The organism is Staphylococcus sp. MSU001 (genome assembly GCF_052976705.1).
This window is the reverse complement of sequence record NZ_JBRIKK010000002.1, coordinates 115,344-173,014: the sequence shown is the minus strand read 5'-3', so window position 1 is coordinate 173,014 and position 57,671 is coordinate 115,344. Positions and strand designations below refer to the sequence as shown.

Sequence of the window (57,671 nt, the reverse complement as noted above, 5' to 3'; positions counted from 1 at the left end):
TAACTTAATAAAGCAACTTTCACACCTTTAATTGTTTTAATAGGAATTTGACGGTGTGCTTGTTCTGATTCATATACACCCGTGAACAAAACTTGATCTTTAAATTTGTTCCAAGTATGAATATGATTACTTACACCTTGCTCCCCTTGATCTAAGGCATGATTGTTTGCACCGTTTATAAAATTAAAGCCTGTATCTACTAAATCCTGAGCAATACTACTCGGTGTATTAAAGTTTTTAAATCCTGAATAAGGCCTATCATCCCCACCTAATGGTGATTCTTGATTAACAAAAGAAATATCTGCGTTTTGAATGTCTTTTCTTACTGGTTGATACATGGGTTTAAAATCAAAACTATTCCCCGTAATTTGTGCATCTTTATATACAACTGGGTGAATTAAATTATCACCTACAGCAACAACACGTATCGTTTTATTTGCATTTTGTTTATTACCAAAAGATTGATTAATCGTACATCCACTAACAACTATGAAAAACGTAAATAATATCATGGTATACACTAAATATTTAGATACTGTTTTCATTTTTTAATACTTTATCCCCTTTTATAAACTTTTGTATTTATCTTCATCATATCTCTATTAACTTTAATAAACAATATATGATATGTGAACATGTTAATTTTAATAAATAACTATAGTTGCCTTACCTGTCATCTTGATTAACTGTAACACCGAACAAAATCAATAAGAGAAGAATACTAAGACGAGTAACAATTTTTTATATTCGTTTAATAAGATGTCCGCCTAAATATCCAAATTCAACCCTTTGTATCATTACTGGACAAACCACTCAATCGCACGTTTAATAGCTCTATCCCAATAAGCATAATCATGATCTCCTGGACCATCTTCAAACTTATAAGAAACCCCTTTTTCATTTAACGTCTCAATAAATTGAAGGTTATCATGATATAAAAAGTCTTCTTTACCACACATGATAAACAATTCAGGAATATCTACATTAGCATCGATGGCTTGATCAAGTAAGTAGTACGTATCGAGTTCTGTACCTTTAATTTGAGTATCTCTTCCGGTGATAGCTTGTGGAGAGAAATCAATCCAATCCAAATCAATGAGCCGTTGTGTTTCAAAAACTGCTGAAAGTGGTGCAGCTTTAGCAAATTTATCACTTTGAGTTAGCGCAAATTTAATCGTTCCATAACCACCCATTGAATGTCCTGCAATAAAATTATCTTCTCTTTTTCTAGAAAGTGGTAAAATTTGATGTACGTATTCGTAAATTTCTAATATGTAATCATAGTAACTATGTCCATATACCATATTTGCATAGCCACTATGATCGACGTTAGGCATTATAATCGCAAGTTGATGTTCATTTGCATAACGCTCGATACTTGTATATCTTATGTAAGTTGTTTCATCGCTAGACAATCCATGTAATAACAACATTGATTTCAATTGTTTCGCTGTTCTTGAACTATCAAAGAATGTTACATCCTCGGGTAAAATAATCGTTAAATTTTGATGCATTCCTATCGTTGGTGAATTGTAATTCATTGTTATTAAAGCCATATGTGTCACTCCTCTACTGTATTATCTATTATTTTACTTATTCTTTTTATCAATTTATAGAAAAAACGCAACTTTGACTATAGATTATATAAATTTCTATACTTTCCAATGCGGAACTAAAATTTTATTCTCTATATTAAACAAGTTGATTTACTATAGATTGTCTAACCTTTAAATATGATATATTTCTAAAGCAATAAATCATGAAATAAAAAAACGATAGTGAATGATTTCATAGAAACCTATTCGACCATCGTTTGTCTTCAATTATGTATGAGTGATACGCACTCATTATAAGTCTTTACTAACCAACCAATTTTTACTGTTTTTAAAGAGTATTTTTTCTTCTCTAAGTTCATTTATGATATGACTCGTCGTTTCTCTAGATATTCCTGCCATATCACTCAATAACTGTATTGTCATAAAATGCTTAATTTCATAAAACTCATCATGATCATAACCTACTGTTTGACATAGGTAACGTAAAATCTTAGTCACGCGTTCTTTAGCTAATTTACTCGTTAAAGCCATATTGTATTCAATATGTTGACATTGTGTTTCGCTTAATAAGGAGAATAATTTCACAAAAATCTCTTCGTGATTTTTACATAAATATTCTATTAAATCTCTTGGAATTCCAATCATTTCGCAATCTGTTAGGGCTGTACACATTTCATTAGGAACTTTATCTTGAAATAAGTTATTTAAAGGAAAGAGCACTTTTTCTCTATTCAAATATCGATATACATCACCATTCAAATTAAAATTTTCTCTCATAATATTACCTTTTAAGAGTAAGTAGATATGCGTGGTTTCATCAGACGAATAGTAGACAATTTGTCCTTTGTTGTAATGTCTCACAAAACATTGACTTTTAAATGGCAGTAATACGCCTACAGGAATATTGATATAAGATGCTAATTGTTTAAAACTTTCATCAAGTTCATTTTCTCTACAAAACATTTGATTTCCAGTCATAAAAATAACTCCTTATTGCCTTAGACTATGGTCAAAGGGGACGCTATAATTTCTCCGATTTAAAATTTATTAGAATTCTGTATATACTACAGACAATATTTACTATGGACCACTGTTCTTATTATACCAATAGTTTAAATATCAAATATTTTATATACTTTTCTTTGTTTGATTTTTATCGATTAAACTCCCTTTATAACTCATGATTGATCAATATCTATAACATTTAAAAATATAAATTACATCATCGTAATAACCCTATCAATGCTAAAATAACGATAAGACTGAAGAAAATATAGTCAAATTGTGTAAGTCGCTTTTGATTATTTTTTTGAACAACTACATAGACGATAATCCCCGGAATATAGAGCAACATGGTAAGTAACAAATAATCTATACCTGACGCGTAAACCAGCCAAATTGCATAAATAGATGCTAGAATTCCTATAATCCATTGTTTAGGCGTTGCAGTTAACTTGTGTTCTATTGTATATTTCACCTGATAAAACGCACTGAACATGTATGGATAAAGTATAGCACTTGCCGCGAGAGAAAATGCAAAATGATAGGCACTTTTGGTAAACAGCATGCTAATAAGGAATATTTGAACTAATACATTAGTAATGAATAAGGCGTTCATAGGTGCCCCATTTTTATTTTCTTTTGCAAACCACTTAGGAAACAAACCATCTTTAGCTACAATAAAAGGCAACTCTCCGGCAAGTAATGTCCAACCTAGCCATGCACCTAATACTGAAATAATAAGACCAATATTGACAAATGTTGCTCCCCAATCACCAACAATATAAGCTAAAATTTGTGCCATTGATGGTGCCTCAAGTTTAGAAATATGATTTTGAATTACAATACCTTGTGCTAATACAGTCAGCAAGAAGTAAATGAGCAATACTGAAATAAGTCCGATAACAGTGGCGGTTCCAACATCTTTTTTATTTTTAGCTCTTCCGGAGAATACAACAGCACCTTCAATACCAATAAATACCCAAACTGTCACTAACATCGTACTTTTAACTTGTGACATCGTATTAGCGAAATGAAATGATAATGATCCATATCCATCCATTCCAAAGAAACCTATCCTGAATGTATTAAAATTAAAGGCTACAATCATACATATAATCACTAATAAGATAGGAATTAATTTTGTAATAGTAACAATACTATTGATTAAAGCAGCCGTCTCAACTCCTTTTAATATTAAAAAGTGCACACTCCACAATAATATTGATGCCACTATGATACTAGGAAATGTGTTGCCCCCTTTAAATATTGGAAAGAAGTTCCCTATAGAAGACATTAATAACGTTGCATATGCGACATTACCTAAAAAAGCTGAGAACCAATATCCCCAAGCACTTGCAAACCCTATAAAATCACCAAAACCCGCTTGAGCATAACTATAAATACCACCATCTAAATCAGATCGTTCATTAGTTAAGTTTTGAAAGACAAGTGCTAAAGAAATCATTCCAATAGCAGTAATCAACCATCCAATTATAATTGCTAATCCTCCAGCGTGGCCTCCCATATCAGATTGAATATTGAAAGCACCGCCACCAATCATCGAACCTATAACAAGACCGATTAATGATGTTCGACTTAATCTTTTATCTCCTGTGTCATTCATATTCATTTCTCCTTTAGAAGGAGGGAGTGAAAACGTATATGCCTTTTAAAATACACATATATAGATGTATTATGGAAAGATATAGATGAGTAACGACACATCTTTGATAGTCATTGACCGAAGTTCTATATCATCCTCTCAACATGATTTTGAAAAAAGTTATTTTTATTATGTGACACAATTTGCAAAAATAAATATTCGTTTATTTAATAAAGCATACACGTGATCTTATCCCTATTTATTTTTCTTGTAGTAAATCTAGCCTAAAGTTGCTGCCATCACGGCTTTAATCGTATGCATTCGATTTTCAGCTTGGTCAAACACTCTAGAATACTCACTTCTAAAGATTTCGTCTGTTACTTCCATTTCAGTTAAGCCATATTTTTCAAAAATATCCTGACCATACTCTGTTTGTGTATCGTGAAAAGCTGGTAAACAATGTAAAAATATCGTATTTACTTTACCGGTTAAATTAAACATTTTTCTATTAACTTGATAGTCTTTCAATAAATGAATACGTGTTTCGAATTCACTTTCTTCACCCATTGATACCCAAACATCAGTATAAATAACATCTGCATCTTTGACGGCAGTATGAATGTTGTCAGTCATCTTAACTGAACCTCCATAATTAGACGCTTGATCTTTAGCAATATTAAAATATACATCTCTCGGTGTTAATGATGAGGGTGTACAAATACGTACATTTACGCCAAGCATCGCACCCGCCACCATAAGCGAATGTGCAACATTATTACGTCCGTTTCCTACATAAGTTAGGTTGATGCCTTTTAAATATCCAAAATTTTCTTTAATTGTCATATAATCAGCTAACATTTGTGTAGGATGCCAATCATCAGTTAACCCATTCCATACCGGTACTCCAGAGAATTCGGCCAATTGTTCAACAGTTTTTTGGGAAAAACCTCTAAATTCAATTCCATCAAACATTCTTCCTAAAACTTTGGCAGTATCCTCAACAGATTCTTTTTTACCTAATTGAATATCATTTTTCCCTAAGAATTCAGGGTGTGCACCTAGATCAATAGATGCGACTGTAAATGCGGCACGCGTGCGAGTAGACGTCTTTTCAAAGAGTAAAGCAATGTTCTTACCCTCTAAATATCGATGTGGTGTGCCTTGTTGTTTATATTTTTTTAACGTCATAGCAAAATCGATTAGACCTTCAAATTCTTCACCTGTGAGATCATACTCTTTTAGCAGTGACTTACCTTTTAAATCGAAGGGTTTCTTGATGTTTTTCATGGGATGTGCCCCTTTCATTTTATAAGTCGCTATCAAATTTAATAGCATAAGTGAATGTATTTCGTGATGCTCAAGCTATATCTATTCAACACCCTATCTTATATCTATAGATCTTCTCTTATTAAAGGTTGACTCATACAACGAGGGCCTCCTCGACCACGTACAAGTTCACTTCCAGGAATTTCAATAACTTTGATACCATGCTCACGTAACAATTGATTAGAAACATAATTACGATCATAAGTTACAACCACACCGGGACGGATGCATAAAGTATTCGAACCATCATTCCATTGTTCACGAGCTCCGTCGATGATATCACCATTTCCAGTTGGTATTAATGTAATTTCATCAACATTGAGCACTTCTTCTAATGTTTGTTTAAGATGACTAGAATGTTGGATTTTGATATCTTCAGCTTTATCATCGTATTCGATGATAAAGATATTCATGTTTCCTTCTGATTTAAGAATTGCTGAATGTGTAGTGAATTTGTCGTAATCAATCATTGTACAAACAGTATCTAGATGCATAAATGTTCGACTAGTTGGAATCTCAATCGCCACCACCTTTTTAAAAGTAGATAACGGATCTTTAAAAATACGTCGTGCTAAACGTTCAATTGCTTGTGCAGAAGTACGTTCAGATATCCCTATTGCAAGTACATCTTTAGATAACACCAGTTCGTCTCCGCCTTCGATATTGAATGGGCAGTCACGATCCAACCATAAAGGAACATTCTCATCTTTAAATCTAGGATGATGTTTTAAAATATATGAAATGAAAATCGATTCTCTGCGTCTTGCTCTCCAAAACATGCGATTTACTGTCATACCTTTACCAATTGAAGCTTGAGGATCACGTGTGAAATATAGATTAGGCATTGGGTCAAGATAAAACGGATATTTATCATCCATGTACTCTACAAGGTGTGTCGATTCAAGTTGTATTTCTTCTTTGCGTACGCCAGCCATAATCTTATTAATTAATGCTTGATTTGACAAAGTTGAAAAGAGTTTTTTTATTTCTGTTTCATGCCCTAGGATAGTTTTTCTAGATTCTGCTAAAACGTCATCTATAAATTGCTCTCTGACATTTGAATCTTCTATACTTTGTGCTGCTAATTTTTCTAAATAAAGCACTTCTATTCCTTCATCTTGAAGAACTTGAGCAAAACGATCGTGCTCTTGTTGAGCTACCTTTAAAAATGGAATATCATCAAACAATAATCCATCTAAGTAATCAGGCACTAAGTTTTCTAATTCCTTCCCTGGTCTTTTAAGTAATACCGTCTTTAGTTTCCCGATTTCACTGTTAACTTGAATAGGTCCATTTGTCATACTCATTTCCTCCTTTTCTTCGCTACATTATCAGTATAAAACTGATTAATAACTAAGTTCGTGATGATTATCACATACTAAATGTAAAAAGTTTCGCAACATTTGGTTATTCAATACATAATTATGTTTGAATATACATTACTATTGCATACTTTCGTTGAAAAAATGAATATTTGAGTAATATGAACCTTTACATCTTTATGGATAAAAGTTTTTTATTCATAAATTTGAATACTTAATCAAATAACAACACTCATATTTATTGAAATAAAAAACACCTGATAAACGATGTATGCGCTTACCAGGTTATATTTATAATAAACAACTTTATAAATTTTTATGAATAATTATGATTAAATATTTTGTAATAGACATATTCAGCTATAGACTGGGAATGTGTAAGAATCATAATCGTATCATTACCACTTATAGTTCCTATAATCTCTTTCAATTGTAACTGATCAATATAATAATTTATGCTTTGTGCAAATCCTGGTGTCGTCTTTATTAGTATATACGATTCTTTAATCATAGTGTTAATAATTTCTGTTTTTATGTAATCATTAAGTTTTACTCTTGAGTCTAATTGAGACTGCTGCGTAAGTAATTTATATTCATATTGATTTGCCTTCACAGGCAGGCGATAAATATGGAGTTCTCTTAAATCTCTTGCAATAGTAGTCATGCTATAACGTACACCAAAGTGATCATCAATGTAATCAATAATATCTGCTTTTTTATAAATGTGATTTTGCTTAACAATCATAGTTACTAAATCTTGTCGTTTACTCTTTTTCATTGAATGATCAACTCCTATAGATAACTAATTTATTTTAATTTATAAATTAAAATTTCTTTTTATTTAATTATACTTTATCATTTTATTGTTGATAATTATAAGAATTTTTATGTCCTTTGTGACAAAGTACGTAAACATACATTCAAATTTAAAATTAATTTGTTTATTTAACTATCATTTTATCTATATTTCCCCTTTTATTCTTATTAGGTTTTTTATACTCATTACTAAGCAGTCACACTTACGCTAGACAAACCGTAGTCTTACCTCAAGGTAAAGTAAGCGGCTTTGTATTAGTTTAAAAATTCCTGAAGATCTTAGTTCACTCTTATGATGAAATAAAAAACCTGAGACAGTTAAGTTTGTCTCAGGCTGAGTCGAAATTAAGTCAACACTCATTTCGATTAAGGCTTTAAAGATTGTAAATATTTAACATTACTTCTTCTTTGTTAAGGTTCTTTAAAATTCATTTTTAGATACTTGTTAACATATTTTTATTTTAAAACGGTTCGCCTACACGCCAACACTGTCCCATGCTTGACCTACTTGTTGAGCAATACCGTCGCCATATAAATCAAATGCTGCTTGTTGTAATGATGCTTTGGCATCTTGGAAATCAGAATTTGAAGTTAAATAAACAGTTAACGCTCTATAGTAAATTTGTTCAGAACGTTGTTTACCAATACTACGAATTGTGTTGTAAGCTGCTTTGTTCGGAATACCTGAATTCGTATGTACGCCTCCATTGTCAGAATTTGTATAAACAAAATCATTCATATGAGATGGTTGTCCAAAACGCTCTGGATTAGATAAACTTCTTAAGGCATCTCCGCCTACGCCAGGTGTATAAACATCTTCACCCATTAAGAAATCTTCATCATCAACGAAGTAACCAAATACATCTGAAAAACTTTCATTTAATGCACCTGATTGAGAACGGTAAACAAGATTAGCAGTTTGCTGTGTTACACCATGTGTAATTTCATGTGCAACAACATCATTTGCACCAGACAGCGCTGTAAATGTACGTCCATCTCCGTCACCGTAAATCATTTTATCACCAATCCAAGCCGCATTGTTTCTGTTATCTTGACCTTGGAAGTTATTTACATGTGCGAGTGAAATAATTGGGCTACCTTGATTATCATATGATTCTCGGCCGAAAGTATTTTTATAATAGTCATACGTTTCTTTAGCATAATAATTTGCATCTACACCTGCACGTTGTTCATCATCAACAAAATTTCTATCTTTATCTTGCATTAAGTAAGCTTGACCAGTATTCGCATCGTAATTGTAAGCTGAAAGTGTACCTTGTTGAGTTAAATCTTGTAGTGCATAGCCACCGCTGACACTATTAATATTAATTTGTTTCGTGTCACCTAGTACACCTTTACCTGTACCTGTAGTAGCTGCTTCTTTGATCATATTTAATTTATCAACTACTTGACCCGTTTCAGCATCAATTTTCACATTCCAATGAGAAATTTTTGGTGAAGTTGTAATAATTTCTATGTTATAAACATATTTATTTTTTTCTCCATCAATCTCAACTTTATTGGTTTTGATGACATCACTTTTTAAGTTTTTAGCTTTTTGACGATCAATTTTTATTGCTTCGAAAGCTTTATCTGTGGCATTTTCTTTACTTATCGATACTTTATTCGTAGGTTGAACTTTCTTAGCATCAGTATCACCATTGACAAGAACTACCTTACCCTCTTTATTCGTATGAACTTTTACTTCTTTGTCGGGTGCATACGTGTTGCCCACTTTCGGTTGCAATGTGTAATGCGTAAATCCTTTGTTATCTTTTTCAGTATCAGTGACCTTATAATCTTTGTAATGATTTTTTATATTTTCAGATTTTGGTAACTCTTTCAATGCGTTAGTTGCTTGAGATTCTTGGGTTACTTTCGCATCGATGTTTTGAGTTGCTGATACTTTATCCTTAGCGTCAACCTCCGTATTGACTAAAGGACTTGCCACAGTTAATGCGGCAATACTTGTAAGTGCGAATTTAGAAAAATTCTTCATTTTATTACCTCCTATAAATTAATGAAAAACAACTTACTATATAATAGTAATTAAAATTTTCTGAAAAGTAAATGAAAATTTCATTTAATTCACATAATCATCACTTATAATTTTTTTGTATAAATAATTTGTACAATACTTTAAAAACTTATGTTAAAATTTTAATTTAGAATTAATGGTATAATACACTTCAGTTAATTAAAATGAAATAAAATTAATTATTATATCAAATAGTTAAAACGTTTCACTTCAAATGCTATATTTTGAGAAATAGATTTAAAAAGTCGTCACTTTCTGAAGAATCAACAATTCCAGAACAATATGGTACGGCGTATTTTTTAAATACAGTTTAGTTTTACGATGTTATATTAAAAACACCCTCCAAGTTGAATATTTTAAATTCTACTTGGAGGGTGTAACGTCACATCTTTATTACTCATTCTCTTCATTTAAATATGAAGTGATAAACTCTATATAGTATTCCACAAATTCTAAATAATTGGCTTTTTCTACGCACTCATTTATTTGATGAGGTCCATTTCCCGGGCCAAACATTAAAAATGGAAAATTTTCATCTTTTCCTTTTAATAAGTTGGAAGCATCAGTAACTGCTACAGTAGGAGTAACGATTAAATCTCTTTCGTTAGAAAAATGGCTTTTTGCAATATCAAACCCTAGCTCTACCAAGCGATTTTGACCTGTTGTTACTACAGGTTCTAAATCAAGATAAAGTTCTTGTGTCAAACTAGCACCATTTTGATTTGCTTGCTCTATATATTCATTAAATAGCGCTTTAACTTTGTTATTATTATATTCTGGTATTGTGCGTACATTAAATTCAGCTGTAGCAAAATCAGGTACTGAATTAACTTGTGTTCCCCCTTGAACAATACTATTAGTCATAACAAGTCCTTGAATAAGCTCTTGTGCCTTTTCCTTTGTTATATGGTTAGGTAGTTGACTTCCTAAATTATTTATCATATTTGAAAAATCTAAGGATTCACCTTTTACTGATTGTGTTATTTTTTCATATTCTTGATTTATATTTTGAATAAATTCTAATAATGGCTTAATAGCATTTTGACCTAAAAATGGTAATGAACTATGTGAAGCACGTCCTTTAGATTTTATTCTAAAGTCCATTGAACCTTTATGTGCATACACCAAACTAGGAAATGATGGTTCCGCAATAAGTAATGCATCTAAATCATCAGCATATCCTTTTTCAAACAACTGTTGCGAACCAGATTGTTCCATTTCTTCACCCACTGTTGCCATGAATTTAATAGTTCCCTGTGTTAACTTACCACTTTCTTTAATTTCAATAAGAGCAATGGCTAAAGCTGCTAATCCAGATTTCATATCTGCAGCTCCCCTACCGTATAAATAGCCTTGATCCTCTGTGAGTGTGAAAGGATCATACGTCCAATGATCATGATTTCCCTCAGATACTACATCCATGTGACCAGATATTCCTATAACTGGTTGACTTGAACCAACGGTTGCAATTAAATTTGCTCGACCATCTGTAACTGTATCAATATGTGAACGAATTCCATACCGATTAAATAGTTTTTCTAAGTACTGTGCAACCTCTAATTCATTGCTATTTACAGTTTTTATTGACACTATATCGGATAAGATTTTAACTCTTTCCTCATTAGATAATACGCGCATCGTTATTCCACCTTTCTTAATTTGTAAAACTTTTAATTTAACAATGTAAGGATAACTTTTATTCTATAATGTATCTCATTTATCTATATTGTTTACCTTACAATACTTATATACCATTCATTGTTAAAGTCATGTCTTATATTAAATGATTATAACAAGCACAATGGTTCAATCATTACATTATGCTTAGACGTTAAACGATAATTCTAGCTTGTAATATATTACTAATAGAAGAATAAATTTAGAATTTCTTTTGTAACTTATAGAATAATTCTACTTACAATAATAAAAGGATTATAATAAAATATAGCTAATAAAGAGGATGGAGGATATACGCTTTGAAAAAATTTTTAGCTACAATAGTGGTAATCATTCTTATATGTGCATTGGGCTTTTCATTATATGCAGCTATTAACCACCATACGAATTCTAATAAGAACGATAAAAAAATAGAACACAATCGCAAAAACAAACAAAATAATACTTCAAATCAGAATCGTGATACTCATCAACAACATGACCAAACGCAACCAACAAATAGTGATTATAACAACGATAATCAATCAGGTACTGAACAACCAGCACAACAACCTAACTACCATCAATACCCAAATAATAATCAACAGTCCGGTTCAAATAAAAATAACTCTTCAGAAAATAACAAACAGAAACCGAATCAGAACAAAACTAATCAATCAGATCATCAACCATCACAATCAACACCACAACAGTCGTCACAACCTAATCATAATCAATCTGATTCACAACAAAATGGCAACTCAAATAATAATTCCAACAATCAAAATCATGAAACAAATGATAATCAGAATAAAAATCGTTAATCATATGACAAAGCTTATGCATGTATCAAATTACATTGTGTAAGCTTTTTATTTTTTTATTCGAATATGTTTGAAATTGCTATAAAATCAATATAACTAATATGTGAAAAATGTTATATTTGTTTAATACTTTTATAAATTCTATTTATATAATTTATAAATTAAGTTAAAATGAAAGTAACCAATCTTATATTGAGGTGTATCATGAGAAAACTAATAGCCACAATTATCGTTTCATCACTAATATTAGGAGGCTGTTCAACAGTGCATGAAGAAAAAAATTATGCATCACAATCAATTCCCGCAAGTCAATACAAAGGTCAAGGTTTCCAACCAGTAGCTGAAAAAAGTGCTATCGCACATGCGAAAAAACATCGTGAAGAATACGAAAAACTTGGTGAACAATTTTTTAAAGATAACTTTAGCCTTAATGTTAAAGCCACAAATGTTGTAGGAAGTGGTGATGGCGTCGAAGTCTATGTTCATTGCGATGATCATGACATTGTGTTTAATGCAAGCATCCCTTTTGATAAGGAATCAATCCATGAAGAAGGCTCCATGCGAAGCAATGATAACGGAGATACTATGAGTGATATGGTAGGAACTGTGTTAAGCGGTTTTGAATATAGAGCAAATAAGGAAAAAATGGATAACTTAGAAAAATACCTCAAAGATAAAGAAGATAAATATCACTATACTGGATTCACCGATGAAGCAATAACTAAAACTCAAAATATAGGCTATCAAAATAATTACTTTTACATTACTACTAGTTCCACGAAATTACGAGATTATAGAAAACATTTTGAACCTTTAATTAAAGAAAGTAACGATGATTTTAAAAAGCATATGAAACAATTAAAGTCTAAAAAAGATACGTATCTTAATACAGAAATAACGACTACACTTTTCAGTACTCTGGACGAATATGACGAAAAAATCATTAGAAAAAATACTTTATCCATGGCTAAAGAAATGAGAAAAGAGCCATCTATTCCACATAATTTCACATTCCACTTATTATTTAGCAATAACAAATTAAAAATCAACGATCCAAACATAAGTAACAATCAAATTAATGAGTATAGGGTGTTCGACCATGACGGATTTAAAAATTAATGATAGAGATATAGCTGAAATAAATGGCTTTTGGGTATATCACAATACTAAAAATAAACAATTTACAGTTAACGGTAAAAAATTCAGAGTAATTGATTCTTACGATGATGCATCCACCTCAAATTCTCAAGGTGCTTCCGATTCAAAAACTATTGAATTATTAACTAAAGACGGTAAATATACTGGACAGCAATTAATTGCACATCAAGGTACCGACAACAACGAATCTATTAATCCTAACAATCCTTTGAAAGATAAACTTGCAGATGATTGGCTTCAAAATATTAAATTGATGAATGATAAAAATAAAAGCACTTCACTTATCAAACAAAATAATCAATACTTGGATAACTATCAAAAAAAAATTTCTGATGCTAAGCATCTTAATGATGATGACTTTTATGAAAAGTATGGTATTGAAAAAACATACTTTAAAGACAAAAAATTAGTTTATGGAGGCGGAAATTCTCAAGGAGCAGTTGGTGCTAAATTAGCAGGTGTTAAAAATCCTAATTTAAAAGTAGTTACGACTGATCCTGCAACCTTACCTGAAGCGTCTTGGAGAGGTACTAAATCTAAAAAACATAATAATATTATAAATTATCATAGCACTTATGATATATTGTCTTGGGTTCAAGATCCGGTATTTAAAAATAATCCCGGGAAACGTGTAGACCTTAAAACCGGTGTTCCTACTCTTGAAGGTCTTGCTGATAGTCATTTAGGTTATAAAAGAAAATTTAATAAAAAAAATAACACTTACAAAGAAATACCTGTTAAAAAGATAAAATCTGTTAAGGATACGGATACTAAAAAAGGCAAATCAAAACCTAAAACGATTAATATTACTTTAGACATGGACGGCCGAATCCCAATAAATGTCTGGACAGGAGAATCTATTTCTCGTTCTGGTACTGGCACATTAATTAAATTAGATATTGAAAAGTTAGAAAATCTCCATAATTTAGTAACTGGTGAAACAAGTAAAATGTTATCTGAATGTGTTAAATTTCTAAATGAAAGCTTTAATATATCTCAACATGAAAACAATAACTTTAGTAATCGTAAGCATAAACTTAAAAGTGATTTCATTGATAAAATATGCCTTGATTCCTTGGAAAACTTATGTAATTCCATTAAACACAAACGACAGTCTTTTGAAGAAGCGATTGATCAAGTACACAAAGTTATCGATCCTATAATTGGCTTAATACCTTCTATAGGTCTTAAATCACTTGAAGAATATATTTCTGAAATAGTCCGTAATTTAGAAAAGGGTATCGAAGCAATTCACGATACACTTGAAGCAAAAATCCAAAAAATATTTCAAAATTTGGATAATGATTTTCACGATGGTGTAGCTGAAGAAATGATGAAGCATCTTCAAGTGGTATCTAGAAATATTTTACAAGTAAAACAACAAAATGATATTTATGGTCGTCAAATAGCAGATATTAAAAATATCATGTCTCAACAAGATGCCACTATAATGGATGGTAATACTAATATAAGTTATAGTGGTGAAAATATGGTTTACGGTTCAATCGAATCTTCCAATTACTTAACTCGTAAAATGTCAATTTTAAAAGATCATATTGATAAGGGCATAAAAGATTTAGCAGAATATGTAGAAGAGTTATATAACGAGTATTTCAAACCTGTTAAGGATGATATCGATAAAACAGTTACTGCACTTACAAATGCGAAATTAAGTATATATTCTATTAAAACAATGTTGAAAAACCCAGCTATTATTACTGCATTGAAAGCTTCTCCATTTAGTCCTTCAATTGTAATTTCTGCACTTGAAAGATTAGTAGGTGAAATAGATAAGTGGGTATCTCTATTAAATGATTTGAAAGTTGCGTCGCCTATTCTCGAAAATCACTTAGATGATATTATAGAAAATGCGAAACCTACGATTGTTAATATGATTTTTGAACCAAGTCATTATGACGATATGTTTATTTTAAATACTCAAGCTCAAGCGCGTTTAGATCAAATGGCTCAACAATTTGAAGTAGTGTGTAATGGGTTGAATGAAAATGCTGGGCAAGCCATCAAAACTATGGATGAATCAGCATCAGTGATACGTTCGAATATGTCAAAAGTAAATGCGCAATTAGAAAAATCAGCTGTATATTAATAAAAAAGATGTATGTGAGCACACTTTTCACATACATCTTTTTTATCTTCATTCTTTTATATAATAAAGATAAAAATCACTATGTTAGATTTATCGATGGATCAATTAATAAACCAAAGTATTAATATTTGCAATTGCTAGATTTCATGTCATTTCTGGATCTGAGAGTGAATATTTTTCTAAGCGCATACCTTTTGTAAAAGATATGCCACAATATATCACGCCATCAATTTTAAATTTAATTACTAATTATAAATATTGACCATTTTCTAAGAAGTTAAAGTACCTTAAATAGCTTAAGTTATTTTTACAGAATAGAAGAATGTTAATGTTTGATAATTAAAAAAGTTAATTCTAGAAACTTTAAAATCTCTAGAATTAACTTTACTCAACTTTTTTATATCTCATTGATATTTATCTTAGTGGAATCTCATACCACCGTCAACGATGATTGTTTGGCCAGTAATATAATCTGAATCGCTACCTGCTAAGAAGCTTACTACATTAGCTACATCTTCAGGTTTAGACAAGCGTTTTAAAGCAATTTGATCTGTAAATTGTTTCCAACCCCATTCCATTGGTTGGTTATTTTCCTCAGCAAGCTTTTCAGCGATACCTTTCATCATTGGTGTTTCAACAATACCAGGTGCGAATGCGTTGACTGTAATATTTTTCTCAGCTAAATCACGTGCTGCTACTTGAGTCAATCCTCTAACAGCAAACTTAGTACTGCTATATAGAGATAAGCCAGCATTACCTTCAACACCTGCTTGAGATGTGGCATTGATAATTTTACCGCCATGTCCTAATTTATCAAATTGTTCAATTGCAGCTTGGATGCCCCAGAATACACCACCTACGTTAACACCTACAACTTGATTAAATTGTTCAGGTGTTACTGATTCAATTGGTGTCATTGGACCAAGACCAGCATTATTAACTAGGACATTTAAATCGCCAAAGTGTTCAACGACTTGATTTAACACACTAAATACTTGATCACGATTTGAAACGTCTGCTTTAAAAGCAACTGCTTCTTGCCCTTCTTTTGATAATTTTTCAGCTGACTCTTTAGCTACCGCTTCATTAAAGTCTACAAGCGCGATGCTATATCCATCTTCAAATAGACGCTCAGCAATTTTCAAGCCAATACCTTGTGCTGCACCTGTGACAACGGCTACCTTTTTTGAGTTACTCAACAAAACCACTCCTCAATATTTCTTAAGATTATATATTTAAATTATCATAATTTGTGCAATTTGATGTGAAGATATTGTGAATAAATGCACAATTTTATTAACATTTAATTTTCAATGTTCATCTATTGCAATTAATTAAATTACAAGAAGTCGCAATATTCCAAATTCCTAGTTCTCAATTTTATTTTGTTTTTAAAGAATTTGTTAAAATTTCTCAACTCCATTTACATGTATCTACATGTATGTTAAAAATAGTTATGTAAGCGTATCACAAACAACAACAAGGGAGGATTATATTATTATGTCAGGTATCGTTGAATCATTACATAACGCTGTAAACGCTGGTTTACACGTAAAACAAGATTGGGTAGACATGGGATTCGGTATTGCAGATACAGTTGCAAAAATCGTTGATCAAGTTTTAAAATTTGTTTAATTCAAAATAGCATATGAAACCTCATTGTTTCTAAATACCATAAAACAAGGCTGGGATACATATCATGTCCTAGCCTTGTTAACATATTAGTAGTTGTAGATGCTAATTAAGTTGAACAAGTGACTATACTGTACTATTCATCTTAAAATATTAATTCTATAACCTTTTTAGAATTTATCATTTTAGCCCTCTATTTCTCTGACAAAATCATTTGTTCTAATACTCCACCATCATACTGGACCATTAACTTTCACTCTTAAGCGAACTGATTTCCACATGGTTTAAAGTGAAGCAATTTTTATTAGAGATATTAATTTCATCTCTTTACCACTTAATATATATCGAACTCAAATCTAATTTAATTCAAATTTTACTTTTTAATAATTGATGTCTACTATTCTAAAAATATAACTTAATTATAAATAACGACTTCTTATAATTGTAATTAAGATGATGGTAATATTTTTCACGTTTTCCCCATATTGATTGTGTTCAATTTTAATAATAGAATTAAAGTAAATCATTGAAGCGTTTTCTCAAAGTTTATATAGAGAAGAGTGATTAATCGTGATTGATAGACAAATCAAACTCATCAAATTGTTATTAAATTATACAGATACATATATAAGTGGCCATGATATTGCCAAACAGTTAAATGTATCTAACAGAACTATTCGTAATGATATTAAAACTATACATACTACATTTCTAAATGAATTAATTTTAAGTGTACAATCTAAAGGTTATATGCTAAATACATGGCTTTATACACCTGATGAGATACAATCTGCTTTAGAGTCAGTTATTGTAAAAGAGAATAAATTACTTATCATAATTGCTTATAGGTTATTTATGGAAAAGCATACATTCACTATCAAAGAGCTATCTTCAACTTACCATTTAACAAAATCAAAAGTGATTGATTATATAACACGTATACAAACGTGGGCTATAAAATTTGATATTTATTTATCAATTAAAAAGAAGCAAGGTATCATAATCGATGCGAGTACAACGAGTATCAGTAATGCTGTACTTCATATCAACCAACTTACAGACGATGAATTTAAAGTTGAAAACCTTATTTTACAAGAGTTACCTCAAGCCCATACTAGAAAAATAAAACAAATTATCTCAAAGCATATAGATAATCATCAATTATCAACTTCTGAAAATAAAATACAACAATTACTTGTGCATCTAATTTTAATTATTAAACATTCTCAACCAGAGGAAGAAGATTGGAGCACTGATACAGAATCTTTAACTATTGCGAAAAAGTGTATAAAAGATATCAACGAAACGCTTGGATATCAACTTAACAATAAAACAAGCGAATGCTTTTCCTTTTTTATTAGCTACCATTACAATAAGTTTGATTTAGGGGTCCAACAACTATTTATCCAAAGTTATATCGATCGCCTCATTGAATTAATGGAGCAGCATATTGGTTTTCCCTTTTCACAAGATACAATTTTAAAAGATAATATGAACGTCCACTTTAGTCGTACATATTTGCGATTAATGCGTCATGTGTATCTAAATAATCCATTAACAAGTCAAATTAAACGACTATATCCCTTTGTCTTTAATACACTATATGATAGTATTCGACAATTATCACAAGATACAAATATCCAATTAAGTGAAGACGAGATTGCCTTTTTAACTATACATTTTCAGTCTTCTATCGAACGTCATAAGTCATCACATATTCATGTTGTAATTGCTTGTTATTATGGTTTAGGCATCTCAACGTTACTCGCTGAGAAAATCAAACAACTTAATCATGCAATACAAATCGTAGATACATTAAAACTTGAAGATATTAACGACTATCATTTTGAAGGGATTGACTTATTAATTACTACTCAAGACTTTGATACAAGACAACTTTTACAAACACCTAAAGTCATACAAGTATCACCTTTATTTTCAGATGAGGATGCTAAAAAAATCGAATTCTTTATAAAAGCCATGCAAAATCCATTATCAAAAGATGATATATTATCAAAAATTCAGTTGAGTGTTGAGTCCAATTTCAAACTGAATCATTCAAATCACATTCTTCCAATTTTTGAGAAATCCAAAGAAATTTTAGATTATCATCATGCAACTCTAGATGGCTATATAGAAAGTGCCATAGATCGCGAAAAACAATCCTCAACATATATAGGTAAAGGGATAGCACTCCCGCACGGCAACCCTGAAAAAGTACTAAAATCACACATGATTATATTTAAACCTTCTCAACCTATAACATGGAAACAACATAAAGTTAAACTTGTTTTCTTTTTAGCAATGAGTAAAAAAGATTTAAATATTAACCGTAAAATTATACAAACAATTGCTCAATTAGAAGAAGATGACATCCATCAATTATGTCTTTTAGATGATTTACAACTAAAAAACACTTTGTATGCACGTTTTAAAGAATAATTGCCACTATTGACGGCAATTATTCTTTTTTACGCTTAAATGTATACGTTTACAATTATTGTTAGGAAAAGGAGCGTGCATACTATGAAAATACTTGCAGTTACATCATGTCCAAATGGAATTGCTCATACATATATGGCTCAAGAAAAATTAGAACAAGCGGCAAAAGATATGGGCGTTGATATTAAGGTTGAAACTCAAGGAGGCGTCGGAGCAGAAAATGTGCTCACTTCTAAAGAAATCAAAGAAGCTGATGGAATCATCATTGCTGCCGATAGACAGGTAGATTTATCAAGATTTAATGGTAAACCTCTCATCAATGAAAGTGTACGTGAAGGTATTCATAGACCCAAGGAATTAATACAGCGCGTGATTGACCAAGATGCACAAATTTACCATGATCAAAATATTTCTACAAATATGTCTAGAGATCAGGAAGAATCTCATAAAAGTAATATTCAAATGGTGTATCAGCATTTAATGAATGGTGTATCTTTCATGGTGCCATTTATCGTCGTTGGCGGTTTACTCATAGCTATTGCCTTAACTCTTGGAGGACACACCACTCCAAAAGGATTAGTTATCCCCGAAGATTCATTTTGGAAATCTATTGAAAATATTGGTAGTTTATCGTTTAAATTTATGGTTCCCATCCTTGCAGGTTATATCGCGGTGAGTATTGCTGATAAACCTGGTCTTGTTCCAGGTATGATTGGTGGTGCCATTGCTGCAGATGGTAGTTTATATGGAAGTGAAGCAGGAGCTGGTTTCCTTGGTGGTATCGTCGCAGGTTTCTTAGCGGGCTATATTGCAAAATGGATTAAACAGATTAAAGTTCCTAAAGCTATGGCCCCTATTATGCCTATCATCATTATACCTATTCTATCTTCATTAATAGTTGGTCTCATTTTTATATTTGTAATAGGCGCACCAATTTCGAATATTTTTGGTGCATTAACATCATGGTTAAAAGGAATGCAAGGGGCTAACATCATTATTCTTGCTATTATTATTGGCGCGATGATTGCTTTTGATATGGGAGGTCCAGTTAACAAAGTAGCATTTTTATTCGGTTCTGCATTAATTGCTGAAGGCAACTACACTGTGATGGGAATGGTTGCTGTTGCAGTATGTACACCACCGATTGGTTTAGGTTTAGCAACGTTTGTTCGTAAACACCAATTTAATAAAGCAGAACAAGAAATGGGTAAAGCATCATTTACGATGGGATTATTTGGTATCACTGAAGGAGCAATCCCTTTTGCTGCACAAGATCCTCTAAGAATCATTCCAGCTAATATGATTGGCGCGATGATTGCTTCAGTAATAGCGGAGATTGGAGGTGTCGGTGATAAAGTTGCTCATGGAGGTCCTATTGTCGCTGTACTAGGTGGCATCAGTAATATTTTATGGTTCTTTGTAGCTGTTCTCGTTGGAAGCTTAGTAACCATGTTCACAGTCTTGTTGTTTAAGCGTCACACCCCTGCTATAGCAAAAAACAGTAGTGGAAATGATACTTCTGTTGGAACTGACAATGTATTTTCTGATGACCAATCTACTAATCACACTACACAATCCTCACATCATATGGTGTTCGATAAATCACTCATTGAAATTACCAAGGAACCAATGACAAGAGATCAAGCGATTGATAGATTACTTACAAAGTTATGCCATCGTCATTACATTACGAATATAGAAGAGGTAAGAACCGCAATCCTTAAACGAGAAGCTGAGTCAACAACTGCTATCGGAATGAACGTTGCAATACCACATACTAAATCTTATGCAGTTAAACGTCCTATCGTCGCTGTATTAAATCATAAAGCAGGTGTAGAGTGGGAAAGTCTAGATGAATCCAATCCTCAGCTCATTTTCCTTATAGCTGTTCCCAATGATAATAACGATACACATTTAAAATTGCTACAACGTTTATCACGAACACTCATGAAAGATAATACGCGTGATGAGTTAATTCATGCTCAAAGTCGTGATGAAATATTTAATATTTTAAAAGAGATATAAAGGAGCGTATGACAAATGGTACTTTTTCTTCAACCCGTATTTCAAGAACGTTTATGGGGTGGCACCAATCTCACTCAATTTGGTTACGATATTCCGAATAATTCTACGGGTGAATGCTGGGCAATTTCCGCACATAAAAACGGTCCCAACACAATTCTTAACGGAAAACATAAGGGGAAATCTTTAAAACAAGTTTGGGACGTAGATAAAGCACTTTTCGGAAATGACTCACGTAAAGATTTTCCACTTCTCACTAAAATTCTAGATGCACATAATCCTTTGTCAGTACAAGTACATCCTGATGATGAATATGCACTTAAACATGAAGGCGAATACGGTAAAACTGAATGTTGGTATATTTTAGACGCTCAACCTGGTGCTGAAATTATCTATGGTGTTAATGCTACAAGTAAAAATGAACTTGAACATATGATTGATCATCATGAATTCGACTATTTATTTAAACATGTACCTGTTAAACCGGGTGACTTCTTTTATGTACCAGCCGGTACAGTTCATGCTATTGGTTCCGGAATACTCATTTTGGAAACCCAACAATCCTCAGATACAACATATCGTATATACGATTATGACCGAAAAGATAAAAATGGTCATACGCGTGAATTACATTTAAACCAAAGTAAAGATGTTATTGATATCACTACAACTGAACCTAATACAACACCTAAGACTGAAATGATAAATGGCAATCAATACACTCAATTTGTTGCTAATCATTTCTTTACGGTTGAAGAATGGTCTATCAAAGACATATTAGATTTTCAAAAACCACACACTTATTGCTTAGTGTCAATGATTAACGGCCACGGGCAAGTTTCAATCAATAACGAAGTATATAAAATCGATAAGGGTGATCATTTTATTTTAACTTCTGAAGATCAATATATTAACTTTGTTGGTAATATGGATATAATAGTCAGTTTTAGTAAAGATGAGGCATCTTAAATAAACGTGTTGCATCAATTTTTAATTTAAATCAATTGAATAAAACATCATGTTACTTGAACTGACTTAATCATAGATTTTTCTTTCATATAAGAGAAGCATCGATAATTACAACTGTGCCTGTTTCTATAGCAATAAAATCTGTCACTGTTAAACTTAGGATAAACAAAAACGGTTATCCACCTTCTGTTAAGGTGAATAACCGTTTTTTAACTTATCTTTCTAAGATAAGAACAATACAACATGTTTTCCTGTAAGTATCATTTTAAATCATACTGTTCTAACATTAATTAAGTAAAATCGTTGATCTTTATTCAGTTACTTTACTTTCGTCAGCTTTTTCAGCAATTTTACGGATAATAGGATCAGTCACAGGTTTCAAGCAATAACCTACAACCATGAATCCAATTCCGAATAAACCTAAAATAATCACTTTCGTAATCAGTATCTCTGGAACTATACCTCCAACTGTTTCACGTAATGCGTCGATAGAATACGTGAATGGTAAATATGGAGATATCGCTTGGAAGAATTCTGGCGTTGTTTGAATTGGGAATGTACCTCCACCACCAGCAATTTGTAACACAAGTAAGATAATAGCAACAGCCTTACCAGGGTTACCTAACAATGATACAGATGTGTAAATGATCGAGTTAAATACGAGTGAACTAAACACGGCAACAGAGACAAATAATATCGGTGATTCTATCGATGCTTTAAGGATAACTAAATCACCGATAGATACTATTAATGCCTGTATGATACCTAATAAGAAAAAGAAACCAGATTTACCAAGATACACTTGTCTCTTCGTCATAATAGGTTGTAAGTGTTCGTGTTTGTTATCCACAGATAATAAGCTAACCATTAATAATCCTCCAACCCAAATAGACAATGCAGTATAGAATGGCGTCATGCCAGAACCATAATCTTTTACTGGGAACACATCTGTCGTTTTTTTATTAATAGGGTTAGCAACAATATCCGCCTGTTTCTTCAAATCATTTTTCAGTGTATCTATTAACTTATCTACAGCATCATCTTTATCTAACTTTTTGAAGATTTTATTTGCTTTTTTCAAGTCTTTCTCAACATCTGGCAATTTATTTTCTGAGAAATCGGCAAGCGAAGCAAGTGCTTCTTTAGCTTGAGGCTGTTTCTCGTTTAATAAATCTACAGCATTATCATAACGACTAAATAAAGATGGTATTTTTTGGTTTACAGACTGTGTTACATTGGCTAGTTCTCTCTCTAATCCAGGCAAGTCATTACGTACAAAGTCTGCGGCTTTCGCGACATCTTTTTTAGCTGTTGGGAAGTAAGCCTGTGCAGTTCGCATTGCATTTATATATGCGTTTTCGATCGCTGGCAATGCAGTTTGAATCGTATCAATTCTCTTTTTACCGCTATTTAAAATATCTTGACCAGCGTTAATCACTCGGTTAATAGTATTTAATTTAGACTGGATTGTCGATAATGTATTTTGACCTTTATTAAGTTGATCAGTAATCTCATTAGAAACAGCTAGTAAATTACGATTAAGTTCTTTTTTAATGTAATTTCGTAATGTATCTAACCTTTTATTTAAGTTAGGTAAGTCACGTAATACATTGACTGCTTCTAATTGTCCGGAGCTACCATTTGACAATGCATCTATTAATTGATTGGTACTTTTTAAATTATCATTAATGCTATTGTTTGCTTCTTTCACTTGCTTAATTTCATTAGATAAATCAACATGTTCACTTTTTTCCAACTCTGACAAGATATCTATAAATTGTTGATTATACTTAGATGCGTTTTCTAAGCGTGATTTTATATTTTTTAATGGTTCTTTAAACTCTGATGGTTTATCTGAAGCGATGACACCATATGCTATATTTTTTAATGACTTAATGTCTTGTTGGGTAGCTTGTGCTTGTTGATCTGTTTGATTAGATAATGATAATAAAGCTTCTGTTAAAGCTGTATTCATTGATTTTACATCACTGTTAGATAAAATGTTATCACTGTATACGGGTTGATTCTCACCTGATTGACTCACAGGTACTGTTTTAATGTTTGAATGACTCTTCCCTTCCGAATGAGATGATTTTATAGCGCTTTGGGGTGTAGTTGATGCTTGATTTCTTAAATTTTGATTTGCTTGGTTATTCACATCTTGAGCGCGACCCGCTGCTTCTTGATAGTCTCCCACTCTCGCTTTAGCTTGAGTCAAATAACCTTTTGCATCATTTAACTGACCGCTCGCTGCATCAATTCCTTCACTTGCAATATCGACACCTCTATTGATTCTAGGGAATTGTGCTGGAACATCATTAGCAGCAACATTTAAAATTCTTTCAATATTTGGCATGTAGCTATCAAGTGCAAGTATCAACTTAGCCCTTTCATTAAGTGCCGGAATAGACGAATTAACAGCATTAAGTTTTTCTTGAGCATCTAATACATTCCCTTTATACTTTCCTAAACTTCTAAATTGATTAGCATAAGCATCCAAATCATCTTGATGTTTATTTAGTTCAATAATCTTGTCTGCAAATTGATTAATTTTAGGCAATGAATTATTAGCTTGATATACAGCACTCTTAATTTTATTGATTGTAGGTACATTATCTTCAATTGATAGTCCGACTTTGTTAGCTTCAGAAAGTAAAGCGGTTGCTACGGTTTTGTTAAATTGTTTATTTGCTTTATCAATTACAAACGACGATCCCGTATCGGTTAATTTAGCTGCTACGGCATTAATCTTCTGATTTACTTTAAAATCTATATCCGCCTTTTGAGGATGTTTTCTTAAAGTACCAGTGATTTCATGTGTAAATTTCTTCGGTATATAAATACCTGCATAATATTTTCCCATTTTAATTTCATGGTCAGCTTTTTCTCTACTCACAAATTGCCAGTCAAAACTATCATTCTTTTTTAAAGTTTTGACCATTTTATTTCCTACATTAATATTCTTACCACGAACTTTTTCACCTTGGTCTTCATTCACTACGGCAACTTTGATATGTCCTGTATGACCATACGGGTCCCACATAGCCCAGAGGTTAAACCATGCATAGAATGAAGGAAGAATTGCTAAACCAGCTAAGATGACCCATACCCCTGGTGTTTTAGCAACTCTTTTTAAATCCGTGATAAAAAGTTTTAGTGCGTTTTTCATTTTCACACTCCTATTTATCATTATTCTTTTTTATTGTAATACATTTCCTTACAGATGATTACTTAAATGTGCATATTTTTTTGCTTACGTAAAGATGATACACATATTATATTAAAATTTGATTAAAAGGATTTATTTTTCTAATGTTGATTAGTATAATATTTACATTAAGGCGTAATTCATTTTTGTTGATACTTGTCAACTTTATAAACCATAAGATAAATTATATCAAATTCTCATTTGTTATGACAATAACTAAAAATAATTTTCAAGGGAGCACACATAAGATGAAGAAAAATAAATTTTTAGTATATTTACTATCGACGGCGCTTATCACGCCAACCTTCGCTACACAAACAGCTTTTGCTGAAGATTCATCTAATAAAAATACAAGTTCAGATAAAATGGAACAACATCAAGCACAAAAAGAAACATCAAAGCAATCTGAAAAAGATGAATTTAACAACGATGATTCTAAACACGATTCTGATGATAAAAAAAGCACTTCTGACAGCAAGGACAAAGACTCTAATAAATCATTATCAGCTGACTCAACACATCGCAACTATAAAATGAAAGATGATAATTTAGTTGATCAACTTTATGATAATTTTAAGTCTCAGTCAGTAGATTTTTCTAAATACTGGGAACCGAATAAATACGAAGATAGTTTTAGTTTAACGTCACTCATCCAAAATTTATTTGATTTCGATTCTGATATAACAGATTACGAACAGCCACAAAAGACAAACCATTCTTCTAATGACGAAAAAGATCAAGTAGATCAAGCAGATCAGACAAAACAACCATCACAACATCAAAATCACTCACAGTCGTCTGCTAAACAAGATCAAGAACCATCAAACGATGAAAAAGAAAAGACAACTAACCACCAAGACGATTCTGACGTCAGTGATTTACTTGGAGAAATGGATAAAGAAGATCAAGAAGGCGAAGACGTAGATACAAACAAAAATCAATCTTCTTCTGAGCAAAAACAAACTCAAGCGAATGATGATAGCTCAGAACGTAACAAGAAATATTCTAGTATTACAGATTCAGCATTAGACTCTATTTTAGATGAATATAGTCAGGATGCTAAGAAAACAGAAAAAGATTACAATAAAAGCAAGAATACAAGTCACACTAAAACATCTCAAAGTGATCATGCTGACAAGAATCCACAATTACCAACAGATGATGAATTAAAACATCAATCAAAACCTGCACAATCATTCGAGGATGACATTAAACGCTCAAATACACGTTCAACAAGTCTTTTCCAACAACTACCTGAATTAGACAATGGTGACTTATCTTCTGATTCATTTAATGTTGTTGACAGTCAAGACACACGTGATTTCATTCAATCAATTGCTAAAGATGCGCATCAGATTGGAAAAGACCAAGATATATATGCATCAGTTATGATTGCTCAAGCTATTTTAGAATCTGACTCTGGAAAAAGTTCACTTGCACAATCACCAAATCATAACTTGTTTGGAATCAAAGGTGACTACAAAGGACAATCTGTAACTTTTAATACTTTAGAAGCTGATAGCAGTAATCATATGTTTAGTATCCAAGCAGGTTTCCGTAAATACCCAAGTACTAAACAATCTCTTGAAGATTATGCAGATTTAATCAAACATGGTATCGATGGTAATCCGTCAATTTATAAACCAACTTGGAAGAGTGAAGCTCTATCATATAAAGATGCTACTTCACATCTGTCACGCTCATACGCCACAGATCCTAATTATTCTAAAAAATTAAATAGTATTATTAAACATTATCATTTAACATCTTTTGACAAAGAAAAAATGCCTAACATGAAGAAATACAACAAATCAATAGGTACAGATGTGTCTGGTAATGACTTCAAACCATTTACTGAAACTTCCGGTACATCACCTTACCCACATGGTCAATGTACTTGGTATGTGTACCACCGTATGAATCAATTTGATTCATCCATTTCTGGTGACTTAGGTGATGCTCATAATTGGAATAACCGTGCTGAAAGTGAAGGCTATACGGTAACGCACACACCTAAAAATCATACTGCAGTTGTGTTTGAAGCTGGACAATTAGGTGCTGATACACAGTATGGTCATGTTGCTTTCGTTGAAAAAGTTAATGACGACGGTTCAATTGTTATTTCTGAATCAAATGTTAAAGGATTAGGTGTCATTTCATTCAGAACTATTGATGCAGAAGATGCTCAAGATTTAGATTACATTAAAGGTAAATAGTAAAAATTTAAAATTATTTGAGGTATTACCCACAAAATAATAGCACAAAGATGTATTCAAATTTACAATGCATCTTTGTGCTTATTTTATATTCAATAACTATATTAGAGTAAGTTTACATTGAAAAGTCCGTTTTTATATTTTGCTCAAGTGATTTCTAAAAGTATATTATTCATTATATATAACGATCGTTATTGCATGTCAAAAAAGAGTAGGACAGAATTGATTTTAAATTCTTAGTCCTACTCTTTTATACTGACTCTTGTTATAAACTTTGAGTAAGCATTGCGACAACTCAATCATTAACTGTGTAATTGTTTAACTACACATAAGATTGATGATGTCTATTAGTATATATCATTTTCAAATTAATTTTGGTGTTTTTTTCTACGAGCCATAAAGATGAGCGCCCCACCTAATGACATGAGTACAACAGCCACTGGCATCCAATGTTGTTTGATGACTTCACCTGTCGCTGGTAATGAAATATTACCATCGTCGTCAAATAGATCACTTAAAAGGCCACCTTTATTATCTAAAGATAATCCATTCTCCGGTGCCGAATGATCTAATTTATCAAGAATAGATCCTCTTGAGTGAAGTTTATCAAGTAAACTTGGTCTATCAAATATTGAATTAGAATCACCGACACCTTTGTTAATACGATCTAACAAGGATGGTCTATTCTTTATAGGATCTAAAATATATTCTAAGTCTTTCTTAGCTTGTTTTGCTCGTTTTTCTAAACCTAATAAATCATTTGCCTTGCCTTCAATCGCAGAGTGAATGAGATCCATGATATCTGATTTGTCCTTTTGTACACGCGCAATAACATCAGCGATAATTTTAGCTTTGTCTTTATTGATACGGGTTTGTAATATTGTTTCAATCGCTTGTCTTTTGTCTTTAGCATCATTAATCACACCATTCAATATATCATCAGCTGTTGCTGTTCCTTGACTATTAAAATGACGTTTTAATTGTTCTACGATTTGAGAATTCGACAAGTTTTGGCTTAACAATTTTTTGGCAATACGATCTGCTTCATCATTACCAAGTCGTGTCGTCAACAGTTGTTTAATTAAACTTTCTTTATCTTTAGATTGATCTAACATTGATTTTAAAATATCATCACTAGAAGTTAATGCAAGACCATCGATTTGCTTGGCAATTTGATTAGCGATATCTTCATTACTTCGGCCATTTGTTTTAATACGTTTCATTATATCTTCTACTTCATTTTTGCTAAAAACACTATTTAAGATATCTTCGGTTGCTTGTTTTTTATTACTAGCACCATTGAGTTGATCTATAATAATATTTCTTTGTCGGTCAATACTTTGCTTAGTTTTATCAATTTCTTGTTTAAGCGCTTGTTTCTTATCATCAGATAAAGTGTTATTATCCTCTACTTTTGTATCTAGTGCTCTTAAATTCATTAATTTATTATTTATATAATTAGAATCTAGTGATTGATTGTCAGTTTGTACCTTAGCAAGTGCTTTTTCAATCTTATCACTACCTTGTAGTGAACGTGTAATTGCTTGTATATCTTGTTTTCCATCTGTGACATGTTGATTTTTTGAATCCCTAATTTGATCAGTATCTGATGCTAGACGTTCTAATGTTGAGCGACGACCATCATTACTTTTATCGTCTTTACTATCACTATCAGATTGGTTTGTTGTTGTACTAGATTCTTCTTTGTTATTTTCTGTTTTATTAGATGGTGATGCTTGCTGATTGCTTTGTTCAGAAGGCTTATTATTAGAGTCAGACTTAAAATCTTGTTGGATTTTATCTAATTTATCAATAACTGACTCTTCAGAATCATCAGTAGTTGCATTACGTATACTAGCACTTGTATCGTGTACTTTATTATTTGAATCATCTTCTTCATCGGTTGTTGAGTCGCTAGGTTTAGAAACACTTCCTTCATCTTGTTGATGGTTATCAACATTTTTAGCAATTGAATCTAAATCTGACAGAATTTTATCTAAGTCTTTAGTTATATCATCATTATCTTTTTCAGATGTATCGTCATCTTCAGTTTTTGATGATGTGGCACTAGAGTCTGTCGATTCTAAGTGATTATTTTTATCTTTTGCATCATTTATAATACGGTCAATGCTTGATTGATTATCGACTTTATCTAAACGTTCTTCAAAACTTTTGATATCTGCGTCAGAAAGTTCTTTCAAATCTTTAATATCATTTTTAGCTTGTTGGATTTTGTCAGCGATGGAGTTACTATTAGAAGTATTTTCAACATTTGATGATGTACTTTCTGAATCTGCAAAAGCATCTTTTGTGAAGCCATAACCAACCAGCGAACCACTAAGTAACAACGCAGAACATGACAGCTTGAGGTAGACACCAATTTTATCTGTTCTCTTCATTTACACATACTCCTTTAATAAAGTTACCTGTATTATTCTTTAAATAGATTTACATGATTTAATCAAAAATATACATATCACATTATAATACATAATTTCATAGATTTGTAGATAATGAACCTAAAATAACAAATTTAAAAAACAAATTTCTTGTAATTATTAGTAATTTGGTATTACACTTCTTCACACACTTAATTATTTAAATAATATATCAAGTTAAGTGTAATTCAAAAACAAGGAGTTTTTATAATGGCAAATTCTATTTACTCAACTACAATGATTTCAAATGGTGGACGTGATGGTCGCGTTTTTAGTCCAGATAATACATTTGTTCAAAACCTTGCAACACCTAAGGAAATGGGTGGTCAAGGAGGCAACGATACTAATCCTGAACAATTATTTGCTGCTGGATATAGTGCATGCTTTAATAGCGCGCTATCATTAATCTTATCTCAAAATAAAATAAGTGATGCCAACCCAGAAGTTGAAATCACTATTGAATTACTTAAAGATGATACTGACAATGGTTTTAAACTTGGCGCAGATATTAAAGTCACACTTGAAAATATGTCCCAACAAGATGCTGAGAAATTTGTGGAGCAAGCACATCAATTCTGTCCATACTCAAAAGCAACACGTGGTAATATTGACGTTCAGCTAGACGTTACAGCTCAATAAAACTTGTAATCGTACAACTAACTCTTTGCAAATAATTCTATACACGATTAAAGAGTAGAATAATGAATTCAAATTGAATTCTATTCTACTCTTTTTATATACTCTCATACTTCCACAATCACTGTTTTTCATTTTCAATCCCTCATTAAATTTACTTTTCATAAACAAAATATCTTTTTTTAAATCAATTTCATACTTTTTAAAAAATTTCACTTTAAAACAACTATAAAAAGGTTAAAATGGGAATAGTATAAGTAAGTAGATTTTTTCTTCATAAAATGTAAAGTTGCTCATCACCGAAGGAGGACTATTTATGTTTACCATATCAATCATCGCTATGATTATTGGTGTTGTGCTTATCGTTTTAAGTCAAATTATCTATCATTCAAAACCGATAGATGCTAAAGAAAAAATGTTTATACCCGGTGTATGCCTTTTTTTAGTAGGACTCTTAAGTTTAATCGGTCACTTTGTTAATGGCTACGTATGATCTTTTTTCAAAGCTGTAAAACATACCAACATCTCTATAACAAAACATAGTATTTAAAAATTTTGTAATTATTAAAAGAGCCTAGGACATCATTGCCCTAGGCATATTTAGCTATTGGCTTTGTATAGGTAAATTTAAAATACGCTTATATCAAGTTTTTAAATTTCTAGTTCTCATTAATGAATCTGAACGACGAATTCAATATGAAAATGATTTCATTCTTTTTGATGTATCATGATTCTTTATTAGTGTTGTCAAAATTTCGACCTTCTAGTCCAGCCAATTCTTCTTTCGACGCTGCAGGTGCTTTCATTTCAAATATTTCATCGACAACCGTATAATCATAATAACCGAGACGTGCTATAGGTCTGATTGACTTAATGTCTAATTTTCCGTTGTCCATAATTACTTTATCGTCAATATGCACTTGTGCTACACGACCGATGACTATATCTACAGTTGAAACAGGGTCTCCAGTGGGAATTCTTACTGTTTGAACGTATTCACATTCAAAATGAACAGGTGATTCCTTTACCCTACTTCCAGGAGCTTCGATACACGATTCTTTCGTCACACCAGCAAAGTCAAATTCATCATCTTCTGGAGGTAATGCTTTGGATGATAAATTCACTGCTTCACGCAAATCATATATTGCCATATTCCATACAAACCAACCAGTTTCTTCCGCATTTTTAACTGTATCTTTTCTTTCATGATCGCCAAGCACTGACTGATTAGCCGCAAACATTACCATTGGGGGATCCCATGTAAGATTTTGATATTGACTGTACGGCGCCAAGTTATCTTTACCTTCTTTAGATACTGTAGAAATCCAACCTATAGGTCTAGGCACTGTACTACTTTTGAACGGATCATGTGGCAATCCATGACTTTTAACACCTTGTTTTGGTGAATAATTCATTTTAATTCCACCCCTATCGTTAATCGTTCTATCAACTTAAGGTTACATGACTTGACTTAGCATTGTCTAATATTTATCAATCATTTCATTATAGTTAAAAGTTAAAAATAATATTTATAACTTTTAACAACCAATATTACTTTTATCATTTGAAGCTATTTTCAAGAACGTTGGTCACCTGGCATAAATATTGATACAACTAAAGCAATCAGTCCGACAATAGCAATCATTAAAAACTGTAAGAAAAAGTTAGACAGTTCGCCTACAAATAACATTAAAATAGGTGCAATCGCTGTTCCTAAGAATAATACAAATGTATTAACAGATAAAAAGAAACCTTGATTGTTTTTCACAACTACACCTACTTTTGAAATAACAGTAGGAATCGCAAATGCGATGCCTGCAACAAACAACACACTAAATGTTGTAATAAGTATAATATTCGTAGTCACACCCATGAGTATGATCGACACAATACATGTTGTTAATGCGATAGTTATCAAGCGCTTCATACCTATACGACTGCTTACACGCCCTGCTAATAGAGATAATAACATGCCTATCACACCGAACAATTTCATCATTGAGGACACAGACATATCTCCCCCAACTTGGTGTGATATGACATATTCATTTAAAATATCATACATACTTATAAACATAATCAATAATGTTAGTGAAATAAATAAACAATAGAAAACTTTAAGATTGTCTTTGAAATCTTTAAAGTTATTGAAAAACTTAATGAGTTGTATATCAGGATTTTTATGTGGACTCTCAGGTACATTTTTATAAATAACTAATACGAGAATTAAATATAGGATTGTTAAAATAAAATATACCCACTGCCAATTCAAATAACTTACGACTAATTCACTCATATTTTGCCCTAACACACCTGATAACATAAAACTTGTACTGATAAAACTAATTGCTGTTACACGTTTCACACGTGGATAAGTTTCAGTTGTATAAGTCATGACTACAGGAGAAAATGATGCAGCAAATACGCCTTGTAGTGCTCTTAATATTAATAACACTGTAAATGAATGAACAATACCTATCATCAGACAGATGATAACTAATGCACTCATACCTACTAAAATAGTTTTAATTCTGCCATACTTTTCAGAAATCGTTCCATAAAATAGACAACTGATTGAATATGTTAATGAGAATAAAACACCGTTTAAAGTTGCTATAGATTCAGGAACATGAAAGTCTTCTGCGAAAGTTGCTGTAAGAGGTAGAGCCGTATATAAACTTGCCATTACAATGATACCTGAAATAAACATGATTGTCGTAATGAGATTATAGTTTTTACTTTCTTCCATCGATTTCCATACTCCTTTCTAAATTTTAATCAATACGATTATTATGACAGGTTGTTTCAAATTCCTAAAGAGATATTTAAATTGACGAAAAATTAAAATAATATAAATACACTTGTATACATTTAATTTCTTTATAGACACATGAGAGCTGAAAAATTGACATACAGATTACTTCAATTTAAGATTACCATTACCTTTTAATATCTATATTTCACAAACCTATGATTAAATCGTTAATATATTACAACATTTCTGTTAAATTGTGCATTTAATTTTTATTTTAGGGAAAAGAGATGTCTAGAAGGAATTCATATTTACAGATAAATAGGAGGAATCTTTAATGATTTTACGTTATGCTACAAATTTAAAACTAGCTAAAGAATTATATGATGCAAGTAAACCTAAATTAAAAGGCGATCAAGGTATGATTGATACGTTCACTAATACATTTGGTTTACCAGAAAACTCAGTTAAATTAGCAGGTGGCGTTGAAGCTGCAGCTGCTGGTTTATTTGCTGCAAGTTTTTTAAATAAAAATATTTCACGCTTAGGCTCACTTGCAGCAATTTCAGTACTTGGTGTTGCAGCTTACAAACATTTTGAAGCAGGGCATGGTAAAAAAGGTGCACAACATGCTTTAGACTTATTAGGTTTATCAACACTTAGCTTATTAGATACTTTTTCTTGCAAAAAATAAGTACTTCAACATATAAATATATATTAAATAAAGTAACAGCGGTAATTTCCTTATTAATCTTATCAAGGAATTACCGCTTCTTTTATGTTATCTATAAGCGAAGAACAAATGCATTCAATTCAACATTCTAGATGAATACGATAATGATTATTTCTTGTATTTATTAAGCAATGCTGGAGGAACATGACATAAATAATAATCTTCCGGAAATTTCTCAAGATGATTCTGATGTTCTTCTGCACTCTTCACATAATTACTTAGAGGTTGTACTTCGACCATTACTTTTTTCGCGTCTTCCCTGCGCTTAATGTAGTCTTTTGCTTCATTTAAATGCTTCGAACTTTCACTATACACGCCTGTTCGATATTTTTGACCCTTGTCTTGACCTTGTTGATTTAAACTATAAGGATTTATCATTTCAAACAAATAATCCATCAGCATATGTATTGAAGTTTTTGCAGGATCAAAGTGTATCTTCACACATTCAGCATAGCCATCATAAGGAGCATCTAAACATTTCGACGTTCCATTTGCCCTTCCAGCTTCTGTTTGAATAACTCCTGGAATCGTATTAAAAAAAGCTTGAGTTCCCCAGAGACATCCACCAGCAAAATATACCGTTTCCATATCCTCACTCCCTAAAACAAATGTGTTAACTCCCTTTTCAATAATAAAGAATTCAAAATAAGTCTCTCAGTTCATTCAATTACAATCAAAATAAGAAAAGAACCTGTACATATGATTGATGTATCAGGTTCCATATTATTAACTTGATTACTCTGTTCATTCTGTCTTACTAAGGCATCAATAATTTGATACCCTTCACAATGTTAATAATAAATAATACAAGCGAAGCGATAAGTAGAATACCTCCAATAATTACTCCTATCACTAGTACAGCAACTCCATTTGTCGAATCAATCAAGGATAGTCCAGCAGCAAATGATATAAGTCCTAATGCCAAACACACCCAACTCAATATATGGTTAAATAATGCATTTCTTGAATACGTAGATGCTGGTGGTTGTCCAACAATCCATACGATTAATGGAAACAATACAGGTGCAAAAAATACACTTAGATAACTTAAAGCCCCTAACATATCATCCGTTTTATCATGATAGCTTTTATCAAAATTTTCCATACAATCAATCACCTCAATTTAAATATAAACACATTCTGAGTATTCATTTAAGTGATATGGAATACAATTACAATATTGTAAGTTTCGATACAAAAATACTAATGATTAACCACTTAATGCTTGTACTAATGCATATTTAAATGTTGATACCGACACAGCATTAGCATGACGTTGTTGTAGTGCTAAACGTGTTTCAAATTGACCACGATGATTTCCTATCTCCTTCAAAGCGTTACTCAACTGACTTATATCATTTACAAGAAACTGATTTTCTATTGCAACGAAATCTTGATTATGAACAACCTCTTTATATCCCATAATTAACAATTGATGATTATATGCGCTTCTTACAGCATTCCCTATTTCATTCCCCTCATTAATATCTAAATAGATATTACATTGTTGATATAAGGTTTGAACTGTTTGATCTTTAATTATTGGATATAATTTAACATTTTCATATTGCGATAAACTTAATAATTTTGAAGACATCTCAGTTTTAGCGCCTATGTGAAATTGATAATCTTTATGTAAACGTATCAACGTTTCAACATGTGGTATTTGATCTGAATTTGTTAATGTTAATACATTCTTAGAATAGTGATTCCGTTTATACATGTCATATAAGTAACCAGATGCATATACTTTCTGTTGTTCCTCTCTAGATAGTTGTTCTTTGATCAATTTATATTCATTTTGATTAGGAACAATAACGGCAAAGCGACTTTGAAGGTTTTGTGATAACATGACTTTCATATTTCCTGGGATATAACCATGAGATTGCTCTTGCCAAAATAAAATACCTTTTTTCAATGTCGGTAAATGATAAATTGCTAAAAATGGTGTTGATAAAGTATTAAATATAACTTCTTTTATCTCAACGCCCATTTCACTCAAGTAAAATTTAATCCACTCTGTATATGACTCAAAAAAATAAGATTTCCCTTCATATTCTACAACTACATCGTTAGTTACATAATTCTCATAAATCACTTCTTTACCTTCACGTGTCATATACTTTTTTAATATTGCATTACCTAACAAATCGTAAACTGTTTCAGCAAATTTAAATCCTTCTTTTGTATAATAATCAACTGAACGCAAACGCTGTTTTGAATCAAGCCACTCTACATGGCTAACTACCCGTGTCTTATAATGTTCCTTATAAAAGATTTTACCTCTAAGCTCACCCATATCTGTAATGGTAGCCATTGTCGCATCTCCTTTAATTTCCCAAAAAGGAGGCGTATCAATATCATTAAAAAAAGCAGGGGTATCCTCTTCATAAATTTGATATGCTGCGAAAAAACGATACGGCGATGTCACATCATCAGGTAAAAAACCATCATCATTGATTACAATCGTAAAGTGATTGAAACCAGCATGCTTAAGAGAGTGATGTAATTCCTGTGTTTCTTGATTATAATTTTCGAATAAATTAATCATATAGCACCTCTTCAATGAGTTGTCTCCATAGGTCAACAATATGCGATGTTTTAAATGATTCTGCAATGTTATACGATACCTCATGTGCCCTTATGGGACCATCTTTAAAATATCGAATAATCATATGAGCGATTTGAGTTGTGATATCATCAGTAGACGCTTGTTCAAAATCTATCGGTATCAAATAGCCATTTTGATGATGTCGTATAAATGTCGGACTGCCATAATTCACATCAAATCCAATCATACCTAAACCTGAGCCAACCGCTTCCATTAATGTCAGTCCGAATCCTTCACTTTGTGAGGCAGCTATGAATAATTCATATTGCTGATATATTGTACGAAGATTTCTATGTCCTTTAATTTGTATGTAATCCTCAGCACGATGTTTGATAATAATATTTTTAATTTTTTCTTGTTCTTCTCCTTGTCCGTAGATATCAAAACTCAATTGAGGTAACTGATTTTTAGCTTTAATCACAGCTTCCACTATCCAATCAACATGTTTTTCGTTAGCAAGACGTGATGCGGTTATGATGGAATATGGTTTTCTTTCTTTTTCAGGATATTGTAACGATTCTATACTACCTACTGGAATTGTACGTATACGTGGGCAATCATTCTTATATTGTTTAAATTGTTCACTTAGTGTATGCCTTTGCAAATCTGTCGCTGTGATAAAGAAATCAATATACTGTGCATTTTCGAATTGATACTCATAATAATTATTCCATAAAATGTGAGTCCCATCAGTCGCCCCTTCACTGAAATGTTCAGCGTGAACGACTACGCCAACTTTACTGGATCCCTTGTTTTCTAATATGGCTTGTCCCACATCAGTTGCTCGATCAATAATAATAATATCATCTGAATCCAATCGCAATTGGCGTATAAAGTATGCGACGAGTGCTTGTTTACTGTATAAACGTACATCATCAAACACAAAAACATGTTCATCTTCATCTATATATTCGCGGTATGCAATTGATCCATCTTCATTATAAAATTGACGCATATATATTTTAGCTTTATTGTTAAAAGGAGCATAATACTCCGAGAATGTTCTTACATAGCTATAAAAATCTTTCCTAATTAACATTCCATTCACTACAAACTCCGCACGATCAACGTAATGTTCGTTAGCATTTTTTAAATAGCAGGTTACGAATGTTTGCTGATTATTTAAATAGAGTCGTAATACTTTACCGTTTTGTTCTTTTCGAGTAACCTCATTACCTAACTCTGAAATTAAATCATCAACTGTGTACGTTGTAGGAGCGATTTTTACGTCTGTGAAGTATTGATATAGCCAAATAACTTCATCATCTTTAAACCCTATGTTGCTTGTTAGTGTTTGAATATTTTCTGATTGAATAAAATCTAAAAATATAAATTTTGTTGGAAAAGGTAATTGCCTTAATAGTTTTGCTCGATACACTTGTGCATATTCAACACCACTACTGGCCCAACCGATTCCAAAATTGATATTATAAATCGTCATGTCTAACACCTCTTTGTTTATGGGAAATGAATGACCATATCTCCGTCCTTATCAAAGGTTAGAATACTTAAACATAAATTTCTAACCATCTTCCTTTTTATATCTTCAGACATATATTCATACGTTTCAAGAGCCACTTTGTGATATTCAAAAATGACATTACGCTGTCCATTTTGTCGATTGTTTACACTGGCTTTAAGTTGTTGTAAGTTATCTACTTGCTCAATCCATTCGCTATCTATCGCTTTCAAGATTGATTTTTGAATGAAACGAAGTTTTAAATATGAATCCGTCGCAATTTCTAAACGATTGTTAAATTGTTGAGTAAATTGTTGTATTAAGAATTGTATGATTTCTTCATCATTTTGCATATTAATATTTGATACATCTTCATCAAAGATAAAACTTAAGTTTTCGTATATATAATTCACAAGTGCACGTTCCCTACTTAAGCCAAGATTTTTAACGTCTTTTGTAAACACATCTCGTGCAAGCTGTTCAAAATTAAAATCATCAAAATCGCTTGCTTCAAGTATGTGATTACGTTCAGCATAAATTTTATCTCGTTGAACACTAATACTTTTTTCGAATTCATTTGCCATTTCTCTATTTTTCATAGCAGTCTCTTCAGATATACGTTGCGCTTTATTAACAATTGACTTTACACGTTTTTTAAAGAGTGCACTACTTTCTAGTTTAGATGCATCCATCGTTTGGAGATTTTTATTTTCTGCCAAGTTAGAGTTACTCCAACGTTTTACTAAATCATCATCAAGTGATACAAAAATCTGTGAATATCCAGGATCTCCTTGGCGACCTGAGCGCCCTCTTAATTGACGGTCAACACGACTGTTATCCATATGTTCATTAATTATCACTGCTAAGCCACCGATATCATGAACCTCTTTTGATAACTTTATATCAGTTCCACGCCCTGCCATACTTGTAGCAACAGTAACTGCAGATAATTGTCCCGCCTCAGCAATCATTTGTGCCTCTTTAGCTACATTTTGAGCGATTAATAAATTGTTAGGTATATCACGTTTAAATAACTCAGCTGAAAAATATTCTGCCGCTTCTGCAGTACGTGTAATTAGTAACACAGGTTGTTGAGATTCATGTATATCAATCACTGTCTTTAAAATTGCATCGTTCTTTTTGTCACCATTAGCAAATACTCTATCGGGTCTATCATCACGTTCAATCGGACTGTGCGTCGGAATCTCTATAACAACTTTTGAATATAAATCAAAGAATTCTTTTTCCCCTAATTTACCTGTTCCAGTCATACCTGAAAATTCATCAAATTGTTTAAATAAATTTTGGAATGTTATGGTTGCCATCACACTCATATCTTGAGAAATTTCAACATTTTCCAGAGCCTCTATAGCTTGATGTAAACCAGACTGAAGCTTTGTTCCAGGTAGCATACGACCAGTGATTCTATCTATAAGCACAATCTCACCATCAAAAATAAAATAGTCTAAATTATATTTGAATAAATACTTAGCTCTAAGCGATAAATGAATCATCCTCACTAAATCAAAATATTGCTGTTGGTATATATTATTCACTTTGAAATAATGGTTTGCTTTTTCCGAGCCCTCATCAGTGAGCCACACTTCTTTTTTATTAAAATTAACTATGAAGTCTTTATCTTTCTCAAGTGTTTCAACAAACGTTTTAACGATGTGAAATAAATTAGATTGTACACGTGGTGCACCAGAAATAACTAAAGGCGTTTGGGCAGCATCTAATATAATAGAATCGACTTCATCAATAATAGCAAAGTTTAATTTCGGTAAAAATTTGGCACGAATATCATCAGCTAAATTATCAATTAAATAATCAAATCCTAATCGCCCATTAGTCGTGTAAACAATGTCATGGTGGTACAGTTCATATTTTTCATTTTCAGCGTATTCGTATTCTGGAATGTCCACAAATCCTAATGATACAGACAAGCCTAGCCATTCATATAGTGGTTTCATTTCTAAAAAATCGCGTTTTGCTAAGTAATCATTTGTTGTGATTAGATAAGCACCTTTACCTGTAAGTGCATTTAAGTACAGAGGCATGGTAGCTGTAAGCGTCTTACCTTCTCCTGTTTGCATTTCTGCAATATTCCCCTGATGCATAGCGATTGCTCCTAAAATCTGCACATCTTTTGGATACATACCTAAAACTCGCTTGGAAGCTTCTCTAACTGTGGCATAAGCTTGTGGCAGAATGTGATTGAGTGAAGATTTATTATCATTTAAATAAACTTTAAATTCTTTTGTCTTCGCTTGAAGTGCTTCATCACTAAAATTTGAGAATTCCTCACTCAACGCATTAATTTGATTTAATATTTTACGCAATTTTCTTAACCTAATATTATTAATAATTTGGTTGACACCTTTAGCCATTCATATCACTCCTGTGATAGTTTGATGAGTCTAGATGATGTGTCCTTATATTGGTTATTATTTGATTAATTACTTTAAGTTTTTTCTCAGGATCTATATATTTCGTTGCCTCGTAAGCTTGATTACTATCTTCTCTTAATTCTTGCACAATTATATTGCGAAAAGATAAATGATTCATGCCAGCATTAATAAGTTCTAAATCATATGAATATGCTTCTCTAGGATAGACAATATTTTCTTTTTTATTTTTTAAAATTTGGTGACTAAGAATTTCTTTATTCTTACGATAAAATTTCATTTTAAAATAAGCCGCACCCTTAGGTTCAACTTCAAAATTAAATTGAAATTGATATTGGTGCCCTTTTTTTAAAATAGGTAGCTTAGGGCTTACACGGTCTTCTGCAAAATCAGTTAACATATACCAACTGTGAATGATTGTACCGGATGGCATCAAAGGGTTCTCAAAATAGATATTATCTTGATTAAAACGTAACTTTGTACCATACATAAACGTTGATGAATTAACTAGTCGCCATTTGACTTCAAATTTCCTATCTTCTTGCATGTGTCACCCTCCCAAATCGCTCTTCCATGATTAAATGATAAAAATTAATAAACCAATGAGTAACAGTAGCAGAATCATCGTTATGTCTACCAGGAATTCTTTTACTTATCACACGTGCATGTTGTTTTGTAAGAACAGGCAATAAATCTTGAAATGCATATTTGTCATAATCATCATGCTCCATGTAAGCAATCGCAAATGTTGTCATTGACAAATCACTATGCTGAATTTGCTTCCAAAAATGATTATCTAACTGAACAACATCTTTGTTAGTTATGTCATTTTGATTCAATCGCAAAATATCAAGTGACGTTCCAAAATCGTTTGGACGAACGAGTTTCATATTATTAGCAATAGTACCGAGATTTATCAAAGGTTTTCCTACAATAACAGCCGCTGGATTTAATTTTGTAGCGTAATAAAGTGCGCCAAATGATCCCATTGATAATCCTGAAAGAATTAATTGGTTGTTCGCAAATCCCAAATAATCCAAAGCATTTTGGATGACCTTACGGATTGCCTGTTCATAATTCTCTGACCCTAGGTAAAAGGCACCACCTTCGATTCTAGGATCAGCTATTAAAATAAATGGAGCATTCATGCGTTTCATCATAAAGTACCCCTCAAAGCCCTCAGCAGTACGATACCCACTAAAATACACATTGAGTGGCGGTTTTAAATCTCCAGGATGAAAGTAATGTATAAACTCTTGCTTATTTTCATCACTATATCGTTTTCCGCCTAATATGAACTGCCCTAATTCCAAGCGTGACCAACGTTTATGAATAGCACCTATAAATAATGTTCCTTTACCTTTAGCTTTGATTGATACACTCACATATGTTTGATAAGGACAAGCAGGTAGTTCTATGGGAGCGTCTAAATCGTCTTGTTCATATATTAGCTTTTCTACTGGTTGATCAGTTGAATAAACAGGCGTCAATCTCAATGTATATTGGATTTTAGCATCACCTTCAACTTTAAATTCTGGCCATATTTGATTCACCTTATTGGCATCAGCGATGATATTTTGACTCCATGTAATGAGGGGTTGGTATGATTCCCCAAATCGTCCTGATACTTCAATAGATTCATTTCCATTAAATTGATAAGAACCATCAAAATGAATACTAACGCGACAATGAATAGGTTTTACTTTATCTCCATATTGCCCAGGAAATGTAACTGCTTCTAATTTTTGTTGTAATTGTTCTTCATTTTCATAAATGAGTGGTTTTATAAAATTACGTTGTATTGTCTTATCTTGTTGGTATTGATTATCCCAATACTCATTGTCAATCACAGTATTATACGGTGTACTGACTAATGATAAAAGTTTCATTAATGAATCAGAATAGTTTTCACGTACAAAAACAAAATCAAATTGTCCTTTTTCATCTAAAATATGTACTACAACATCTTGATAGCCACTTTCAAAATCAAACAAACCAACATCAAAATAATCCCATTCGACATTACTTTTTTGATTAAATAAAGAACCTAAATCGTGTCCGCCTACTTGGAGTACTCTAAATTTACGAGCCACTTGAATCATCACCTTTAAATAACTGATCTATTTGATGAATAATATTAATAGAACTAAAATCATCCGATAATCTCATGGAATATGCATAAGAATAATTCCAATTTTTTAAATGTGTCAAAAAATAATCTAATGATTCTACAGTTTGCGATATGTCATCAATAATATATCCATTATGCATATGTTTAACATAATCTGTTCTCTTTTTATTAATTTGTGGTATACCCGCGCCAATACAACAGATTTGTAAGAAAAGTTTCGGCTCTAAAGATAAATCTACAACAACTCTTAATTTTGAAATAACGCTTACAAGATCTTCTTCAAACGGTACTGTTTCAATATCAATGATTGTTTCTTTTTTATTCTGTATCACGTCTTCAATTACATCACTTATTTCCTTTTTCTCTTGATGATATAAATCATTGAGATGAGCAACTTCATCTATAAGATTTTCCGTAAGATTATCTCTACTCTTAGTTAAAATTTTCAACTTATAGCCATCTTTATGTTGAATATATTGAAATAAGGTGTTTACAATCTCTCGTATTTCAATCTCGTCCAAATCATCTATCCATAATCCAATATAAGTGTCATACAATTGACTACTTTGGTTAGGTAATGACTGCGCATCAAAAGGCGTTACCCTTAAAAGATTAAAATCATTCCTATTCAATCCTGCGTAGTGTTCAATCATATTTTGATTAGCTTGTGTATCAACGAGACAGTAAGATGCTCTCGAAATAGAGTCATATAAATCTTGTGTCACCATTTTATTTCGCTCAGTAAAAATAGAAAAACATAAAGACGTTGCATCAATAGTGCGAGCCATCATTGAATTATGACGTTCATCAGATGCCACTATAACAGAATCATCTTCATTCAATTCTCTTTCTACATATGATTGGAATTTCTCTTCTATCAACTCGACCATAGATGAATACGTAACCTTTTTAAATTTTGATTGAAAATTTTTATTAATCGTTACTGTATTAACATTTAAGTCTTCAACAAATATTTCTTCCCCATCTTTTGAAAAATAGTGTTTCTTATTATTATCACCATCAGGTGTATAAGTACGCACTGCCGATATAAATCCTCTGTCATCGAATACAAATCGTCTTTGAATTGTGTCGAATTTGTAATCTTCTACCCACATCAAATATCCTTCCTGGCTAAAGTGAATTTTAGAAAACGTGTTATCACCTGTAATAGCTTGAATTTGAAAGGGAGTAAAAATAAATTCAGTACCTTCTGGCCATGAAAGATCACGATAATCAATAGCTTGAGGCGTTTGATGTCCAACGCCCTGTATCTCATCAAACACTGACCAATAATGACTTTCATACAAATCATATCGATGGAGGAATGTTCTAAGATATGGACTAAAACTTAAAACTATCAATTGATAATCCACATTATTCGAACTATGCATTGTCATTAAACTAATCATATCGTCAAAATCTGTATACTGTTTTTTTTGATAGAATGGTCTTGAGGTACTTTCCCACCATCTGTTATGGCTATACCAAGCTGGTATAAAGCGTTTCATATTCCAAAACCTCCTCCCTACCAATATTTATTTAAAATTTGCTTATAGCTGTCAAAGTATAAGTACGCTCTAATTGTTTCAGCGATATTAATTCCAATATAGACAAATACAATTATTTGAGTTGTAAAGTAAACTTCTTTAAGTAAGTGGGGCACAAGCAGCGCTGAATACATTGGTATAGCGAGTACAATCGCTACTACTATTGAACCGAACCAACAAATACGACGTGCTTTACTTCCTAGAAATTTTTCTGTCTGCTGTCCAGGTTGAATACCCTCGAAGTAATTCCCATTTTTAAGAAATTCCTTTGATTTACGTTTCGTATTAATTAATAATCTTGATAAAAAGTAACCCAAAATCATTTGTAACAGAATATATATAGTAATTCCAACTGGATTTGTAAAATTAAAGACTTGTGTTTCAAAATTATGATTCACGATAAAGCGTCCTATGAAATTAACGATATTATTCGTTAACATAAATAATGACAAACTCACCATGATAGAGATACTACCAGCAGGATTAAGTTTCCATGATAAATATGATGGTATATCTTTAGCAGAAATATTCATAATATCATTATATTCTATCCGATATTCTGTTAACTCAATGAAGAAGAGTATAAATAAGGTCAGCATTAATAAGACAATAATCATAGTAATTAAAGATGCGCTTGAATTTAATTTGGGAAAATGTGTATTAAATATAGATTTAACAAGACTCATTAAAACAATTGGCATAGGTCCCGAAATGCCATACGTTGTATTTTGATCTGCTAACCATACCATTAACAACGTCCCTGTAATTAAAACTAATAATAAAATAAGCATATTACTATCTTTAATCGCATGTTTATTAATATATGAATGAATAATGTAAAATCCTTGAGCGGCACTAATGATAAGTGTTAACGCTCGTTCTTTGAAATGTCGTTCCCTACGAGTTTGTGTTTTAACCTTATCATTACTTTTGTGGTTTATTAGTGTCAAAATAATCATCGAACTTAACCATGGCCCAAGCCCTAGTGAAAATATATTTAATGTATGTAAATCCCCACCTACATTAGTAATAGCTAACTTAAAAAAGGAGTCTTTATGTGTTCTTAAATTTTCATTACTTACGATTGAAATATTACTTCCTATAATATATATAACTAAAATTAAGCATGTAAAAAATATTCTTTTATATAAGATTTTATATTCGAATTTCTTAAACATTTTTTCACCCTAATTATTAAATAATTAATCACTTGAATCATATCTAAAGAGGCTAAGGATAATCTAAAGTTGGATTTAGTTGTCATGTACTTATCCAATCAATTAATGTTCCCTAGCCTCTTAATATGTTTAAAACTATCTGTTATTTACTATCATCTTGATCATCATCGTCTTTTCTAGATTTTTTTGCTAAACCGAAGATAGCCAATACTATAGCTACTGCTACTATAAAACCGTTGCTTACAACTCCATCTTCTCCTTTAGTTGGTTGTTTAACGACTTTATCTTGTGCACGATTTTGATGAAGTAAATCGAGGTTGTTTGAGTGATTATCAGCTTGATTACTTTGTGTTTCATTGTGTTGTTCTGAATCAGTATAACCTCTTTGTTCTTGTAAATCATAATCTTTTCCAGTTTTATTAAGCATACTCGTATTTTTTGATTGAGTCACGATTGTATCTTCAGACGAGCTATCACCAATAAATTGACTTTCACTATTTATAGGAGATTGAGAAGTGAAAGTTTCAGATGTACTCATTGATGTGGACGTGCTTGCCGATTCACTTAACGATGTACTTGTACTGTTTGAGTCACTTATGCTCGTTGATGTGGACGCACTGTCTGATGTCGACGTACTCGTTGAGTCTGAAACACTTGTACTTGTTGAACCACTTAACGATGTGCTGGCACTTGTTGATTCACTCTCGCTCATTGATGTTGATGTACTGTCTGATGTGGATGCACTCGTTGATCCTGAAACACTTGTGCTTGTCGATTCACTTAACGATGTACTTGCACTTGTTGATTCACTTACGCTCGTTGATGTGGATACACTGTCCGATGTTGATGTGCTTGTTGAATCTGAAACGCTCGTACTTGTCGAGTCACTTAATGACGTACTTACACTTGTTGATTCACTCGTGCTCGTTGACGTTGATGCACTATCTGATGTTGACGTGCTTGTTGAGTCCGAAAGACTCGTACTTATCGAGCCACTTAACGATGTACTTTCACTTGTTGATTCGCTCACACTCGTTGATGTGGATGCACTATCTGATGTTGACGTGCTTGTTGAATCTGAAATGTTTGTGCTTAATGATCCACTTAGCGATGTGCTGGCACTGTTTGAGTCACTTACGCTTGTTGATGTGGACGCACTGTCTGATGTCGATGCACTTATTGAGTCTGAAATGCTTGTACTTAATGATCCACTTAGCGATGTGCTGGCACTGTTTGAGTCACTTACGCTCGTTGATGTGGATGCACTGTCTGATGTTGACGCGCTTGTTGAATCTGAAACACTTGTACTTGTTGAACCACTTAGCGATGTGCTGGCACTGTTTGAGTCACTTACGCTCGTTGATGTGGACGCACTGTCCGATGTTGATGTGCTTGTTGAATTTGAGATGCTTGTGCTTGTCGCCTCACTCAATGATGTACTTGCACTGTCTGACTCACTCTCACTCGTTGACGTTGATGCACTATCTGATGTTGACGTGCTTGTTGAATTTGAGATGCTTGTGCTTGTCGCCTCACTCAATGACGTACTTGTACTGTTTGAGTCACTTACGCTCGTTGACGTTGATGCACTATCTGATGTTGACGTGCTTGTTGAATCTGAGATGCTTGTGCTTAATGATCCACTTAGCGATGTGCTGGCACTGTTTGAGTCACTTACGCTTGTTGATGTGGACGCACTGTCTGACGTTGATGTGCTTGTTGAATCTGAAAAGCTCGTACTTGTCGACTCACTTAATGACGTACTTACACTATTAGAGTCACTCTCACTCGTTGACTCTGACGCACTTTCTGATGTTGACGTACTCGTTGAATCTGAAAGACTCGTACTTGTCGATTCACTTAATGACGTACTTGTACTATTTGAGTCACTCACGCTTGTTGACGTTGATGCACTATCTGATGTCGATGTACTTGTTGAACCTGAAATGCTTGTGCTTGTCGACTCACTCAATGACGTACTTGTACTGTTTGAGTCACTTACACTAGTTGATGTGGATGCACTGTCTGACGACGACGTACTTGTTGAACCTGAAATGCTTGTACTTGTCGACTCACTTAATGACGTACTTGCGCTATTGGAGTCACTCGTGCTCGTTGACGTTGATGCACTCTCTGATGTCGACGTTCTCGTTGAGTCCGAAAGACTCGTACTTGTCGAGTCACTTAATGACGTACTTGTACTGTTTGAGTCACTCTCTCTCGTTGACTCTGACGCACTTTCTGATGTTGACATACTCGTTGAGTCTGAAATGCTTGCGCTTAATGATCCACTTAACGATGTACTTGCACTGTCTGACTCACTCTCACTTGTTGATGTGGATGCACTCGCTGATGTGGATGCACTGTCCGATGTTGATGTGCTTGTTGAATCTGAAACGCTCGTACTTGTCGATTCACTTAATGACGTACTTGCACTTGTTGATTCACTTAATGATGTACTTGTACTGTCTGACTCACTCTCACTCGTTGATGTGGACGCACTGTCTGATGTCGACGTACTTGTTGAATCTGAAACACTTGTACTTAATGACTCACTCAACGATGTGCTTTCACTTGTTGAGTCACTCTCACTCGCTGATGTGGATGCACTGTCCAATGTTGATGTGCTTTTTGAAGCTGAAACGCTTGTACTTGTCGATTCACTTAACGATGTACTTTCACTTGTTGATTCACTCTCACTCGTTGACGTTGATGCACTGTCGGATGTTGACGTTGACGCACTGTCGGATGTCGACGCGCTTGTTGAGTCACTCTCACTTGCTGACATTGACGCACTTTCTGATGTCGATGTACTTGTTGAATCTGAAACGCTTGTGCTTGTCGATTCACTTAACGATGTACTTGTACTGTCTGACTCACTCTCACTCGTTGACGTTGATGCACTGTCGGATGTTGACGTACTTGTTGAGTCTGAAACGCTTGTACTTGTCGAATCACTTAATGACGTACTTGCGCTATTGGAGTCACTTACGCTCGTTGATGTGGACGCACTATCTGACGTTGACATACTCGTTGAGTCCGAAAGACTTGTGCTTGTCGACTCACTTAATGATGTACTTGCACTGTCTGACTCACTCTCACTCGTTGATGTGGACGCACTATCTGACGTTGACGCACTTGTTGAATCTGAAACGCTTGTACTTGTTGAGTCACTTAACGACGTACTTGCACTTGTTGATTCACTCTCACTCGCCGATGTGGACGCACTGTCGGATGTTGACGTGCTTGTTGAATCTGAAACGCTTGTGCTTATCGACTCACTCAATGACGTACTTGCGCTGTTTGAGTCACTTACGCTCGTTGATGTGGATGCACTGTCTGACGTTGACGCGCTTGTTGAATCTGAAACGCTTGTACTTAATGAACCACTTAGCGATGTACTTGCACTTGTTGATTCACTCTCACTCGCCGATGTGGATGCACTGTCGGATGTCGACGTACTCGTTGAGTCTGAAATGCTTGTACTTGTCGATTCACTTAATGACGTACTTGTGCTGTTTGAGTCGCTCACACTCGTTGATGTCGATGCACTTTCTGACGTTGACGTACTCGTTGAGTCTGTAAGACTTGTGCTTGTCGACTCACTCAATGACGTACTTGAGCTTGTTGATTCACTCTCGCTTGTTGACGTTGATGCACTTTCTGATGTCGATGTACTTGTTGAGTCTGAAATGCTTGTACTTAATGATCCACTTAGCGATGTGCTGGCACTGTTTGAGTCACTTACGCTTGTTGACATTGACGCACTTTCTGACGTTGATGTACTCGTTGAGTCTGAAATGCTTGTACTTGTTGAGTCACTCTCACTCATTGATGTTGATGTACTGTCTGATGTGGACGTACTGTCTGACGTTGATGCACTTGTTGAATCTGAAACGCTTGTGCTTATCGACTCACTCAATGACGTACTTGCGCTGTTTGAGTCACTTATGCTCATTGACGTTGACGCACTGTCGGATGTTGACGTGCTTGTTGAATCTGAAACGCTTGTACTTAATGATTCACTTAACGATGTACTTGCACTGTCTGACTCACTCTCGCTTGTTGACGTTGACGCACTGTCTGATGCGGATGCACTCGTTGATCCTGAAAGACTCGTACTTGTCGAGTCACTCAATGACGTACTTGCGCTATTAGAGTCGCTCACACTTGCTGACGTTGATGCACTGTCTGAAGTTGACGTGCTTGTCGAATCTGAAACACTTGTACTTGCGGATTCACTCGCTTTTATTGATGCACTATCAGACGTCGACGCGCTCACTGATTCTGATAACTTCTTACTTGTACTTGCGGATTCACTCGCTTGGATTGACGTACTATTCGACGTTGACGTACTTAACGACTCTGAGAGACTCTTACTTGTTGACTCTTTTGTTGATAATGATTGACTCGCTTTTACACTATCACTTAGCGATGTACTATTACTTATACTTGTTGAAACACTGTTTACTATGCTAGTGGAAGTAGAGTCACTTGCGCTATTTCTCGTTACTTCATAATTAATTTTAGTCGTAGTTTTATTTCCGCTCGCATCCGTTGACTCAATCGTGATTGTATTTGTTCCTATTTGAGTTGGAGTTCCAACAATTGAATTCGTTGATGCATCAAATTTAAGTCCTTGTGGCAATCCTGTTACTGTATGCGTTACCACTTTGCCACTATTATCTGTAGCAGTTATCGTAATTGGATTAATCGGCGTGAAAACTTCTGATGCTTGACTTGGAGTCACATTTACAACAGGGCTGATTGTATCTTGAATCGTTATTGTAAATTGCTTAGATGTTACATTCCCAGTAGCATCAGTCGTATTAACTGTCACAGTTGTAGTTCCTACTTCACTTGGCGTGCCAGTAATTGTATTAGTCGTTTGATCAAAAGATAACCCTGAAGGTAGACCTGTCACAGTTGTAGTTAATACGTCTTTACTATTGTCAGTTGTAGTAATTGTAATTGGATTAATGGTCTTTCCAACTTCTCTAGTTTGACTATCAACACTAATTTGAGGACCTTGAACATCTTTAAATTTATAAATCACTGTTTGACCTGAGTTAGTTAATTTAAGTGTAGGCGTACCTGACGTTTCTGTATAATTTGGTGCTTTTAAGGCATCTGTCCCCACATAACTGTAACCTAAATTTTTTAAATTGTTCAATTGTTTATCTATATTCACAGTCGCATCAACTTCACCTGCAATGGTTTTAGGCGGGATAATATCCTTACCAGTATTTGCATCTACATAGCGTACTTTAGCAACAGCTGATTCTGTATACTCGAATGTTCCAAATTGAACTTGTTGTAAGTTTTTTGCGCCACCAGTTGAGGCAGTCATAGATAGAGAAAACGTCGTACCACCACTGTTTTTAATCCAATCTGTAAGATTTCTCGTAAAGGTTTGTCCAGCGTACGTCACTGTCATCACTTTTGTATCACCGTTATAATCAATGACAAAATCTTGGAATGAATTGTCAGTAGGTTGTACATTTAATTTAGCCGCAGATGATGCCTCAGTAGTAGCCATACCACTTCCATCGGTACTTACAAATGCACCAAAAGCGCCACCCCCACCAACATTACGTGGATCTGCTTTTGCTTTAGCCTCAGGTTTAGGAGTTGATGTATTATGATACGTATCCAATTTAAAACCAAAGGCATTATTCAAACCACCTATTCCAACGGCAGCCCCTTCTTTACCTATCTGTCCTAAAGGGCCTGGTGAAAATGCAAAGCCAATGCCATCTCCACCTGCTATACCATCAGGAGAATAACCTTCATATCTATTACCAAGGTTAACTTTACCTGTAAAACGGAAGCTACGGTTTGAATCTAATCGAGTGTTTAAAGATATGGCACCCTTTTGACTATATGCATCTGGCGTTAAGGTAGCAATACCTGTTTTTGGATCATACGTCGCTGATCCAGATAGATTCATATGTTCATTAAAGTTATCTTTGTTCACCACAACAGAATTAGATGTAAGACTTGAAGTTGTTGTCGTGGACGTTGTTGTAGGTGCTGCCATCGTATTCAAAACGGTAAATCTACTAAATGTTCTTAAATTCGCAAAGGAAGTAGGACTCGATTGATTTGAAGTAGATGTTGATGTCAGATTAGATATTTGATTTGTACTAGTACGTGCTTCACTGGTCGCTAATGAATCGGTTGCTTTTGTTTCGATTGACTGGTTTAAATTGGAGCTAATGCTCTTTTCTGAGGATGACGTGTTTGATTGTGTTGACTTAGAGGTTACATTCGAAGACTTATTTTGATCTTGTTGTACAATATTATCATTGTTAGTAGTTGTACTCTCTACATGGTCTGTGGAGGCATATGTATTTGACTTAGATGATTGACTTGATGTTTCACTACTTTGTTGACTAATTCCAGCTTTTTCACTTGATTGCGCTGTATTTGTAACTTCTGAAGACATTTGCTTATTTGTACTATTAGATTGGTTTGATTCCAAACTTGCAGAATTGACTGTTTCTTTTAGTGAGTTCTTAATCGTAGTTGAATTTTGATTGGCTACTGTCTCACTATTGGATGAAATTTCAGAGGTAATTGGTGTTTCTGAGGCAGCTAATGCTTGATGATTATTCAACATATTAAATGTAAATGCTCCACCAACTAGGGCTGTTGTTTTCGCTGCGCCTTTTTTCATCTTATGACCTTTCGTCTTTTCAGTAACATTTTCTTGTTTTTCGTTTTTACTTAAAAATGGTAGCCCCATTGTTTTTAACAATTCTATTTCATTAATACTTGCTTTTACCCAGCTTTTTCCTGACTTGTACAGTTTTACCCGTGTTTTTTGTTGCTCAAGACTTTTTTTATAATCCTTTTCTTTCTTTGTCATAATATACTCCCCATCGTTTTCTTAGTTAATCATAGTCTTTTATACCGAAAATATTCATTTTTACAAGTATATAACTATGAACATGTAAAATGCAACTAATACTTCTTAGTTTTAATAAATTACTATACATATAAAGATATTAAACGATTGTGCAAAGAAAAACTGTTGACAAAAGGGTTAATTTACTATTAAAAAGCGTTATTTCCCTGTATCCCAACATATTATTATATTGAATTCAATTAAATTTTATCTATTTAGTTACTAATTATATATATAAATTCTAATCAAAATGAATATAATTTGAGAAAAACTTAAAATTCCGTTTGTATATTTATGTATGATAACGAATAAAAAAACTAACTTTAAATAAAGTTAGTTTTAACATTAATGATTAATGAATTTCTTTAGACAAAATGTTATTTACCATTGTCCGTTGTTGTATTGATACATACCTTCTTTTAAATATATTCCCCAAAATATATAACACAATATACCTAGCCCCACGGAATCAAATAAAATAATATGATCCATATTAACAAAGATAGTGATTAAAAATAATAAAATAGTGATACTCATTGGAAAAGTAACTAAAAGTACCATATGAAGCATGTATATCGTACATAAAGTAAGTCCTATTATTCCAGTAAAGATAATCATACCGAAGATGATATTACTCGTTGCTACATTAAAGTATTGTATTTCTGAACTCGCTTTTATTATTGGTATACCAAAACCGCTTCCTAAAAAAGGATGCTCAGTTAGCGCATAATCAATAGCTTTAATATTCATATCACTCGGCATAAAGACTTCCTGGCTATTCTTCCCTTTTAAGATTAGTTTAATAAAAAGGTGATAAATGTATGGTTGATTGATTATAGCAATTGTCATTAGTATCATAGCACCAATTATGGGATGTTTAATTCTCTTTTTCATGTGAGATAACGGTAATAGAAGCATTAGACATAAAATAACAGATATAAAAATATGACGAGAATTTGATAAATAGAGCTCTATCATTCCAATATTTAACAATAATAAATTGAATACATCATAATCTTGTTGTTTGATTTTTGTTACCATATATAAAACTAGTCCCATAGCAAGAATAATTGCGAATGAATGTTCATCTTTGAAAACACTTCGAAGTGATTCCCCATCAATTAAATATGATTTTGGCGCTATAACTATAAGTAAAAAAGTAAAGGCAATCATTAGCGTGATAAATTGATTAATCCAGTTAATAAGATTTTTTATCTTTTTTATTAAACTAACATACATAACAATCAAAATTAGCGGTATAAAGAAGTTAAGCAATTTAAGAATAGATTCTATCGGATCGTTAGATACAACTAAACTCATTATGATATAAAGTAGCATAAGAATCATAGTAGATTTGATAAACCTTAATATCATTTCATCTCTTATCCAATTTTTTACATATTTAAATAGAAAAAATACCCCAATGACATAAGTCAAGATATATTTCATACTTACTATGTAATGCGTCATCTCTAGTGTGTCAAAGGGAGTATATATCTGCGATCTGAGCATATAGAGTATGATTAATTGAACGACACCTAGCGCCCCTCTTTTAAGAAGTAATAAAGATAAAGCGATAGATATCATTAATGTCCATTTATTAGGAATGCTAACCATAAAAATGGATAAGATAATCAACCATTCGATAAATTTACGTTGAGTGATGTTTAAAAATTGTTTCATGATATAAGCCTCAAGTTGTCTAATTCGTGATGTAAGTGTTTGGTCAATTTTTAATTATGAACATGTTATTATATTTCTATTATAAATAATTACACGCTATCAAAAAATATTTTTCTAAATAATTTTATTATATTTTAGAATTATAACATGAATACATTCCTACCGAAAATTAAAATGATGAATATGACGTATGTCTTAAATTAAAATTTTTATTCCAATAAATGAAAACAATTAATGCTTTAGACAATAATCATATCCTTTCACCATAAATGCACTAAACGATACGTTTACGAACCGCGCCAGATATTAAATCAACTAAAGCGACCATCGCAATCAAACCAATTAGAATCATGCCAACTCGGTCCCAAGATCGTGTTTGTAAAGCAAAAATTAATGGTGTACCTATGCCACCTGCGCCGATTAATCCTAAAATGGAGGCTGAACGTAAATTCAATTCAAATCGATATAAAATAAGTGAAATAAACGATGGTAAAATTTGTGGTATTACAGCAAACATTAACGTCTTCATTTTATTTGCTCCACTCGCTTTTAAAGATTCTACAGCGCTAAAATCTAAACTTTCAATATCTTCAACAAAAAGTTTCCCTAACATACCGACTGAATGAATCCCCAGTGCAAGTACACCTGAAAACGAACCCGGTCCAACAGCTTTAATAAATATTAACGCCATTACAATTTCAGGAAACACACGTATAATGCTTAATATGAATTTACTTATACCCGTAACTGGTCGTAATTTCATCATATTTTTAGCACCTAAAAATGCAAAAGGAATACATATTATTGATGCAATGAACGTGCCAATTACTGCAATAGCAAAAGTTTCCAGCAAACCTCTAAGTAAGTCTTCACCATCAGGTATATATATGTAACTTAAATCTGGATGAAATAATCCGTAAAAGATAGACTTTAATATTTCAATAGACTTACTTTTAAGTTCAAGGCCTGGAATCCCTGCAAACGCCCATATAATTATAGCTGCAACAACAATGACTATAATCCAATTTTTAATTATTCGTTGACGATGTTTTTTTGATTTTAATTCATATTTACTATCCAACGTATTCATGCTAATCTTTCCCTCACTTTCGAACTCACATAGTCAATAATAACTACAATGATTAGAGTGAACAGGATAATCATTGCTGTCTTCTTATATTGAAATAATCCTAACGTTTGATCGTAGAACAACCCAATACCACCTGCGCCAACAAGACCTAAAACTGCTGATGCCCGAATGTTAATTTCAAAAGCAAATAGCACATATGACATAAATGATGAAAGTGCTTGAGGGACAACGCCAAATGCAATCCATTTCACTTTATTAGCCCCTACAGCTGTCATAGCTTCCATAGGTCCTGGATCAATTGTTTCTAATGATTCATATAATAATTTACCAATGATACATATTGTTAGAACAAAAAGTGCTAATACACCCGGAATTTGTCCAATACCAAATATGGCTACAAATACGGCAGCTAATAATAAATCAGGTATTGTGCGTACAATATTAAGAACAAAACGTGATGGTATCGCAATCCATTTAGTTTGAACAATATTACTCGCACATAGTAGCGCTATTGGAATGGAGACAATACTTCCTAGAAAAGTACCGACAATTGCCATACGAATCGTGTCTAGCATTGGTTGTGTAATATGATCTAGGTAACCCCAATCTGGTGGTATCATTTGTTTGAAGAATACGCCAATTTGTGGAAGACCTATCATTAAATCTCCAATGCTAAATCCAGTATAAATAAAACTCCAAATAATCAAACCCGTGATTAAAATAATTGAAAAGCTAGTTTTAAGAGACATCCTTTTATTTAAATAGCGATTATATTTATGCGTTGTTGGTGTCGTCACTTTATTCCACCCCTAATTTTTCATCGTCCTTAATAGAGCGACCGTATATATGATTAAATACTTCATCATTTGCCTCAGACGCGGGACCATCATAAACGAGCTCTCCCGCTCTTAAACCAATTATTCTCGAGCCGTATTCCTTTGCCAAATCTACAAAGTGTAAATTAATCAAAATAGTAATACCTAGTTCTTCATTGATTTTCTTTAAGTCATCCATCACTTGTTTTGTAGTTAATGGATCTAATGAAGCAACTGGTTCGTCTGCTAATATGATGGTTGGTTCCTGACATAACGCTCTAGCTATTGATATACGTTGTTGTTGGCCACCTGACAACTGGTCAGAGCGTTGGTCATATTTATCTAAAATGTTGACACGTTCTAAAGCATCCATTGCCTTGACTTTATCTTCCTTAGGAAAAAGACCAAGTATCATTTTCCAAGTAGGATGGTATCCTACCCTACCACTCAAAACATTTCTAAGCACTGTTGAACGCTTAACTAAGTTAAAATGTTGAAAAATCATCCCTATACTTCGACGCATTTCTAATAATTTTTTACCGCGTGCTTTAGTTATTGATTGACCTTCGATAGTAATTTCACCTTTGGAAATATCATGTAGCCGATTAACCGATCGTAGTAATGTTGATTTACCTGCTCCAGACAATCCAACAATAACTGCAAAATCACCTTTTTCTATATTTAAGTTAATGTCTTTTAATCCCACATGGCCATTTGGATACACTTTACTAACATCCTTAAATTCGATTTGACTCATCAACAAACACCCTTCTTTTATAAAGAAAAGCTATGAGACTCAAACGGCAAGAGGTCTACAAACCTTCACGTTTAATCCCTTAGCTTTTCTTTTTATAATTCATTCAATTTATTTTATTTCATATCATGAACAGCTTTTTCATATTGTCTAACGATATCAAAGTCTGAATCTTTAGTATCAACATAACCTTCATGAGAGTATACCTCGCTAATGATTTTATGACCTTTTTTAGTTTTAGAAATTTCTTTAAAAGCTTTTTTCAATTTATCTTGGAATTTTTTATCCATATCAGGACGTACTGAAATCGTATCATTAGGAATAGGTTTAGTGAGTTTTAATATTTTAGTATCTTTAAATACATTTGGTTGATCTTTTTTTACAACTGTACGTGCATCATTAAATACAGCTGCTGCATCCACATCTCCATTTAACAATGAAATAACTGCTTGGTCGTGTCCTTTAACATTGACTATCTTCATATCTTTTGTTGCATCAATACCAGCTTCTTTTTTTAATGTTACTAGAGGGAATGTATATCCTGCTGTAGAAGTTACATCTTGTAATGCTATTTTTTTACCTTTTAAATCTTTGAGACTATTAATACCAGAGTCCTTTTTAACAAGGAT

General features: G+C 32.8%; 40 protein-coding genes (2 of these 40 cut by a window edge). 11 read left to right on the top strand and 29 right to left on the bottom strand.

The features are described 5' to 3' along the window. The 9 genes from ACVBFA_RS01935 to ACVBFA_RS01895 form a co-directional block, all read right to left on the bottom strand. On the bottom strand, window positions 1-545 hold the start of the coding sequence (locus ACVBFA_RS01935) for a CapA family protein (RefSeq protein ID WP_002496634.1). 622 nt of this gene lie to the left of the window's left edge; the window shows 545 of its 1,167 coding nt (coding positions 1-545); the start codon lies at window positions 543-545; the stop codon falls past the left edge of the window. Window positions 546-797: 252 nt separating this feature from the next. After that, window positions 798-1,556 (bottom strand): alpha/beta hydrolase, encoded by a 759-nt coding sequence (locus tag ACVBFA_RS01930; RefSeq protein WP_020362975.1) that lies wholly within the window; start codon window positions 1,554-1,556, stop codon window positions 798-800. 291 nt (window positions 1,557-1,847) lie between these two features. Then, window positions 1,848-2,534, bottom strand: a complete 687-nt coding sequence (locus ACVBFA_RS01925; RefSeq protein WP_001831835.1) for a Crp/Fnr family transcriptional regulator — start codon at window positions 2,532-2,534, stop codon at window positions 1,848-1,850. 244 nt (window positions 2,535-2,778) lie between these two features. Then, a complete protein-coding gene (gene arcD, locus ACVBFA_RS01920) occupies window positions 2,779-4,182 on the bottom strand; it encodes an arginine-ornithine antiporter (protein WP_002458331.1) in 1,404 nt (467 codons plus the stop codon). Window positions 4,183-4,440: 258 nt separating this feature from the next. Continuing rightward, window positions 4,441-5,448, bottom strand: a complete 1,008-nt coding sequence (gene argF / locus ACVBFA_RS01915; RefSeq protein WP_126122478.1) for an ornithine carbamoyltransferase — start codon at window positions 5,446-5,448, stop codon at window positions 4,441-4,443. Window positions 5,449-5,552: 104 nt separating this feature from the next. Continuing rightward, window positions 5,553-6,788: an arginine deiminase gene (gene arcA / locus ACVBFA_RS01910; RefSeq protein ID WP_002446960.1), complete on the bottom strand. Its 1,236-nt coding sequence runs from the start codon at window positions 6,786-6,788 to the stop codon at window positions 5,553-5,555. Window positions 6,789-7,125: 337 nt separating this feature from the next. After that, window positions 7,126-7,587, bottom strand: coding sequence for an arginine repressor (locus ACVBFA_RS01905; RefSeq protein WP_002486840.1), 462 nt, complete (start codon window positions 7,585-7,587; stop codon window positions 7,126-7,128). A gap of 513 nt (window positions 7,588-8,100) precedes the next feature. Continuing rightward, a complete protein-coding gene (locus tag ACVBFA_RS01900) occupies window positions 8,101-9,624 on the bottom strand; it encodes a M4 family metallopeptidase (RefSeq protein WP_046044173.1) in 1,524 nt (507 codons plus the stop codon). Between the two features lie 432 nt (window positions 9,625-10,056). After that, on the bottom strand, window positions 10,057-11,301 hold the full coding sequence (locus ACVBFA_RS01895; protein WP_002501383.1) for an ArgE/DapE family deacylase: 1,245 nt from the start codon (window positions 11,299-11,301) through the stop codon (window positions 10,057-10,059). A 338-nt stretch (window positions 11,302-11,639) separates the two neighbouring features. On the opposite strand from ACVBFA_RS01895, the gene ACVBFA_RS01890 reads away from it, so the two are divergent. From ACVBFA_RS01890 to ACVBFA_RS01880, 3 genes are all read left to right on the top strand, one after another. Further along, window positions 11,640-12,143, top strand: coding sequence for a chromate transporter (locus tag ACVBFA_RS01890; protein ID WP_123213682.1), 504 nt, complete (start codon window positions 11,640-11,642; stop codon window positions 12,141-12,143). Window positions 12,144-12,347: 204 nt separating this feature from the next. Further along, entirely contained in the window at window positions 12,348-13,262 is a 915-nt protein-coding gene (locus ACVBFA_RS01885; protein WP_126122477.1) for a DUF1672 domain-containing protein, read from the top strand. Further along, window positions 13,243-15,408, top strand: a complete 2,166-nt coding sequence (locus tag ACVBFA_RS01880) for a hypothetical protein (RefSeq protein ID WP_237638904.1) — start codon at window positions 13,243-13,245, stop codon at window positions 15,406-15,408. The genes ACVBFA_RS01885 and ACVBFA_RS01880 overlap by 20 nt, the downstream gene beginning before the upstream one ends. 419 nt (window positions 15,409-15,827) lie before the next feature. On the opposite strand, the gene ACVBFA_RS01875 is transcribed toward ACVBFA_RS01880, so the two are convergent. After that, window positions 15,828-16,607 (bottom strand): (S)-acetoin forming diacetyl reductase, encoded by a 780-nt coding sequence (locus ACVBFA_RS01875; RefSeq protein WP_001831826.1) that lies wholly within the window; start codon window positions 16,605-16,607, stop codon window positions 15,828-15,830. A 301-nt stretch (window positions 16,608-16,908) separates the two neighbouring features. Between ACVBFA_RS01875 and ACVBFA_RS01870 the strand changes: the two genes are divergently transcribed. The 4 genes from ACVBFA_RS01870 to manA all read left to right on the top strand — a co-directional run bounded on the left by ACVBFA_RS01870 (window position 16,909) and on the right by manA (window position 22,473). Beyond that, a complete protein-coding gene (locus ACVBFA_RS01870; RefSeq protein WP_001831873.1) occupies window positions 16,909-17,043 on the top strand; it encodes a beta-class phenol-soluble modulin in 135 nt (44 codons plus the stop codon). 567 nt (window positions 17,044-17,610) lie between these two features. Continuing rightward, window positions 17,611-19,482 (top strand): BglG family transcription antiterminator, encoded by a 1,872-nt coding sequence (locus ACVBFA_RS01865; RefSeq protein ID WP_126122476.1) that lies wholly within the window; start codon window positions 17,611-17,613, stop codon window positions 19,480-19,482. Window positions 19,483-19,566: 84 nt separating this feature from the next. Further along, the gene (locus tag ACVBFA_RS01860) at window positions 19,567-21,507 is read left to right on the top strand and encodes a fructose-specific PTS transporter subunit EIIC (protein WP_447158768.1); all 1,941 of its coding nucleotides are present in this window, start codon (window positions 19,567-19,569) and stop codon (window positions 21,505-21,507) included. A gap of 15 nt (window positions 21,508-21,522) precedes the next feature. Further along, window positions 21,523-22,473 carry a mannose-6-phosphate isomerase, class I gene (gene manA, locus ACVBFA_RS01855; protein ID WP_126122474.1) on the top strand — a complete coding sequence of 317 codons (951 nt, stop codon included), beginning with the start codon at window positions 21,523-21,525 and terminating at the stop codon, window positions 22,471-22,473. A gap of 310 nt (window positions 22,474-22,783) precedes the next feature. On the opposite strand, the gene ACVBFA_RS01850 is transcribed toward manA, so the two are convergent. Continuing rightward, the gene (locus ACVBFA_RS01850) at window positions 22,784-25,642 is read right to left on the bottom strand and encodes a YhgE/Pip domain-containing protein (protein WP_002501388.1); all 2,859 of its coding nucleotides are present in this window, start codon (window positions 25,640-25,642) and stop codon (window positions 22,784-22,786) included. Window positions 25,643-25,929: 287 nt separating this feature from the next. On the opposite strand from ACVBFA_RS01850, the gene ACVBFA_RS01845 reads away from it, so the two are divergent. Continuing rightward, window positions 25,930-27,897, top strand: a complete 1,968-nt coding sequence (locus ACVBFA_RS01845; RefSeq protein WP_126122473.1) for an amidase domain-containing protein — start codon at window positions 25,930-25,932, stop codon at window positions 27,895-27,897. 368 nt (window positions 27,898-28,265) lie between these two features. Here ACVBFA_RS01845 and ACVBFA_RS01840 read toward each other — a convergent pair whose 3' ends face one another. Further along, window positions 28,266-30,296: an LPXTG cell wall anchor domain-containing protein gene (locus tag ACVBFA_RS01840; protein WP_126122472.1), complete on the bottom strand. Its 2,031-nt coding sequence runs from the start codon at window positions 30,294-30,296 to the stop codon at window positions 28,266-28,268. Between the two features lie 249 nt (window positions 30,297-30,545). On the opposite strand from ACVBFA_RS01840, the gene ACVBFA_RS01835 reads away from it, so the two are divergent. Together ACVBFA_RS01835 and ACVBFA_RS01830 are read left to right on the top strand one after the other, a co-directional pair. After that, window positions 30,546-30,974 (top strand): organic hydroperoxide resistance protein, encoded by a 429-nt coding sequence (locus ACVBFA_RS01835; RefSeq protein ID WP_001831844.1) that lies wholly within the window; start codon window positions 30,546-30,548, stop codon window positions 30,972-30,974. A gap of 313 nt (window positions 30,975-31,287) precedes the next feature. Then, window positions 31,288-31,464: a hypothetical protein gene (locus ACVBFA_RS01830; protein ID WP_001831885.1), complete on the top strand. Its 177-nt coding sequence runs from the start codon at window positions 31,288-31,290 to the stop codon at window positions 31,462-31,464. A 232-nt stretch (window positions 31,465-31,696) separates the two neighbouring features. Here ACVBFA_RS01830 and ACVBFA_RS01825 read toward each other — a convergent pair whose 3' ends face one another. Both ACVBFA_RS01825 and ACVBFA_RS01820 read right to left on the bottom strand, forming a co-directional pair. After that, window positions 31,697-32,386, bottom strand: coding sequence for a flavin reductase family protein (locus tag ACVBFA_RS01825; RefSeq protein WP_126122470.1), 690 nt, complete (start codon window positions 32,384-32,386; stop codon window positions 31,697-31,699). Between the two features lie 161 nt (window positions 32,387-32,547). After that, window positions 32,548-33,720 carry an MFS transporter gene (locus ACVBFA_RS01820; RefSeq protein ID WP_126122469.1) on the bottom strand — a complete coding sequence of 391 codons (1,173 nt, stop codon included), beginning with the start codon at window positions 33,718-33,720 and terminating at the stop codon, window positions 32,548-32,550. 340 nt (window positions 33,721-34,060) lie between these two features. Between ACVBFA_RS01820 and ACVBFA_RS01815 the strand changes: the two genes are divergently transcribed. Continuing rightward, window positions 34,061-34,417, top strand: coding sequence for a hypothetical protein (locus ACVBFA_RS01815; RefSeq protein WP_002446941.1), 357 nt, complete (start codon window positions 34,061-34,063; stop codon window positions 34,415-34,417). Window positions 34,418-34,564: 147 nt separating this feature from the next. Here ACVBFA_RS01815 and ACVBFA_RS01810 read toward each other — a convergent pair whose 3' ends face one another. From ACVBFA_RS01810 to ACVBFA_RS01740, 15 genes are all read right to left on the bottom strand, one after another. Continuing rightward, window positions 34,565-35,044, bottom strand: coding sequence for a peptide-methionine (S)-S-oxide reductase (locus ACVBFA_RS01810; RefSeq protein ID WP_002486901.1), 480 nt, complete (start codon window positions 35,042-35,044; stop codon window positions 34,565-34,567). A 169-nt stretch (window positions 35,045-35,213) separates the two neighbouring features. Continuing rightward, complete coding sequence (locus ACVBFA_RS01805) at window positions 35,214-35,561, bottom strand: membrane protein (protein ID WP_002446939.1); 348 nt, start codon at window positions 35,559-35,561, stop codon at window positions 35,214-35,216. Between the two features lie 105 nt (window positions 35,562-35,666). Next, window positions 35,667-37,007 carry an accessory Sec system glycosylation chaperone GtfB gene (gene gtfB, locus ACVBFA_RS01800; RefSeq protein WP_002486845.1) on the bottom strand — a complete coding sequence of 447 codons (1,341 nt, stop codon included), beginning with the start codon at window positions 37,005-37,007 and terminating at the stop codon, window positions 35,667-35,669. After that, window positions 37,000-38,508 carry an accessory Sec system glycosyltransferase GtfA gene (gtfA, locus tag ACVBFA_RS01795; RefSeq protein WP_447158767.1) on the bottom strand — a complete coding sequence of 503 codons (1,509 nt, stop codon included), beginning with the start codon at window positions 38,506-38,508 and terminating at the stop codon, window positions 37,000-37,002. Before gtfA ends, gtfB begins: the two co-directional genes overlap by 8 nt. A 17-nt stretch (window positions 38,509-38,525) precedes the next feature. Further along, window positions 38,526-40,916: an accessory Sec system translocase SecA2 gene (gene secA2 / locus ACVBFA_RS01790; protein ID WP_002486921.1), complete on the bottom strand. Its 2,391-nt coding sequence runs from the start codon at window positions 40,914-40,916 to the stop codon at window positions 38,526-38,528. Further along, window positions 40,909-41,481 carry an accessory Sec system protein Asp3 gene (gene asp3, locus ACVBFA_RS01785; protein ID WP_002486884.1) on the bottom strand — a complete coding sequence of 191 codons (573 nt, stop codon included), beginning with the start codon at window positions 41,479-41,481 and terminating at the stop codon, window positions 40,909-40,911. The genes secA2 and asp3 overlap by 8 nt, the downstream gene beginning before the upstream one ends. Then, window positions 41,468-43,027, bottom strand: coding sequence for an accessory Sec system protein Asp2 (gene asp2 / locus ACVBFA_RS01780; RefSeq protein ID WP_126122468.1), 1,560 nt, complete (start codon window positions 43,025-43,027; stop codon window positions 41,468-41,470). The genes asp3 and asp2 overlap by 14 nt, the downstream gene beginning before the upstream one ends. Next, window positions 43,017-44,573: an accessory Sec system protein Asp1 gene (gene asp1 / locus ACVBFA_RS01775; RefSeq protein ID WP_002486887.1), complete on the bottom strand. Its 1,557-nt coding sequence runs from the start codon at window positions 44,571-44,573 to the stop codon at window positions 43,017-43,019. Before asp1 ends, asp2 begins: the two co-directional genes overlap by 11 nt. Before the next feature lie 17 nt (window positions 44,574-44,590). Further along, window positions 44,591-45,790, bottom strand: a complete 1,200-nt coding sequence (gene secY2 / locus ACVBFA_RS01770; protein ID WP_002458352.1) for an accessory Sec system protein translocase subunit SecY2 — start codon at window positions 45,788-45,790, stop codon at window positions 44,591-44,593. Window positions 45,791-45,932: 142 nt separating this feature from the next. Further along, window positions 45,933-52,661, bottom strand: coding sequence for a lectin-like domain-containing protein (locus ACVBFA_RS01765; protein WP_126122823.1), 6,729 nt, complete (start codon window positions 52,659-52,661; stop codon window positions 45,933-45,935). Window positions 52,662-53,081: 420 nt separating this feature from the next. Further along, entirely contained in the window at window positions 53,082-54,383 is a 1,302-nt protein-coding gene (locus ACVBFA_RS01760; RefSeq protein WP_126122736.1) for a hypothetical protein, read from the bottom strand. A gap of 274 nt (window positions 54,384-54,657) precedes the next feature. After that, window positions 54,658-55,473: a phosphonate ABC transporter, permease protein PhnE gene (gene phnE / locus ACVBFA_RS01755; RefSeq protein ID WP_002476085.1), complete on the bottom strand. Its 816-nt coding sequence runs from the start codon at window positions 55,471-55,473 to the stop codon at window positions 54,658-54,660. Further along, the gene (gene phnE / locus ACVBFA_RS01750) at window positions 55,470-56,222 is read right to left on the bottom strand and encodes a phosphonate ABC transporter, permease protein PhnE (protein ID WP_162832815.1); all 753 of its coding nucleotides are present in this window, start codon (window positions 56,220-56,222) and stop codon (window positions 55,470-55,472) included. Before phnE (ACVBFA_RS01750) ends, phnE (ACVBFA_RS01755) begins: the two co-directional genes overlap by 4 nt. Window positions 56,223-56,271: 49 nt before the next feature. Then, a complete protein-coding gene (gene phnC / locus ACVBFA_RS01745; RefSeq protein ID WP_002458057.1) occupies window positions 56,272-57,045 on the bottom strand; it encodes a phosphonate ABC transporter ATP-binding protein in 774 nt (257 codons plus the stop codon). 113 nt (window positions 57,046-57,158) lie between these two features. Continuing rightward, window positions 57,159-57,671, bottom strand: the 3' portion of a protein-coding gene (locus ACVBFA_RS01740) for a phosphate/phosphite/phosphonate ABC transporter substrate-binding protein (RefSeq protein ID WP_002458058.1). It continues 444 nt past the right edge of the window; the window shows 513 of its 957 coding nt (coding positions 445-957); the start codon falls outside the window, past its right edge — the gene reads right to left on this strand; it ends in the stop codon at window positions 57,159-57,161.

Excerpts from the sequence above, each read along its gene's own strand:
- arcD (WP_002458331.1), bottom strand. The coding sequence starts at position 4,182 with ATGAATGACACAGGAGATAAAAGATTAAGTCGAACATCATTAATCGGT.
- ACVBFA_RS01835 (WP_001831844.1), top strand. The coding sequence starts at position 30,546 with ATGGCAAATTCTATTTACTCAACTACAATGATTTCAAATGGTGGACGT.
- argF (WP_126122478.1), bottom strand. The coding sequence starts at position 5,448 with ATGAAAAACATCAAGAAACCCTTCGATTTAAAAGGTAAGTCACTGCTA.
- ACVBFA_RS01900 (WP_046044173.1), bottom strand. The coding sequence starts at position 9,624 with ATGAAGAATTTTTCTAAATTCGCACTTACAAGTATTGCCGCATTAACT.
- ACVBFA_RS01815 (WP_002446941.1), top strand. The coding sequence starts at position 34,061 with ATGATTTTACGTTATGCTACAAATTTAAAACTAGCTAAAGAATTATAT.
- manA (WP_126122474.1), top strand. The coding sequence starts at position 21,523 with ATGGTACTTTTTCTTCAACCCGTATTTCAAGAACGTTTATGGGGTGGC.
- arcA (WP_002446960.1), bottom strand. The coding sequence starts at position 6,788 with ATGACAAATGGACCTATTCAAGTTAACAGTGAAATCGGGAAACTAAAG.
- ACVBFA_RS01830 (WP_001831885.1), top strand. The coding sequence starts at position 31,288 with ATGTTTACCATATCAATCATCGCTATGATTATTGGTGTTGTGCTTATC.
- ACVBFA_RS01925 (WP_001831835.1), bottom strand. The coding sequence starts at position 2,534 with ATGACTGGAAATCAAATGTTTTGTAGAGAAAATGAACTTGATGAAAGT.
- ACVBFA_RS01885 (WP_126122477.1), top strand. The coding sequence starts at position 12,348 with ATGAGAAAACTAATAGCCACAATTATCGTTTCATCACTAATATTAGGA.
- ACVBFA_RS01930 (WP_020362975.1), bottom strand. The coding sequence starts at position 1,556 with ATGGCTTTAATAACAATGAATTACAATTCACCAACGATAGGAATGCAT.
- ACVBFA_RS01845 (WP_126122473.1), top strand. The coding sequence starts at position 25,930 with ATGAAGAAAAATAAATTTTTAGTATATTTACTATCGACGGCGCTTATC.
- phnE (WP_162832815.1), bottom strand. The coding sequence starts at position 56,222 with ATGTCTCTTAAAACTAGCTTTTCAATTATTTTAATCACGGGTTTGATT.
- ACVBFA_RS01825 (WP_126122470.1), bottom strand. The coding sequence starts at position 32,386 with ATGAATTATTCACCAAAACAAGGTGTTAAAAGTCATGGATTGCCACAT.
- ACVBFA_RS01760 (WP_126122736.1), bottom strand. The coding sequence starts at position 54,383 with ATGAAACAATTTTTAAACATCACTCAACGTAAATTTATCGAATGGTTG.
- asp3 (WP_002486884.1), bottom strand. The coding sequence starts at position 41,481 with ATGCAAGAAGATAGGAAATTTGAAGTCAAATGGCGACTAGTTAATTCA.
- ACVBFA_RS01905 (WP_002486840.1), bottom strand. The coding sequence starts at position 7,587 with ATGAAAAAGAGTAAACGACAAGATTTAGTAACTATGATTGTTAAGCAA.
- ACVBFA_RS01880 (WP_237638904.1), top strand. The coding sequence starts at position 13,243 with ATGACGGATTTAAAAATTAATGATAGAGATATAGCTGAAATAAATGGC.
- ACVBFA_RS01810 (WP_002486901.1), bottom strand. The coding sequence starts at position 35,044 with ATGGAAACGGTATATTTTGCTGGTGGATGTCTCTGGGGAACTCAAGCT.
- ACVBFA_RS01840 (WP_126122472.1), bottom strand. The coding sequence starts at position 30,296 with ATGAAGAGAACAGATAAAATTGGTGTCTACCTCAAGCTGTCATGTTCT.
- ACVBFA_RS01870 (WP_001831873.1), top strand. The coding sequence starts at position 16,909 with ATGTCAGGTATCGTTGAATCATTACATAACGCTGTAAACGCTGGTTTA.
- secA2 (WP_002486921.1), bottom strand. The coding sequence starts at position 40,916 with ATGGCTAAAGGTGTCAACCAAATTATTAATAATATTAGGTTAAGAAAA.
- ACVBFA_RS01895 (WP_002501383.1), bottom strand. The coding sequence starts at position 11,301 with ATGCGCGTATTATCTAATGAGGAAAGAGTTAAAATCTTATCCGATATA.
- phnC (WP_002458057.1), bottom strand. The coding sequence starts at position 57,045 with ATGAGTCAAATCGAATTTAAGGATGTTAGTAAAGTGTATCCAAATGGC.
- ACVBFA_RS01820 (WP_126122469.1), bottom strand. The coding sequence starts at position 33,720 with ATGGAAGAAAGTAAAAACTATAATCTCATTACGACAATCATGTTTATT.
- ACVBFA_RS01850 (WP_002501388.1), bottom strand. The coding sequence starts at position 25,642 with ATGAAAAACGCACTAAAACTTTTTATCACGGATTTAAAAAGAGTTGCT.
- ACVBFA_RS01860 (WP_447158768.1), top strand. The coding sequence starts at position 19,567 with ATGAAAATACTTGCAGTTACATCATGTCCAAATGGAATTGCTCATACA.
- gtfA (WP_447158767.1), bottom strand. The coding sequence starts at position 38,508 with ATGACGATTTATAATATCAATTTTGGAATCGGTTGGGCCAGTAGTGGT.
- phnE (WP_002476085.1), bottom strand. The coding sequence starts at position 55,473 with ATGAATACGTTGGATAGTAAATATGAATTAAAATCAAAAAAACATCGT.
- asp1 (WP_002486887.1), bottom strand. The coding sequence starts at position 44,573 with ATGAAACGCTTTATACCAGCTTGGTATAGCCATAACAGATGGTGGGAA.
- ACVBFA_RS01765 (WP_126122823.1), bottom strand. The coding sequence starts at position 52,661 with ATGACAAAGAAAGAAAAGGATTATAAAAAAAGTCTTGAGCAACAAAAA.
- secY2 (WP_002458352.1), bottom strand. The coding sequence starts at position 45,790 with ATGTTTAAGAAATTCGAATATAAAATCTTATATAAAAGAATATTTTTT.
- gtfB (WP_002486845.1), bottom strand. The coding sequence starts at position 37,007 with ATGATTAATTTATTCGAAAATTATAATCAAGAAACACAGGAATTACAT.
- ACVBFA_RS01805 (WP_002446939.1), bottom strand. The coding sequence starts at position 35,561 with ATGGAAAATTTTGATAAAAGCTATCATGATAAAACGGATGATATGTTA.